At 60.5% G+C, this 57,671-nt stretch carries 48 protein-coding genes (1 of these 48 running past the window's edge); 21 read left to right on the top strand and 27 right to left on the bottom strand.

The window, feature by feature from the left end; all coding sequences use genetic code 11:
- A protein-coding gene (locus tag DXB86_RS08445; RefSeq protein ID WP_117736812.1) for a hypothetical protein crosses the window boundary here: on the top strand, positions 1–51 show its end. It extends 213 nt beyond the left edge of the window; the window shows 51 of its 264 coding nt (coding positions 214–264); the start codon falls outside the window, past its left edge; its stop codon occupies positions 49–51.
- Between the two features lie 509 nt (positions 52–560).
- Here the strand turns inward: DXB86_RS08445 and DXB86_RS08435 are convergent.
- The 5 genes from DXB86_RS08435 to DXB86_RS08415 form a co-directional block, all read right to left on the bottom strand.
- Positions 561–1,262 carry an ABC transporter ATP-binding protein gene (locus DXB86_RS08435; protein WP_035137222.1) on the bottom strand — a complete coding sequence of 234 codons (702 nt, stop codon included), beginning with the start codon at positions 1,260–1,262 and terminating at the stop codon, positions 561–563.
- A gap of 12 nt (positions 1,263–1,274) precedes the next feature.
- Entirely contained in the window at positions 1,275–2,135 is an 861-nt protein-coding gene (locus DXB86_RS08430; RefSeq protein ID WP_089573307.1) for an ABC transporter ATP-binding protein, read from the bottom strand.
- Positions 2,125–3,204 (bottom strand): branched-chain amino acid ABC transporter permease, encoded by a 1,080-nt coding sequence (locus DXB86_RS08425; protein ID WP_117736811.1) that lies wholly within the window; start codon positions 3,202–3,204, stop codon positions 2,125–2,127. Before DXB86_RS08425 ends, DXB86_RS08430 begins: the two co-directional genes overlap by 11 nt.
- Positions 3,205–3,213: 9 nt before the next feature.
- A complete protein-coding gene (locus tag DXB86_RS08420; protein ID WP_117736810.1) occupies positions 3,214–4,095 on the bottom strand; it encodes a branched-chain amino acid ABC transporter permease in 882 nt (293 codons plus the stop codon).
- Positions 4,096–4,234: 139 nt separating this feature from the next.
- On the bottom strand, positions 4,235–5,422 hold the full coding sequence (locus tag DXB86_RS08415) for an ABC transporter substrate-binding protein (protein WP_117736809.1): 1,188 nt from the start codon (positions 5,420–5,422) through the stop codon (positions 4,235–4,237).
- Positions 5,423–5,919: 497 nt separating this feature from the next.
- On the opposite strand from DXB86_RS08415, the gene DXB86_RS08410 reads away from it, so the two are divergent.
- On the top strand, positions 5,920–7,263 hold the full coding sequence (locus DXB86_RS08410) for a homoserine dehydrogenase (RefSeq protein WP_117736808.1): 1,344 nt from the start codon (positions 5,920–5,922) through the stop codon (positions 7,261–7,263).
- 221 nt (positions 7,264–7,484) lie between these two features.
- Positions 7,485–8,234, top strand: coding sequence for an SDR family NAD(P)-dependent oxidoreductase (locus DXB86_RS08405; protein ID WP_117736807.1), 750 nt, complete (start codon positions 7,485–7,487; stop codon positions 8,232–8,234).
- Between the two features lie 161 nt (positions 8,235–8,395).
- On the opposite strand, the gene DXB86_RS08400 is transcribed toward DXB86_RS08405, so the two are convergent.
- Positions 8,396–9,958 carry a cation:proton antiporter gene (locus DXB86_RS08400; protein ID WP_117736806.1) on the bottom strand — a complete coding sequence of 521 codons (1,563 nt, stop codon included), beginning with the start codon at positions 9,956–9,958 and terminating at the stop codon, positions 8,396–8,398.
- 184 nt (positions 9,959–10,142) lie between these two features.
- On the opposite strand from DXB86_RS08400, the gene DXB86_RS08395 reads away from it, so the two are divergent.
- On the top strand, positions 10,143–13,889 hold the full coding sequence (locus DXB86_RS08395) for a phosphoribosylformylglycinamidine synthase (protein ID WP_117736805.1): 3,747 nt from the start codon (positions 10,143–10,145) through the stop codon (positions 13,887–13,889).
- Positions 13,890–13,988: 99 nt separating this feature from the next.
- A complete protein-coding gene (locus tag DXB86_RS08390) occupies positions 13,989–14,924 on the top strand; it encodes a DMT family transporter (RefSeq protein WP_117736804.1) in 936 nt (311 codons plus the stop codon).
- 100 nt (positions 14,925–15,024) lie between these two features.
- Here DXB86_RS08390 and DXB86_RS08385 read toward each other — a convergent pair whose 3' ends face one another.
- The 4 genes from DXB86_RS08385 to DXB86_RS08370 all read right to left on the bottom strand — a co-directional run bounded on the left by DXB86_RS08385 (position 15,025) and on the right by DXB86_RS08370 (position 18,536).
- A complete protein-coding gene (locus DXB86_RS08385; RefSeq protein WP_158555308.1) occupies positions 15,025–16,167 on the bottom strand; it encodes a diguanylate cyclase in 1,143 nt (380 codons plus the stop codon).
- Positions 16,168–16,357: 190 nt separating this feature from the next.
- Positions 16,358–17,380 (bottom strand): 2-keto-3-deoxygluconate permease, encoded by a 1,023-nt coding sequence (locus tag DXB86_RS08380; protein WP_117736802.1) that lies wholly within the window; start codon positions 17,378–17,380, stop codon positions 16,358–16,360.
- 150 nt (positions 17,381–17,530) lie between these two features.
- Positions 17,531–17,854 carry an AzlD domain-containing protein gene (locus tag DXB86_RS08375; protein ID WP_117736801.1) on the bottom strand — a complete coding sequence of 108 codons (324 nt, stop codon included), beginning with the start codon at positions 17,852–17,854 and terminating at the stop codon, positions 17,531–17,533.
- A complete protein-coding gene (locus tag DXB86_RS08370; RefSeq protein ID WP_158555307.1) occupies positions 17,844–18,536 on the bottom strand; it encodes an AzlC family ABC transporter permease in 693 nt (230 codons plus the stop codon). The genes DXB86_RS08375 and DXB86_RS08370 overlap by 11 nt, the downstream gene beginning before the upstream one ends.
- Before the next feature lie 126 nt (positions 18,537–18,662).
- On the opposite strand from DXB86_RS08370, the gene DXB86_RS08365 reads away from it, so the two are divergent.
- Positions 18,663–19,475 carry an HD domain-containing protein gene (locus tag DXB86_RS08365; protein ID WP_117736800.1) on the top strand — a complete coding sequence of 271 codons (813 nt, stop codon included), beginning with the start codon at positions 18,663–18,665 and terminating at the stop codon, positions 19,473–19,475.
- Here DXB86_RS08365 and DXB86_RS08360 read toward each other — a convergent pair.
- Genes DXB86_RS08360 through DXB86_RS08350 form a run of 3 tightly spaced genes read right to left on the bottom strand, consistent with a single transcriptional unit; the run spans position 19,472 to position 23,097 of the window.
- Positions 19,472–20,677: an electron transfer flavoprotein subunit alpha gene (locus tag DXB86_RS08360; RefSeq protein WP_117736799.1), complete on the bottom strand. Its 1,206-nt coding sequence runs from the start codon at positions 20,675–20,677 to the stop codon at positions 19,472–19,474. The two genes, DXB86_RS08365 and DXB86_RS08360, sit on opposite strands and share 4 nt — an antisense overlap.
- Positions 20,678–21,493: an electron transfer flavoprotein subunit beta/FixA family protein gene (locus DXB86_RS08355; RefSeq protein WP_117736798.1), complete on the bottom strand. Its 816-nt coding sequence runs from the start codon at positions 21,491–21,493 to the stop codon at positions 20,678–20,680.
- Between the two features lie 2 nt (positions 21,494–21,495).
- On the bottom strand, positions 21,496–23,097 hold the full coding sequence (locus DXB86_RS08350) for an FAD-binding oxidoreductase (RefSeq protein ID WP_117736797.1): 1,602 nt from the start codon (positions 23,095–23,097) through the stop codon (positions 21,496–21,498).
- Between the two features lie 346 nt (positions 23,098–23,443).
- Here DXB86_RS08350 and DXB86_RS08345 point away from each other — a divergent pair, with 346 nt between their 5' ends.
- The 9 genes from DXB86_RS08345 (at position 23,444) to DXB86_RS08305 (ending at position 33,176) form a co-directional block, all read left to right on the top strand.
- Positions 23,444–23,740, top strand: a complete 297-nt coding sequence (locus DXB86_RS08345; protein WP_089573322.1) for a hypothetical protein — start codon at positions 23,444–23,446, stop codon at positions 23,738–23,740.
- Positions 23,737–24,246 (top strand): hypothetical protein, encoded by a 510-nt coding sequence (locus DXB86_RS08340; RefSeq protein ID WP_117736796.1) that lies wholly within the window; start codon positions 23,737–23,739, stop codon positions 24,244–24,246. Before DXB86_RS08345 ends, DXB86_RS08340 begins: the two co-directional genes overlap by 4 nt.
- 90 nt (positions 24,247–24,336) lie before the next feature.
- Positions 24,337–24,936, top strand: coding sequence for a hypothetical protein (locus tag DXB86_RS08335; protein WP_089573324.1), 600 nt, complete (start codon positions 24,337–24,339; stop codon positions 24,934–24,936).
- Positions 24,937–24,985: 49 nt separating this feature from the next.
- Positions 24,986–25,201, top strand: a complete 216-nt coding sequence (locus DXB86_RS08330; RefSeq protein ID WP_147330834.1) for a hypothetical protein — start codon at positions 24,986–24,988, stop codon at positions 25,199–25,201.
- An 18-nt stretch (positions 25,202–25,219) separates the two neighbouring features.
- Positions 25,220–26,650, top strand: coding sequence for a hypothetical protein (locus DXB86_RS08325; RefSeq protein WP_117736794.1), 1,431 nt, complete (start codon positions 25,220–25,222; stop codon positions 26,648–26,650).
- A 118-nt stretch (positions 26,651–26,768) separates the two neighbouring features.
- Positions 26,769–27,485, top strand: coding sequence for a DUF554 domain-containing protein (locus DXB86_RS08320; RefSeq protein WP_199411025.1), 717 nt, complete (start codon positions 26,769–26,771; stop codon positions 27,483–27,485).
- A gap of 87 nt (positions 27,486–27,572) precedes the next feature.
- Complete coding sequence (locus tag DXB86_RS08315; protein ID WP_233504184.1) at positions 27,573–29,318, top strand: TerB N-terminal domain-containing protein; 1,746 nt, start codon at positions 27,573–27,575, stop codon at positions 29,316–29,318.
- Positions 29,311–30,615, top strand: a complete 1,305-nt coding sequence (locus tag DXB86_RS08310) for an ATP-binding protein (RefSeq protein ID WP_117736793.1) — start codon at positions 29,311–29,313, stop codon at positions 30,613–30,615. The genes DXB86_RS08315 and DXB86_RS08310 overlap by 8 nt, the downstream gene beginning before the upstream one ends.
- Before the next feature lie 116 nt (positions 30,616–30,731).
- A complete protein-coding gene (locus tag DXB86_RS08305; protein ID WP_117736792.1) occupies positions 30,732–33,176 on the top strand; it encodes a DEAD/DEAH box helicase in 2,445 nt (814 codons plus the stop codon).
- A 26-nt stretch (positions 33,177–33,202) separates the two neighbouring features.
- Here DXB86_RS08305 and DXB86_RS08300 read toward each other — a convergent pair whose 3' ends face one another.
- The 4 genes from DXB86_RS08300 to DXB86_RS08285 all read right to left on the bottom strand — a co-directional run bounded on the left by DXB86_RS08300 (position 33,203) and on the right by DXB86_RS08285 (position 37,696).
- Positions 33,203–34,081, bottom strand: coding sequence for a spermidine synthase (locus DXB86_RS08300; RefSeq protein ID WP_117736791.1), 879 nt, complete (start codon positions 34,079–34,081; stop codon positions 33,203–33,205).
- Positions 34,082–35,989 (bottom strand): elongator complex protein 3, encoded by a 1,908-nt coding sequence (locus DXB86_RS08295; RefSeq protein WP_117736790.1) that lies wholly within the window; start codon positions 35,987–35,989, stop codon positions 34,082–34,084.
- Positions 35,990–36,086: 97 nt separating this feature from the next.
- Positions 36,087–36,983: a DUF4097 family beta strand repeat-containing protein gene (locus DXB86_RS08290; RefSeq protein WP_158555306.1), complete on the bottom strand. Its 897-nt coding sequence runs from the start codon at positions 36,981–36,983 to the stop codon at positions 36,087–36,089.
- Complete coding sequence (locus DXB86_RS08285; RefSeq protein ID WP_117736788.1) at positions 36,983–37,696, bottom strand: helix-turn-helix domain-containing protein; 714 nt, start codon at positions 37,694–37,696, stop codon at positions 36,983–36,985. Before DXB86_RS08285 ends, DXB86_RS08290 begins: the two co-directional genes overlap by 1 nt.
- Before the next feature lie 267 nt (positions 37,697–37,963).
- Here DXB86_RS08285 and DXB86_RS08280 point away from each other — a divergent pair, with 267 nt between their 5' ends.
- The 3 genes from DXB86_RS08280 to DXB86_RS08270 all read left to right on the top strand — a co-directional run bounded on the left by DXB86_RS08280 (position 37,964) and on the right by DXB86_RS08270 (position 42,787).
- Positions 37,964–38,836 (top strand): hypothetical protein, encoded by an 873-nt coding sequence (locus DXB86_RS08280; protein WP_117736787.1) that lies wholly within the window; start codon positions 37,964–37,966, stop codon positions 38,834–38,836.
- Positions 38,837–38,955: 119 nt separating this feature from the next.
- Positions 38,956–39,795: a tRNA (guanosine(46)-N(7))-methyltransferase TrmB gene (locus DXB86_RS08275; RefSeq protein WP_117736786.1), complete on the top strand. Its 840-nt coding sequence runs from the start codon at positions 38,956–38,958 to the stop codon at positions 39,793–39,795.
- A 310-nt stretch (positions 39,796–40,105) separates the two neighbouring features.
- Entirely contained in the window at positions 40,106–42,787 is a 2,682-nt protein-coding gene (locus DXB86_RS08270; RefSeq protein WP_117736785.1) for an RNA helicase, read from the top strand.
- A gap of 79 nt (positions 42,788–42,866) precedes the next feature.
- Here the strand turns inward: DXB86_RS08270 and DXB86_RS08265 are convergent, their stop codons facing one another.
- The 8 genes from DXB86_RS08265 to DXB86_RS08230 all read right to left on the bottom strand — a co-directional run bounded on the left by DXB86_RS08265 (position 42,867) and on the right by DXB86_RS08230 (position 51,969).
- Positions 42,867–44,624: a DUF2130 domain-containing protein gene (locus DXB86_RS08265; RefSeq protein ID WP_117736784.1), complete on the bottom strand. Its 1,758-nt coding sequence runs from the start codon at positions 44,622–44,624 to the stop codon at positions 42,867–42,869.
- Positions 44,625–44,763: 139 nt separating this feature from the next.
- Positions 44,764–45,528 carry a ChbG/HpnK family deacetylase gene (locus DXB86_RS08260; protein ID WP_117563517.1) on the bottom strand — a complete coding sequence of 255 codons (765 nt, stop codon included), beginning with the start codon at positions 45,526–45,528 and terminating at the stop codon, positions 44,764–44,766.
- 77 nt (positions 45,529–45,605) lie between these two features.
- Positions 45,606–47,054 (bottom strand): PTS transporter subunit EIIC, encoded by a 1,449-nt coding sequence (locus DXB86_RS08255; RefSeq protein WP_117563518.1) that lies wholly within the window; start codon positions 47,052–47,054, stop codon positions 45,606–45,608.
- 340 nt (positions 47,055–47,394) lie between these two features.
- Entirely contained in the window at positions 47,395–48,231 is an 837-nt protein-coding gene (locus DXB86_RS08250; RefSeq protein ID WP_158555305.1) for a PRD domain-containing protein, read from the bottom strand.
- 73 nt (positions 48,232–48,304) lie between these two features.
- Positions 48,305–48,850 (bottom strand): metallophosphoesterase, encoded by a 546-nt coding sequence (locus DXB86_RS08245; RefSeq protein WP_231500841.1) that lies wholly within the window; start codon positions 48,848–48,850, stop codon positions 48,305–48,307.
- Between the two features lie 66 nt (positions 48,851–48,916).
- Positions 48,917–49,096: a hypothetical protein gene (locus tag DXB86_RS08240; protein ID WP_117563521.1), complete on the bottom strand. Its 180-nt coding sequence runs from the start codon at positions 49,094–49,096 to the stop codon at positions 48,917–48,919.
- Positions 49,097–49,360: 264 nt separating this feature from the next.
- Positions 49,361–50,740, bottom strand: a complete 1,380-nt coding sequence (locus DXB86_RS08235) for an aldehyde dehydrogenase (RefSeq protein WP_117736782.1) — start codon at positions 50,738–50,740, stop codon at positions 49,361–49,363.
- Between the two features lie 8 nt (positions 50,741–50,748).
- Positions 50,749–51,969, bottom strand: coding sequence for an iron-containing alcohol dehydrogenase (locus DXB86_RS08230; protein WP_117736781.1), 1,221 nt, complete (start codon positions 51,967–51,969; stop codon positions 50,749–50,751).
- 254 nt (positions 51,970–52,223) lie between these two features.
- Here DXB86_RS08230 and DXB86_RS08225 point away from each other — a divergent pair, with 254 nt between their 5' ends.
- Entirely contained in the window at positions 52,224–52,787 is a 564-nt protein-coding gene (locus tag DXB86_RS08225; RefSeq protein ID WP_070097113.1) for a ferritin family protein, read from the top strand.
- Positions 52,788–53,028: 241 nt separating this feature from the next.
- Here DXB86_RS08225 and DXB86_RS08220 read toward each other — a convergent pair whose 3' ends face one another.
- Both DXB86_RS08220 and DXB86_RS08215 read right to left on the bottom strand, forming a co-directional pair.
- Positions 53,029–53,910 (bottom strand): hypothetical protein, encoded by an 882-nt coding sequence (locus tag DXB86_RS08220; RefSeq protein WP_117736780.1) that lies wholly within the window; start codon positions 53,908–53,910, stop codon positions 53,029–53,031.
- A gap of 538 nt (positions 53,911–54,448) precedes the next feature.
- Entirely contained in the window at positions 54,449–55,888 is a 1,440-nt protein-coding gene (locus DXB86_RS08215; protein WP_117736779.1) for a PLP-dependent aminotransferase family protein, read from the bottom strand.
- A gap of 145 nt (positions 55,889–56,033) precedes the next feature.
- Here DXB86_RS08215 and pdxS point away from each other — a divergent pair, with 145 nt between their 5' ends.
- The gene (pdxS, locus tag DXB86_RS08210; RefSeq protein ID WP_022094325.1) at positions 56,034–56,924 is read left to right on the top strand and encodes a pyridoxal 5'-phosphate synthase lyase subunit PdxS; all 891 of its coding nucleotides are present in this window, start codon (positions 56,034–56,036) and stop codon (positions 56,922–56,924) included.
- Between the two features lie 20 nt (positions 56,925–56,944).
- Positions 56,945–57,532, top strand: a complete 588-nt coding sequence (gene pdxT / locus DXB86_RS08205; RefSeq protein ID WP_117736778.1) for a pyridoxal 5'-phosphate synthase glutaminase subunit PdxT — start codon at positions 56,945–56,947, stop codon at positions 57,530–57,532.
- Positions 57,533–57,671 lie beyond the last annotated feature (139 nt).

The raw sequence follows: 57,671 nt of genomic DNA, 5'->3' as shown, positions 1-57,671 counted from the left end.
GAGATCCATATTGGATCTGCAACGACTGGTTCGTCTTCTCCTCGCAAATGATCGAGCTCGTAGCAGCCGTCCCCCCTTCGGGCGCACCACGACGGGCATGAGCACGCCGCGCTCGGAGCCTTTTTGCGAGACCTTCCGTCACGCTCTTCCTGCGTGGTGAACCGGTCATCGACCGACGAGAGGCTGATGGGAATCTCTCGACTTCGGGCCAATCCCGCTCACCGATCTGGTCTTCCTTCGTGATGCGCACATAAGCGAGCAGACACCGCGCAGTGCTTCAGCGCGGCCGCACTTCCACGTCTATGACGGAGGTGCCCGGCGGCGTCTTGGCAATCCCCTTGTTTGCAGGCGTTAGCGCGTGGGGATCGCCCACTCGGGGGTCGAGGCCGCCGAGGACGGCGGCGAACCTCGCGGTGTCATTCGACATCGCGAGGTTCCCGGACCATGACCACCTGGCCTCGTACCGCGGCATAGCCCCAAGGGTGAGGAGCTTCGGCACGTCGATCAGGGCGCCCGCGCAGCGTCGGCCGGTCCGCCGTTCGGCAGAACGGCGGAAGTCCCTAGCCGCCCAGGTAAGCCTTGCGGACGTTGTCGTCGTGCAGGAGCTCTTGGCCGGTGCCGGTCATGGTGATCTTGCCGGTCTCGAGCACGTAGCCGCGCGTGGCGATGGAAAGAGCCATCTGTGCGTTTTGCTCGACCAGAAGCACCGTGGTGCCGGCCTTGTGCAGATCCTCGACAATCTGGAAGATCTGCTCAATCAGAATCGGTGCCAAGCCCATGGAAGGCTCGTCGAGCATGAGCAGCTTGGGGTTGCTCATAAGGGCGCGGCCCATAACGAGCATCTGCTGCTCGCCGCCCGAAAGGGTGCCGGCGACCTGGCGACGGCGCTCCTTCAGGCGCGGGAACTGCTCGTAGACGCGCTCAAGGCCCGGAGCCACCGTGGACTTGGGCTGCGTATAGGCGCCCATCTCCAGGTTCTCCTCAACCGTCATCTGCAAAAAGGCGCGACGTCCCTCGGGAACCTGAGCCAGTCCCTTACCAACCAGCTTATCAGCGGGCGTATGGGTAATGTCCTCGCCCATAAACTTGATGGAGCCGGTCTTGGAGCGCAGCAGGCCCGAGACGGTCTTGAGCGTTGTGGACTTGCCAGCGCCGTTCGCGCCGATCAGAGCCACGATCTCGCCCTCGTTAACGTTAAAGGAGATGTCCTTGATGGCGTGGATGGCGCCGTACCAGACGTTGATGTTGTAGACGGAAAGCATCGGCTCTGCCATTTAGTTCTCCCCCTTATCCTGCTTGCCCAGATATGCCTCGATAACGGCATCGTTGTTCTGGATCTCTTCGGCCGTACCCTTGGCGATGACCTTGCCAAAGTTAAGCACGCAGATGCCCTCGCAGATGTTCATAACGAGCGACATATCATGCTCGATAAGCATGATAGCGATGCCAAAGGTGTCGCGGATCTTGACGATGTTCTCCATGAGCTCCGCGGTCTCGGACGGGTTCATGCCGGCGGCAGGCTCGTCGAGCAGCAGTAGCTTGGGGTTGGTGGCAAGCGCGCGGACAATCTCCAGACGACGCTGAGCGCCATAAGGCAGCGAGCCGGCCTGTTCATTTGCCAGATGCTCCATGTCAAAAATGGACAGCAGCTCCATGGCGCGCTCGTGGGCGGCCTTCTCGTGCTTCCAGTACGTCGGCAGGCGCAGCACGCCCTCAAAACCGGAGTAGCGCTCTTGGTTGTGCAGGCCGACCTTAACGTTATCCTCCACCGTCATGGTGTTGAACAGACGGATGTTCTGGAAGGTACGGGCGATGCCCATACGGTTGACCTGATAGACCGACTTGCCCGAGGTGTCCTCGCCGTCAAGCAGGATGGTGCCGTGCGTGGGCTGGTATACCTTGGTGAGCAGGTTGAAGACCGTGGTCTTACCGGCACCGTTGGGACCGATCAGACCGGCGATCTCGGTCTTGCCGATAGTCAGGCTAAAGTCGTCGACCGCCTTGAGGCCGCCGAACTCAATGCCCAGGTGGATGCACTCGAGTGCCGGGCGCTGGCCCAGGTCGCGATCGGGAACGATGGCGCCAGAAGGGTACGGGACCATCTTGCCCTTGTTGAACTCAAATTTACTGGGCATCGGCTGCCACCTCCTTCTTGGGAGCAAAGCGGTCCTTGACGCGACCGAAGAACGCCTTGAGCTGCGGGTTGTTGGTAAAGATCATGACCAGGATCAGCACGATGGCGTAGATGAGCATGCGGTAGTCCGAGAACTGACGGAGCAGCTCGGGAAGCACTGTGAGCAGCGCCGCCGCGATGACTGAACCGCGCATGTTGCCCAGGCCGCCCAGGACCACGAACACCAGAATGAGGATGGACGTGTTGAAGTCGAACTTAGTGGCGGAAAGCTGTGAGAAGTTACCGCCGAACAGGGCTCCGGCAGCACCGGCGAGGGCAGCGGAAACCACGAAGGCGATCATGCGGTACTGGGTGACAGAGATGCCCACGGACTCGGCAGCGATCTTGTTGTCGCGCACGGCCATGATGGCACGACCGGTACGGCTGCGAACCAGGTTGAGTACAATCACGAGCGCGACCATGACCAGGATGGCACCGGCGAGGAAGGTCGAATAGGTCGACACGCCCGATGCGCCCTGCGCGCCCTTGATGATGGCGGTGCCGTCCTCGAGCAGGTGCAGGTCGTCGATCGTGGAGTTGCCCGTGATGTTAAAGATCACGTGCAGGCCGCGAGAGTCGACGCCCACAATGAGGCAGGTGACGATCTCTTTGATGATCTCGCCAAAAGCCAGGGTCACGATGGCCAGATAGTCGCCGCTCAGGCGCAGGACCGGGATACCGATCAAGAAGCCCAGGATGGCAGCAGCGATGGCGCCGACCACGATGCTGATGATCAGGCGCACCGGATCGGAAGGAACGGCGCTCTCGAGGGCGACCGCGGTGACGATGCCCGTGTAGGCACCGACGCTCATAAAGCCCGCATGGCCCAGCGACAAGTCGCCCGCGATGCCGACGACGAGGTTGAGCGAGATGGCCATGACGATGTAGGCCGTAATGGGAACCAACTGGCCGGCAATCATGCGCGGGATCATATGGTTGGACTGCATAAAGAACACGATGGCAAATGCCGCGATGCACATGGCGTACGTGGCAAAGTCGTGACGCGTCTGCTTGTCTTTAAGAAACTTCATAACGCTCACCTACACCTTCTCGGGGACGTACTTGCCCAAGAGGCCGGCAGGCTTGACGAGCAGGACGATGATCAGAACACCAAAGACGATGGAGTTGGCAAGGCTCGTGGAAATATAAGCCTGCGCCATCGCTTCGATGATGCCGATGAGAATGCCACCGACAAAGGCGCCGGGGATGGAGCCGATACCGCCGAAGACGGCGGCGTCGAAGGCCTTGATGCCAGGCATGGCACCCGTCGTGGGCTGCAGCACCGGCGAGTAGGAGCACAGCAGCACGCCGGCGATAGCAGCAAGGGCAGAGCCGATGGCAAACGTCATCGAGATGGTACGGTTGACGTTGATGCCCATGAGCTGAGCGGCGGCTTTGTCCTCGGACACGGCACGCATGGCCTTGCCCATCTTGGTCTTACCCGTAAAGAACACCAGACCGGCCATGATTACCAGGCAGGCGACGATGGTAACGAGCGATACGGCGCTCACGTTGTACTTGGCCAAGAACTCCGGCACCGGGAAGGTAACGAGCGAAGTAAAGTTCTTGGGCGTGGCGCCCCACAGGAGCTGCGCGGCATTCTGCAGGAAGTAGGACACACCGATGGCCGTGATCAGGACGGCCAGCGGCCCCGCCTGGCGCAGCGGCTTATAGGCCAGGCCCTCAATGAGGACACCGAGAACCGTGCAGACCGCGCAAGAGAGAATTACAGATGCCCAACCCGGGAGTCCGAGATACGACGTGGCGCAGAACGAGACATAGGCACCGACCATGATGACGTCGCCGTGAGCAAAGTTCAGCATCTTGGCGATACCGTAGACCATGGTGTAGCCCAACGCGATGATGGCGTAGACGCTGCCCATGGACAGGCCGTTGACCAGGTATTGGATAAAGACCGTCATGTTCCACATCCCCCTTTCGAATAGGTTTCCAGTTGATGTATGAAACAGGGACGTTACGTTGCCCCTAGATACCAAGCAAGCAGGGAAGGCCAAAACCTCCCCTGCTTGGGATAAAAACCGCTCTATGTAAGGCGGCCAACTAGGCCTGTACGTACTTGCCGTCGGTGATAACGTACGCAGTCGGGTCCTTCTGGACCTGGCCCTTGTCGTTCCAGCTGAGCTTGCCGGTCAGGCCCTCAACGGTAATCTTGAGCATAGCCTTGGGCAGCTTCTCGGCGACCTCGGTCGGGTCGGCGTCGACACCAAGACCGGCCTCCTTGAGGGCCTCGGCCACCGCGTGCACGCCGTCGTAGGCGTCGGCGGCAAACTGGTCGGGGGTATCGCCGTACTTATCCTTGTAAGCGTTGACGAAGTCGGCGTTCTTCTCGTCGTCGGCGGAGAACGGGGTCATGAGCAGCAGGCCCTCGGCAAGAGAGGTGTCGAAGCCCTCCACGCCCAGGATACCGTCCATGCCGTCGCAACCCATCATCTTGACGTCATAGCCCATGTCCTTGGCGTTCTTGAGCAGGACGGATGCGGGCGTGTAGTAGATCGGCGCGAAGATCATGGTGGCACCGGCCTGCTTGGCCTTGGTCAGCTGGTTGGTAAAACTCGTGGCAGAGTCGTCCTTAAAGGTCTCCTCGTCGACAATCTCGAGCTTAGACTTAGCTGCCTGGGCCTTAAAGGAATCCGCAATACCCGAAGAATAGGCGTCGCCGGAGTTATAGAACAGCACGAACTTCTCGTCCGCATACTTCTGCGCCAGGAACTTGGCAGCGTTGACGCCCTGGTTGGGGTCGGTAAAGCAAACCTGGAAGACGCAATCCTTGCCGTCGGTGACGTCCTCGGAGGACGCGGACGGGGTGATCATGAACGTCTTGGGGTCGTTACCGCACTCGGCGGCAACGGCCACCGACGCACCCGTGGTGGTCGGGCCGACGAGGGCCTGCATGCCCCAGTCGAGCAGGGTGTTGAAGGCGTTAACGGCCTTCTCGCCGTCGGCCTGATCGTCCTCAGCCTTGCTGGCAAGCGGCAGCTCCTTGGTCGAGAAATCCTTGCAGCCAAGCTCGACGCCCTGGGTAACGGACTTGCCGTAGGACGCGGCGGCGCCGGTCAGCGGGCCGATGGTGCCGATCTTAAACGAAGCGTCGCCCGAAGCGGAGCCACTGTCGCTGCCGTTGGAGGAGCAGCCAGCTAGAATGGACATCGCCCCCAGACCTGCTGCGCTCGCGATAACGCTCCTGCGATTCATTACAGGGTTCAATGACTTACCGGTGAGGCTCGACATGCGGCTCTCCTCTCAAATCTCGTCGGGTTTTGGTTACCCGACAGGCCATCCTTCGCCGTGTTCGGCGTTCGCAAAATAGTAGACGCTTTAGTTAGGAAAAGTGGCGATTATTTTAACTTTTCTTTGGATTTGTTCATTTATCCATAGTTCTGCGTATTCCTACTACTTTATGCAGTAATGCCACTTTATTATGTAAAAGTAATGTTTCCATTCTGTTACAAGCGTTCCCACTCTCAATAAACATGGTGTCCCCCCTTTTTTCGCTGGCCGCGACGCGTCCATCTTGCGGTACAGGGCAAACCTTATGGCGCAAACGTTGACAGTTTGTTACGGGAGTTCGTTTGTAGCGAGCGTGTTTCCAATATTTCCGCAGCGTTTCGGGGGTGCCGTTTTGTGCGGCTCCTGTTGCCTGGCGAGCACGCGCCCCCGGTTCACGCTAGAATGCACTCAACCTTTAAGCGGTTAATCCATCCATAAGATGCACGAAGGAGCTATCTATGAGCGAATCCCTGCGCACCGTGAACGTCGGTCTGATCGGTCTGGGAACCGTCGGCGGCGGCGTGGCCCGTCTGATCAAGAGCCACCACGATGAGTACCTGGCAGCCTACGGCATCGACCTTAAGCTGACCCGCGCCTGCGCGCTTGCCTGGGAGCAGGCCAAGGCAGCCGGTATTGAGCGCGAGGCCTTTACGAGTGACTGGCATGACGTCGTCACCGACCCAGCCGTCGATATCGTCGTCGAACTCATCGGCGGCGAGCACCCCGCGACCGAGATCTTCACCACCGCCTTTGAGCACGGCAAGCACGTCGTCTCTGCCAACAAGGCCCTGCTGGGCCGCCATGTCGAGACGCTTGCCGAGAAGGCGCGTGCGTGCGGCGTGCAGATTAAGTGCGAGGCCAGCTGCGGTGGCGGCATCCCCATTGTCAGCACACTCGAGCACGACCTGGTGGGTAACAAGATCCTGACCATCGCCGGCATTCTCAACGGTACCACCAACTATATCCTGTCGCGCATGGACGCCGAGGGCGCCGATTACGCCGACGTGCTTGCCGACGCGCAGGCCAAGGGCTATGCCGAGGCCGACCCGTCCGCCGACGTCGACGGCTTCGACGCCGCCAGCAAGACGGCGATCCTCGCCTCCATCGGCTTTGGCACCCGCGTTACCACCGACGATGTGTACCAGCAGGGTATCCGTACCATCGGCGCCGAGGACATCGCCCAGGCCCGCGAGCTCGGCTACACCATTAAGCTGCTGGGCATCGCACGCAACACCGACGCCGGCGTCGACGTCCGCGTGCATCCCACGCTCATCCCGGCAGACCATATGCTCGCCAAGGTCAACGGCGCCATGAACGCTGTCTACGTGGTAGGCGACGCCGTGGGCGAAACCATGTTCTACGGTGCCGGCGCAGGCTCCTTCCCCACCGCGAGTGCCGTCGTGGGCGATATCCTGTCGCTCTCCGAGCAGATCAGTCGCGGCGTGGCTCCGCTGCCCGAGATTGAGCCCTATGGTCACAACCTCGCCTTTAAGCCCATGGACGAGCTCCAGACCAAGTACTATGTGCGCCTGAAGGTCGCCGACCGCGTGGGCGCCCTGTCCGAGACGGTCGACATCTTTGCCAAGCACAACATCTCGATCTCGCTCATCAACCAGGTCGAGGACGGCAAGTCGGGCGTCAGCGATGCCTGCTCGGTCATCTTCCTGACGCACCGCGCGCTCGAGAAGGACGTCCAGGCTGCCGCCGCCGAGCTTGCCAGCGTCGACTGCGTGGCCGAGGTCGCCAACGTCCTGCGCATCGAGGACGTCGAGGCTTGGACCGAAGGCGTCATGGCCAACTAATTCGGTCTTCGCTTTACGGCATATTGCGTGAGGGGCTCTCGTCCAGCAGTGGACGAGAGCCCCTTTGCTTGCGCACACGGGGCGTATTGGCGCAATCCGCATTTGAACGACTTGGCCGCTCCTGACAGCCGGGGGTACCGTTCGCCGACGTGTAACCGAAACCGATTATGACCGCCGCTATGCTGTGCTGCGTATATCCGCCCGCAAAGAGAGGAAACACCATGTTGCTCGAGGGCAAGAAAGCAATCATCACCGGAGGCACGCGCGGTATCGGCTATGCCATCGCCTGCCGTTTTATCGAGGAAGGTGCTGCCGTCACCGTCTTTGGCTCGCGCCAGGAGACTGCCGACGCTGCCGTTGAGAAACTGACGACCGCTTATCCCGAGGCCAAGGTTTGGGGCCGCTCCTGCGACCTCACCTCACTCGAAGCCGTAACCGAGGCCTTCGCCGCGGCTGCCGACGATATGGGCGGCTTGGACACCGTCGTCAACAATGCCGGCATCTCCCAGCGCTCTCCCCTTTTGGACTACACGGCCGAGGAGTTTGCAAAGGTCATGGACCTCAACGTCGTCGCCGTCTTTAATGGTCACCAGGCTGCCGCCAAGATCATGACCGAGGCTGGCCACGGCGGCACCATCACCACCACGAGCTCGATGGTCGCCAAGTACGGTCAGCCCTCCGGTGTCGGCTACCCCACGTCCAAGTTTGCCGTCAACGGCATGGTCCAGTCGCTCTCGCGCGAGCTTGCCCCCATGGGCATTCGCGTCAACGCCGTCGCCCCCGGCGTGACCAAGACCGATATGGTCGCCAACCTGCCCGAAGAGGTCATCAAGCCCATCATCGCCACCATTCCGCTCGGCCGCATGGGCGAGCCCGAGGATGTCGCCAACGCCTTTGTCTTCCTGGCGAGCGACATGTCCGCCTACGTCACGGGCGCGGTGCTCCCCGTCGACGGAGCCGCCCGCTCCTAGGGGATCACGAGCTTCGGCCCCCAGCCTCAACATAGCTCAACCAAAAAAGACGCGCTGCCCGCATCAACCGCGGACAGCGCGTCTTTTTTTGGTTGAAGGGAAACTGCGTCCCGTTTCGTGTCCGCCCTCAAACGGAAATGCCACCTCCGCACCAGCGTCGGCTATTTGCCGTCGTCCTCGTCGGCTTCTTCGCGCGCATAAAGCTCCAACATGCGGCGGCGGTACTCATGCACGGCGAGCTTGGCGCGCTCCAGGCGGCGGCGCTCGCGCGGGGTAAGCTCGGACGGGTCGATCTCGTCGCCATAGGTCTTCTCGGCAAGAAGATGCGCCGCGTCCACGATGCGGGCATCGATGTGTCCGCTCGCGGCCTGGGCAGAAAGACGCTCGGCAATCGTATCGAGCGTAGGCAGGCCTTCGAATACGCGACCGTGACCATGCGAGGTCAGCAGCTCATGTTCACGTGCGAGCAGGCTCGCGAGGTCATGATGGGCACGCAGGATATTGAGCGCGTCGGCAGGATGCTCGGCAACCTCCGCCACGGCGGCGACCGGCGCGGCATCGACCACGCGGTAGAAGAGCTGCGCAAGCAGCGGCATCAGGAACACCGTAATGGCGCCGGCTGCCACCATGACCGAAGCGACGTCCTGCGATAATGCGCCGGCGTTGACGGCAACGCTCGTCACGGCGACGATAATCGGCAGCGCCGTGGTGCAGTAGAGCGCCACGGTGATGCGACCATACGCAGAAACATCACGCGTCTTAGGGCAGATGCTCATGGAGACGACAATGGGCACGGCGCGGATAACCAGCAACGCCACGATAAAGCCCACGAGCAGGCCAGGGCGCGATGCTACAGCCGTCAGGTCAATCTTGGCACCCGACACGGTAAAGAACACCGGGATCAAAAAGCCATAGGCAAGGCCATCGAGTTTAAGCTCGAGCGTATGGTTGCCCTCGGGAATGATATAGCGCAGGACAAAGCCCGCGGCAAAAGCGCCCAACACGATATCGAGGCTAAAAATGGCGGAAAACGCCACGAGCGTGACCAGGATGAGCACCGTCAAGCGCACGAACGTTTGCGATGTGGTGTCGGCGCGCTCCTGAATAAAGGCAAAGAAGCGGCTGCCGATACGCTTGGAGCGGCTGGGGACCACGGCAAGCAGCACGCATACCACGGCAAACAGACCCAAGATCAGCAGCGTCTCGATGCCCGTGCGGGCAGATAGCAGTACCGACATGGCGAGCACGGGACCAAGCTCGCCCCACGTACCATAGGCAAGAATCGAATCGCCAACGCGCGTCCCAGCAAGCGACCGCTCGCGCAAGATGGGCATGAGCGCTCCAAGCGCCGTCGAGGTCAAGGCGAGCGTCACGGCGATACCGTCGAAATGGCTGACCGAGAACCACGGGGTAAAGCGCACGGCAAGCCAGGCGATACAAAATGTGACAACCCACGTGGCCATACCGTAGCGCCCCTCGACGCCCGTGATGTTCTTGGGATCGATCTCAAAGCCTGCAAGCAGGAACAAAAATGCCAGACCAAGCTCTGACACGAGCGAGACCTCGGCATCTACATGGATAACGCCGAGCATATGTGGGCCCAGCACCGCGCCGAACACGAGCAAAAAGACCGTTTCGGGAACGGGTTTTCCAGGAATCGCCGAGGCGATAAAAGGACTCGCAAAGGCCACGAGTGCAATGATGGCGAGTGAAACGAATGCCATGTGATGCCTTTCTCTTGTTTGCGCTTCACTGTAGCACCCTCGCCGTCCTCAACGTGCCGTGAGCTGTCGTATCATAGTGAGGTTTACAAACATGTGGCTCAAGGCGACCGCAGGGCAGACCCCGCAAACCGACCGCTGCCGCATACCGTACCGTACGCCCAACCGATCAGGAAGGCAGGAACCAATGGTCTCTCGTATCTACGTGGAGAAGAAACCCGGGTTCGACGTCGAGGCTCAGCAGCTCAAGGGCGAGCTGACCGAGATTCTCGGCATCAAGGGCATCGAGGCCCTGAGGATCATCAACCGCTACGACGTCGAGGGCATCGACGAGGAGCTTTTCCGCTCCTGCGTGCCGACCGTCTTTAGCGAGCCCCAGGTCGATGTGACCTACGACGAGCTCCCCGCAAGCGATGGCGCCGTCTTTGCCGTCGAATTCCTGCCTGGCCAGTTTGACCAGCGTGCCGACTCCGCCAGCGAGTGCGTGCAACTCATCAGCCAGGGCGAGCGCCCCGCCGTGCGCTCCGCCAAGGTCTATATGATCTCGGGCGCTCTGGACGAAGCCGCCATCGAGGCCATCAAGCACTACGTGGTGAACCCCGTCGAGGCGCGCATCGCCTCGCTCGACCTGCCCGAGACGCTACATGTGGAAACCCCCGAGCCCCAACCCGTCGAGGTGCTCGACGGCTTCCGCGAGCTTGACGAGGCAGGCCTTGCCGCCTTTATTTCCGAGCGCGGTCTTGCCATGGACGAGGCGGACATCGCCTTCTGCCAGCAGTACTTCCGCGATGAGGATCGCGACCCCACCATCACCGAGATCCGCGTGATCGACACCTACTGGTCCGATCACTGCCGCCACACCACCTTCGGCACCGTCCTGGACGACGTGACAATCGACGACGCCGTGGTGCAGCAGGCCTTCGACCGCTACATGGAGATGCGCCACGAACTCGGTCGCGACACCAAGCCCGTCTGCCTCATGGACATGGGCACCATCGGCGCCAAGTACCTCAAGAAGACCGGCGTCATGACCGATGTCGACGAGTCCGAGGAGATTAACGCCTGCACCGTCAAGGTGAAGGTCGATGTCGACGGCGAGGACCAGGACTGGCTGTTCCTCTTTAAGAACGAGACCCACAACCACCCGACCGAGATCGAGCCCTTCGGCGGTGCCGCCACCTGCGTGGGCGGTGCCATCCGCGACCCGCTGTCGGGCCGCAGCTACGTGTACCAGGCCATGCGTGTCACCGGCGCCGGCGACCCCACCGTCCCCGTGTCCGAGACGCTCGAGGGCAAGCTGCCGCAGCGCAAGCTCGTAACCACCGCTGCCGCCGGCTACTCCAGCTACGGCAACCAGATCGGCCTTGCCACCGGCCAGGTCAACGAGCTCTATCACCCCGGCTACGTTGCCAAGCGCATGGAGGTCGGCGCCGTCGTGGGCGCTACCCCGGCAAACCACGTGCGTCGCGAGTGCCCCGCCCCCACTGACAAGATCATCCTGCTGGGCGGCCGCACCGGCCGTGACGGCATCGGCGGCGCCACCGGCTCCTCCAAGACCCAGAACACCGAGTCCATCGAGACCTCGGGCGCCGAGGTCCAGAAGGGCAACGCCCCGGTCGAGCGCAAGCTGCAGCGCCTCTTCCGCCGCGGCGACGCCTGCCGCCTGATCAAGCGCTGCAACGACTTTGGCGCCGGCGGCGCCTCGGTCGCCGTGGGCGAGCTTGCCGACGGCCTGTATGTCGACCTGGACACCGTGACCAAGAAGTACGACGGCCTGGACGGCACCGAGCTCGCCATTTCCGAGTCCCAGGAGCGCATGGCCTGCGCCGTCGCCGACGGTGACGTCGAGGAGTTCATGGGCTACGCCGCCGAGGAGAACCTCGAGGCGACCGTTATCGCCGAGGTTACCGCCGAGCCGCGCATGCGCATGGCCTGGAACGGTGTCGCCATCGTCGACCTGTCCCGTGAGTTCCTCAACTCCAACGGCGCGCCCAAGCACCAGGTCGCCCACGTCTGTGCCCGCAGCGTGTGGCAGCCCAGCTGGGCCGGCACCACGCTTGCCGAGCGCATGACCTCGCTTGTCACTGACCTCAACGTCGCCTCCAACAAGGGCCTGTCCGAGCGCTTCGACTCCACCATCGGTGCCGCAACCGTGCTCATGCCCTTTGGCGGCAAGACGCAGCTCACCCCGAGCTCGGCCATGGTTGCCAAGTTCCCCGTGGACGGCGAGACCACCACGGCGAGCGCTATGGCATGGGGCTTCAACCCCTACCTGATGGAGGCCGACCAGTTTGCGGGCGCCTACCTGTCCGTGGTTGAGTCCATCGCCAAGCTCGTGGCTGCCGGCTTTGAGCACAAGCGTGCCTATCTCTCCTTCCAGGAGTACTTCGAGCGTCTGCGCACCGAGGCCGAGCGCTGGGGCAAGCCCATGGCAGCCGTCCTGGGCGCCCTTATGGCCCAGGTCGATCTGGGTGCCGGTGCCATCGGCGGCAAGGACTCTATGAGCGGCTCGTTTGAGGACGAGGCCGGTGAGCTCAACGTTCCGCCGACCCTGATCAGCTTCGCTGTGGCCGTGGGCAAGGCCGCCCGTGCCGTCTCGCCCGAGTTCAAGGGTCTGACGCATCGCGTCGTGCGCATCGCCCCCGCCACCTATGGTGAGGACTACCGCCCCGACGCTCAGCAGCTGCTCGCCGCGTTTGACGCCGTCGAGGCGCTCACCGCCAACGGCGACGCCCTGGCCGTCTCCACGCCCGGCTACGGCTGCGGCGCCGAGAGCCTCTTTAAGATGTGCGTCGGCAACCAGATCGGCATCGAGCTTGCCGAGGACGTGGACGTGGAGAGCCTCTTCACCCCGCTCTACGGCAGCTTTATCGTCGAGCTCGCCGAGGACGCCGAGCTGCCCGAGGTCGCCGACGGCGTTGTCGTCGAGCCCCTGGGTACCACCGTCGAGGGCTATGTCATCGACACCGGCTCCGAAGTCATCGAGCTCGCTGAGCTCCAGGAGGCCTGGGAGAGCGGCATCGAGGGCGTCTTCGCCTACCGCAGCACCGGCGAGACCGCCGAGGTCGAGACCATCGACTTCCGCGCCAAGGATATCCACGTGTACGGCGGCGCCAAGATCGCCCGCCCGCGCGTAATCATCCCCGTGTTCCCCGGCAACAACTGCGAGTACGACAGCGCCCGCGCCTTCCGTGCCGCCGGTGCCGAGGCCGACACCTTCGTGATCAACAACCTCACGCCCGAGGCCGTCGCCGAGAGCACCCACGAGCTCGCCCGCCGCATCCGTGCAAGCCAGATCGTCATGATCCCCGGTGGCTTCTCGGGCGGCGACGAGCCCGATGGCTCCGCCAAGTTCATCACGGCGTTCTTCCGCGCTCCCGAGGTCACCGAGGCAGTCCGCGACCTGCTCAAGGCCCGCGACGGCCTGATGCTGGGCATCTGCAACGGCTTCCAGGCTCTGGTCAAGCTCGGCCTGGTGCCCTACGGCGACATCGTCGACGCCACGCCCGATGCGCCCACGCTGACGTTCAACACCATCGGTCGCCATCAGAGCCGCCTGGTGCGCACCCGCATCTCGTCCAACCTGTCCCCGTGGCTGTCGCAGTGCAGCCTCGACGACCCCTACACCGTCGCCATCAGCCACGGCGAGGGCCGCTTTGTCGCCAACGACGAGGTGCTCGCCCAGCTGATCGCCAACGGCCAGGTCGCCACGCAGTACGTGGGCGAGGACGGCAAGCCGAGCATGGACCTTTCCATCAACCCCAACGGCTCCGCACTTGCCATCGAGGGCATCACGAGCCCCGACGGCCGCGTCCTGGGCAAGATGGGCCATGCCGAGCGTCGCGGCGACAACCTGTACCGCAACGTGCCCGAGCATGTCCCCGGCGATAAGTTCATGCCGATCTTTGAGAGCGGCGTGGCCTACTTCGCTTAAACCTTTCCCATCGGGTACAATCCCCTCGGGTAACAACACCCGCCACCGACACATCCGGTGGCGGGTTCTTTTTTGCTTCGCGCATGCAGGAAGGACATCATGGAAAGCCGCAAGCCGTATCTCGCCACCCTGCCCGGACTCATCCTGAGCTGTCTTGTTTGCTGTGCACTCTGGGGATCGGCCTTTCCCTGCATCAAGATCGGCTACGCACTCTTTGGTATCCCGGCGCACGATAGCGCCTCGCAGCTGCTCTTTGCGGGCTTGCGCTTCACGCTTGCCGGCGCCCTGGTTATCGTTGGGATGAGTGCGGCCCAACGCCGCCCCCTCATTCCGCAGGCTCGCGACATCAAGCCCATCTTTGTCTTGTCGCTCTTCCAGACTATCGGGCAGTACTTCTTTTTCTATCTGGGCCTCTCGCGCGCCAGCGCCATGTCGAGCTCCATCATCGAGGCCAGCGCCAACTTCCTCGCAATCCTCTTTGCCGCCCTGGCATTTCACACCGAGAAGCTCAATACGGCCAAGGTGCTTGGCTGTGCGCTGGGCTTTGCCGGCGTCGCGCTCGTCAACCTCTCGGGCGCAGATGGCACCTTTGGCTTCAGGCTCGATGGCGAGGGCTTTATCCTAGCCTCCACTGTCGCGGGTGCTCTTTCGACCTGCCTGATCGGCATCTTCTCGCGCAAGCACGACGGCGTCTTGCTTGCCGGCTGGCAGTTTTTAGTCGGTGGCCTGATCCTTACCGCCATCGGAGTTTTGATGGGCGGTGCGCTATCCCCCACCAACATCGCCCCCGCTATCGCGCTTATCGTGTATATGGCACTCATTTCCGCCGTTGCGTACTCGCTGTGGTCCCGCCTGCTCGCTGTCAACCCCGTCAGCCGCGTTTCGGTCTTTGGCTTTATGAACCCGGTCTTTGGCGTACTGTTGAGCGCTCTGCTGCTCGGCGAGGGCGCTGGCACGAGCCCTGTTACCGTACTTGTTGCCCTGCTGTTGGTCTGCGGCGGCATCATCATCGTCAACAGGCCCAAAAAGGTCTAACGAACTACCCCTATTTAGCAGAGGGGGTTCACATGCTTTAGCTTAATGGAGTACATCGGAGAGCCGAGGGCCGCCACGCCCGCCAGCGTGCGCCCTTTTTCTAGCGTATCTGGGCGCCGGCTTTCTTCTTCTCGCGCTTTACGCGGTAGAGCTCCGCGTCGGCAGCACGAAGCAAGTCTTGCCAGGTATCGACGCCATCACCGACCCGTGCGTAGCCGATGGACATCCGCAACAGATACGGAACCTCGGCGCGCGCGAGCTCATCGTTGATTGTCGCGCACAGATGCATGATATCCTGTTCCGCCACTGCCTTTTGGAGCACCACGAACTCATCGCCACCATAACGTGCGATAAAGCCGCCAGACGCCGAGCAGACTTCTTTGAGCGCAGCGGATATGACCTGAAGAGCGTGGTCGCCCTCCACATGCCCATAGCGATCGTTAATCTGCTTAAAGCCGTCAGCGTCCATCATAAGCAGATATACATCTTCGGCCTGATCCACATTTGAGAAGAGCGACAGCATATAGGTCTCAAAACGGTTGCGATTGTTAAGTCCAGTCAACGGGTCGGTCGAGATGAGCTGCTCCTGGTAGATGATGTAGAGCAGCAACATGCTAATCATTATGCCGACACAAAGGCCGGGCACCGAGTATACGACCTGAAAGGTACCGCCCACCAGGGCCGGAATGGCGAAAAATGCCAAGGTTCGATAGATGGCCTTCGTCTGCAGGCTCTCGACCCTGCGAGATTGCACAAATGCATGCAGGGACGTATGTATAACGTAACAGTAGCTGACGATGGGCTGGATCATATAGGCAAAGCCGCGACGATACACGCCCTGCGAATCGATATAGAACAGGGCGTGCGTCCAGTAACTGGTAAACGCCAGCACGACCACCAGAGCCGTAGGCAACGCTACAAGCACCACCCTATAGCGCGAGGTCAAAAGGCGAGAACCCTGCACCGTCTCGGAATAGATAAACCAAATGAGACACGCGATAGCAAAGAGCGAAAACGAAACCGCGTTGGAAATCCAGTTGGCAGCAATGCCCAACGTGCCGTCCACACCGTCCGAAAGCGTCCAGATCATATCGAATAATATGTACGCGGCAGAGGTGTAGCCAAGCATGCTAAACAATAGCTGCTGGGTGCTCGAGAACAAGGAGCGACGACTTCGCACGGCAAGCCCGATAAGAACAATCATGCATAGCACGAATATCTCAATCTTGAGTGCCTTAACCACTAGCGCCATCCCTTCAATACCCAAGTGGTCAGAATCGCCCAATTCGAATCAGGGCAATAAACACCCCTTTACTCCACAGGGGTAAAGGGGATAATAGCAGAGCGCCCGAACATCACTGCAAAACAGTTTCTGTTCGGGCGCCCATACGGCGCGAATTGCACACGCCGGCATCATTGATGGGTATCGATTGCTACTCGCCATCGATGTCAGTCGCGACGGCCTCCTCTATGGCCTCGACACCGACAGGCGACAGATCCTCCTTGCCTTGGCAGAACTTCTTGTCGACCCAGCCAGTCAGAATCGGAGCCATGATCGCCGTGATGATAACGGCGGTGGCGATCTGAGCGTACGCGATGGGCGCAAGCTCGGCGTAGCGCGGTGCGACCTCGGCGAGGGCAACCGGTGTGGTCATAGCCGTGCCGGCAATGGTGGAGCAAGCCACAGCGGCCTTGCCATTGCCGCCGCACAGACGCTCGAACGCAAAGGTGATGGGACCGACGACAAACAGCGTGACAAGGCCCAGCAAGATGCCGGAAATACCGCCGGTGATAAAGCTCGACAGGCTCATGGACGCACCGAGCTGAAATCCGATGACGGCAATCGCGGGATTGGCACCGGGAACCAGCAGGTTCTTGATAAACGGGAACAGGTTGCCCAGAACCATGCCAATAACGAGTGGCAAGATGGAGCCGAAAATGGTGGCAATTGGAATGTTGGCGAGGCCGGAAACACCGAGGATGATCATCGTGACGGCGGGGCCAGCCGTAAAGAACAGGATGCCGACGGCGCCCTGCTCGGACTCATCGCCGAACTCGCCCATGATGCCCGTATAGAGCGCCATGTTGCAAAACGTGATGCCGCCGATGATAGACACGGAGCTCAGACCCAGGAAGTTGTCGTTAAAGAAATATGCCACGCCCAGGCCGAGAGCCGCTGCGACGACCAGCTTGGGGATCAGCACGACGATACCGGTCTTGATGGCACCCGGCGTGGACTTAAAGCTGATGCCGGCGCCCACAAACAGCAGGATCGCGGCGACGATGGTATTGGAGCCACCGCGGCAGGCAGCCGTAAAGAAGCCGCCGATCTCAAAAACCTGCGGGCAGAAGGTGTTGAGCAAAAGACCGACGATCATCGGATAGATCATGATGTCGCCCGGGATGCGCGGGACCTTGAATTTCTTTTGCTCGTTGGCGGTTGCTTCCTGTGCCATGAAACCCCCATTTCCGCTGACGGGGTACAAAAGCCCACGTCACGCTTTGCTACAGTAAAGTTTGACCATGGTACCAGAAGAAATAGACCAGCTCGGTGAAAAATCCGACGAGTTGGGATGGAACGAGATTCGGCGCCCGCGACGCCACCCCTATATAAGGCTCAAGACAATATAGAGTACGATGCCCGAGACGCAGCACCACAGCATCGATTTTGTCTTGACCGCCATGACCACGACGCCGGCGGCCGCAATCCAGGGAACCAAGGCAGGCCAGAGTCCCGCGTCGAACGCGCCGGGGCTCACCAAGTCGTTGGCGACCAGCGCGGCAAAGGCGGCGGGCGGGATATAGCCCAGGGCCTCGGTAATGCGGGGCGACAGGGTCCGCCCGCGCAAGGCGAACGCCGGCGCGATGCGAAAGAACGCGATAGCAGCCCACGACGACAGCCACAGAACCAAGAACTCGTTAACGGGCATCGCGGGCACCTCTTCCGTCAAATACAGCATCGCACGCCAACGCAATGGCCATGCCGGCCACGACGCTTGCCGGCACGGCAATATTCGTGAGGCCCAAGAACTTGCATACGGCGACGGACACCGCGCCCGAAACCGCCGCGACAACGTTGCCGCGCGACAGCCGCTGCGAAAAGAGCAGGCAGATAAAGAGCGAGGTGCAGACAAAGGCTGCAATGGCGGTGGGAACATCGACAACGGCGCCGACGATGGCGCCCATCGTACACGAAACGCCCCATGTTGCGATGAGAATCACGTTGAGCACAAAGGACTCGCGCGGGCCCCAATCCTCCCCTTCAACCAACTTGGCAAGCGAGATGCCATATGCCTCCTCGGTAAGTGTCGCGGCAACAGCCAGCGTCTGACGCTTCGAGGCACCCGTCAGATGCGGCGCGATCGATGCCGAGTAAAGCGCAAAGCGCGAGGAGATGGCAGCAACGCTGGCGACGATCGATGCTGCAGGCACGCCCGCCAGCCACAGGTTGCAGATCATAAACTGGCCGCTGCCCGTCACAAACGTGCTGCTCAGGGCAAAGACCATCCAGGGTTCCATTCCCGTCTGCCCCATGATCATTCCGCACGGCGCGCCTATTGCAACATAGGCAAGCATCACCGGCCAGACGGTTTTAAAGATCCTAAGGACCATGCCACCCCCATTCTGGTAAGTCGTCTGCAGCGCACCTCGCAACGCAGCAGAAATATCAACCGGTGGCAATAAAGTTCGCCTACAATTGCCACCGGATCGAAAGACACAACTTTTTAGGAAGTCATTATGACAGCTATCGATCGAGACCGGGCGCGCGCAGCCTTCAAAAGCTACACCGATGCCTACGACGCCACCAACCCACGCATCGCGCTCAAAATCGAGCATACGTACCACGTGGCCGAGGCATGCGATGCCGTAGCGCGCGAGCAGGGCTGGTCGTCAGATGATATTGACTTGGCATGGCTTTGCGGCCTGCTGCACGATATAGGCCGCTTTGAGCAGCTGCGACGCTGGGACACCTTTAAGGACGCCGAGAGCATGGGCCATGCAGCGCTGGGCATCGAGGTCCTCTTTGGCGAGAATCCCGCCGATGCACCCGCCGTGACGAGCGTCCGCGACTTTATCGATGACCCGGCAGAAGATGAGCTCATCCGAGCGAGCATTGCCTATCACAGCGATTTCCGTCTACCCGCGCAGCTCGACGAGCGCACGCGGCGCTTCTGCGATATCGTGCGCGATGGCGACAAGATCGACATTATGCGCACCATCGCCGACAGCACCGTCGACACCATCCTCAAGGTGGATGAGGACACGTTTCTCGCCAGCCACTTCTCGACACCGGCGCTTACCGCCTTTGACGAGCATCGCTGCGTCGCGCGTGACGAGCGCAACGAGCCGGCGGACTACCTGGTGGGGCTCATCTGCTTTATGTTTGAGCTCGTCCATCCGGCAAGCCGTGCACTGGCGCGCGAGCAAGGCGATATCTATCGCCTGCTCGACGCGCCCTTTGGCATTACGCGGCCCTTTACCGACCCCGCCACGCAGGCAACCTGGAGCCGCCTAAAGGACGAGATGCGCGACTGGCTGACGCGCGCTTAGCGCTCAAGCTGAGCCAGCAGCTCCTCAACGATCTCAACGGCATCGCCGACGACCTTGTACTGGGCGGCACCAAAGATGGGGGCATCCGGGTCCTCATTGATGGCGACAATGCACTCCGCCCCACCGATGCCGGCGAGATGCTGGATAGCGCCCGAGACACCGATGCTCACGAGGAGCTTGGGCGAGACCGATACACCCGTCTGGCCAATTTGGTGGCGATACTCCAGCCAGCCGGCCTCCACCACGGGGCGCGTGCAGCCAAGCTCGGCACCCAGAGCCTCGGCAAGCTTTCGCATCAGCGGTAGGTTTTTCTTGGAGCCGATGCCGCGGCCCACCACGACTAGACGCTCGGCATCGGCAATTGAGGCCTGCTGTCCCCACTCCTCGGCGGGAATCGAGATCTCGACACGGGCCTTAACGTCATCCGCTAGCACTACCTGGGCAATCGTGCCGGAGCGGCTATAGTCAAACTCGGGCGCCTTAAAGATGCCGGGGCGCACCGTTGCCATCTGAGGACGGTGGTTGGGGCAGATAATGGTGGCCATCAGGTTGCCGCCAAACGCCGGGCGCGTCTGCTGCAGCAGACCCGTCTCCGTATCCATCGAAAGCACCGTGCAATCGGCCGTAAGGCCCGTCTGCAAGCGCACGGCCACACCGGGCGCCAGCTCGCGACCAAAGGCGGTCGCGCCGTACAGAATGGCCTCGGGCTTGCGCTCGGCTACCAAATCGCAGATCAAGCGGGCGTAGACCTCCGCGTCGTTCTGACGCAGGCGCTCGTCACGACAGACCAGAACTTCGTCCGCACCGGCGCAAATCAGATGCTCCAGGTCCCCGAGTGAGCCCTCGGGGCTCATGCCGACCAGTGCCACCAGACGGCAGCCGCGGGCATCGGCAAGCTCGCGCCCCTTGCCCATGAGCTCGAAGGCCACGGATGCAACGGCATCGTGCTCGTCAGTCTGCACGAAGATCCAGATGTCTCGATATGCGTCAAGGTCTGCCGCGCCGGCGGCCTCGTCGCGCTCAATCGAGATGGCGTTGACGGGGCAGGCGTCGACGCACCCACCGCACAGGATACAGCCGTCGGTTACGCGGGCACAGCGATTGGGGCGCTCACCCTCCACCACAATGCCGCCCGAGGCGCAGGCGCGAACGCAGCGACCGCAGCCGATACAGGCTTCGCTATCGATAATCAGCCCGCTCATCTATGCCATCCCCTCAATAATCTTGGCAAGTTTTACCGCCTGCTCGGACGCCGTTCCCTCGACGGCCTCGCACGTTTGGTCACGGTCGGGCACAAACGAGCGCACGACCTGCGTCGGTGATCCGGCAAGGCCGCAACGCGAGGGATCGGCGTTTACGTCGGCAGCGCTGGCCACACGCACGTCTGCATCCTCGGCCGCGCGAATACCGGCAATACTCGGCATGCGCAGCTGGCCAATCTCCTTGGCAGTCGTCATCGCACACGGCATCTCCAGGTACACCGTCTCCTCGCCGGCATCGCAGCCGTGAACGAGCGCCAGCGAGCCACACGTCGTAAATCCCGCGCTCTGCACACAGCTCACGTCGGTCACGCAGGGGACCCCAAAGGCGCCGGCCAGCTCGGAGCCGATCTGGGCCGTATCGCCGTCCACTGCCATCTTGCCGCAGATGATCAGGTCAAAGTCCTCATCGAGTGCCTCGATGCCGCATTTGAGGGCATAGGTGGTGGCTAGGGTATCGGCGCCCGCAAAGGCTCGGTCGGTCAGCAGCAGCGCGTCGTCGGCACCGCGGGCGATGCAGTCGCGCAGCAGCGATTCGGTCGCGGGGATGCCCATCGACACCACCGTCACACGCACGTCCATGCCAAAGCCGATAAAGTCGTCCTTCAGCGCTAGCGCACATTCGAGAGCACTTGCATCGAAGGGATTAATGACCGCCTGCTTGCCATCACGCACGATAGTATTGGTCTTGGGGTCCATCTTGACCTCGGTGCTTCCGGGCACCGCCTTGACGCACACCACCATATGGAAATCACTCATCTTCACGCGCCCCCTTTCTGGACGAGTTCATCCAAGAGCTTCTCCGTAAACAGGTTGCCGCGACCCAGCTGGCCGGCAGGATCAAGCTGGAGTTTGAGACGCGCCGACTCGACCATGGCCTCGTGGCCGTACATCGTCTCCAAGAAGCCCGCCTTGATCTTGCCGACGCCGTGTTCGGCAGAAACGGCACCGCCCATGGCCGTGACCTCGGAAGCCCACTGGGCAAAGAGCTCTCCACCACGACGGTAGTCTTGCGCATCGCGCGGCAGGATGTTCACATGCAGATGGTTGTTCCCGATGTGTCCCCAGGCAGCAGACTCAAGCCCGCTTTCGGCCAGCGTGCGGCGATAGAGGGCCACGACATCGGCAAGGCGTGCATTGGGCACCGACATATCCGATCCCAGCTTGGTAATGGTGGGGTCGGTGCGGCGACGCTCGTCAATGAGCATGTTGACGCTCTCGGGCACCGCGTGGCGGAAGAACCGCTGGCACTCGCGATCGACTTCGTTGCGGGCGACCCATGTCGCATCGTCGCGGCCGCCCGCAAGCTCCAGCACCCATCCCAAGTGGTACAGCTCCTCGGTCGCCTGCGCCTCGTCATCGCAATCGAGCTCCACGTAGACACATACCTTGGCCTCTTTGTCGAGCGCCGGCAGCGAGGCAAACGCCGTCGACTGCTCGCGCTGGCGACGTAGAATATCCAGGGCGCCAGCATCGAAGTACTCGATGGCAGCCGCATGGGACAGGACAGGGCGCACGGAATCGGTAAAGGACACCGCCTTGTCCTCGCTATCGAAAAAGCAACTCACACCCCAAACGACCGCAGGCGCCGCCTGCAGGGCAATCTCGAGCTCGGTGATAACGCCGAGCGTGCCGCACGCGCCGATAAAGAGGTCGATGGCGTCCATATCGTCCGCAACGAAATAGCCTGAGGCATTTTTTGTCTCGGGCATGGTATAGCCGGGAAGATCGAGCTCGAGCGTACGGCCCTCTGCCGTCACGAGCGACAGGTGGCGGCCCTGGGCAAAAGCCTCGCCGCGCTGAAGCTCAAGCAAATCGCCATCAGCCAGCGCGACGTGGAGTCCCGTGATATGCGGGCGCATGGGGCCGTAAGCGTAGCTGCGGGCGCCGGAGGCGTTGCATGCCGCCATGCCACCCAGACAGGCAGATGCCTCGGTGGGATCGGTGGGAAAGAACTGCTCGGGGGACTCTTGGAACTCCTCGTAGGCCTCAAGCGATGCCTGGTCCCAACCAGCGGTCGGCAGTACCTTCTTGCTCAGCTGCTTACGCAGCTCCGAGAGCACAACGCCCGGCTCCACGCGCAGCAGAAATTGGCCTTGTTCATCGCGGCGAAGGCCCAAGTAGCGATTCATACGGGAAGTATTGAGGATATGCCCACCGTGGGGCACGGCACCGGCGGCAAGGCCGGTTCGGGCGCCCTGAACCGTTACCGGGACACGCTCGGCATGGAGCGTTTCCAAAATGGCACGGACCTCGTCTTCCGTTGTCGGAAACGAGATGCTCGATGCTTCGCCCGATGCACGAGATTCATCGCGGCCATACTCTTCGAACTCATCGGTGAAGGGTTTAATGGTTGCAGACACGCGAACTCCCCCTTTAGCTAACTACAGTGTTTGCAGGGAGATGTTACCGCATCGTTTCGTCGACGTGTTCGAGACCGTCTCCATAATTGGCGATTTTTACGTTTGTGCAATTCGGCGAACGGCAAGGCTTCCTCGGCAGACGATGCTTTTGACACATATCGCCCCGCCGTCGCCGACCGCTCGATTGTCGCTCGAAAAAAGTTGAAGTAATTTTTTCCACCTTTTACCTGCGGAGATGTCAATCCGTCAAGCATTTGGTCAGAAATTGGTCAAGTAGCGGCTGATACGGTCGGCGTCGACAACCAAAACCGATAGAAGTTTTGGCCCCAGAAGCAGGGAGGTTCCCATGGCATATTACTGGCCCCAGTACGGCGTCGCCATCGAGGTCGACGACGATCCCTATCTCCTGCCTTTCGACGAAGAGGCGTTCCCCGATACGGCGGTCTACCACGTCACCACCGATGTTATCTGCGACCCCGAGTCGTTCTCGGCGCTCGCCCACCACATCGCGCGTATCCACGACATCGAGCTCCCTCACGACTTTGACGAGCTCATCTACTCGCGCCGCCTGATGCTTCACATGCTCTTTGGAGCGGACCCGTCCACGTTCGCACGTGTCTACACCACCAAGGACGCCGCATGAGTGCGAAGAAGCCGCCCCGCCTCGCAGGACTGGGGCGTCGCAAGAAACTCGTCGTTGTCTGCCTGGCTATCGTCTGCGCCCTCATCGCCGTAGGGCTATACGCCTGGCAGTCGCAGCCCGTGCCCGAAGCGGGCGCCTCAGTCACGACGGCAGAGGGCAAATCGCGACAAGAAATCCAAGATGAGCTCGATGCCATCGTCCACGACAACATGATGACGATTTCGGTCGCGCCGGTCGCTCAGCTACAGGAGGACGGCAAGCTGCGCGTCAACGTGCAAAACGTCCAAGACAATAAATTTCCCCAGCGATTCCGCGTCATCCAAAACGACGAGACCATGTACGAATCCGGTGTGGTCGAGACCGGCAAGACAATCGAGACGTGCCCCGCCGGCGACATCAAAGAAGGCGAGGCATACATCGAGATCCAGGCACTCGATGCCAAGACCCTCGACAGCCACGGCAATCCGACACGTGTCAGGGTACGGGTTGAGCAAGCCGAGAACTAGCTTTTTCGGCCGACGCGGCACCGCACGCAATTCACCAGCATTCGTCCAATCATCGCGGGGACGGCCCGCGGCGAATAGAAAGGAACGACCATGGACATCACCAGGAACATGAACGGAGCCAGAGCGCTCGTCGTGGGCGCAGGGCTCGCGCTCGCGCTCGCAATGGGCGCCGCCCCGACGCCAGCTCTGGCAGCCGGGCGCGTTGGAACCACGAAAGTAATGGTCAGGACCGAGATCGACAACGTAGAGTTCAAAGTTCCGACGGTTATTCCCTTCGTCGCCAAGGCCGACGGCACGCTTCAGGGCCCCTCAGAAGACGCGACCACCATCGACAATCATTCGGCCTACGGCATCCATGTCACCAACATGAAGATCGACGCCATGAACACCTGGACCATTGCCGCCGACGCCAAGGCCGGAACCGCGCAGAATTCCATCGACTTTAAGGTCGGCCCCGACGGCGCACTCCAGAACGCCAGCGCCGCAATGCAGGAGACGGGCCTCGATCTTTCCAAGAATGCAGCCTTCGACATGGGCTACCAGGGCATTGCCGGCGGCACGGACAAAATTAAGCTCAAGACAAGCGGAAACGTCGCCCGCGTCACGCGCGACATCTTCCGCGTAACCGGCGAAGGCGATCAGGTTGCAACGATCACCTGGACGGTCGAGCCCGGTGCGCACACGGCATAAGGCTATCGCCCTGGCCGCCACCGTCAGCATCCTAGCGTTTGGGCCAGCCATGGCCTTTGCCCAGCAAGAACAGGCACAGGCCGCCACGCAAGTGACGGTCGATCTCTCGGAACTCGACCGCGGCGACCGCGAGGAACCGTTGGCGCAGACAGGCGACAGACGATGGCTCTTGGCAGTAGGTGCCACAACAGCAGGCGCGGGGACCGCCGGCCTCGGTCTGCACATCAAACACAGCCAGAAACAAAACACGGATAGGCCGCACTAAATTAGCTAAGGAGACCCCATGGCATCGAAGAACCTTTTGCCCGTCGTCGCACTCTGCGGCGCGCTCGCAACCGGAACGCCTGTCGCCGCTTGGGCGACTCCCGTCATGGCAGACTCCTTACCAGCAGCCCTAAGCTCCGCACCAAATCCGTCGAGCGCCATTGCGTGTAAGCGTTTTTCGATTGCACAGGCCGCAATCTCAACCTCGGGATGCCTTCGTCGTAATACGGACGGCTCGATAGTCGTGGATATCAATCGTTCGAACAAGGTAAACGGCTCCCAGGCGGGGTGCGCCGTCTGCACGTGGCGCTCGGTTGTGCTCGATGCAGATGGCGATCCATGCAATTTAGAGCTGCGCATCGACATCGCTTCGGTCGATGACTCGGCGAACGGAGCGAAGGTCGCCTTTGACGGTGCGTTTTTCGAGAAAGGAGGCGGTATATGTCTGGGCTGCGCCGCCGCGAATGTAGACGACACGCAGCCCACCCTCTCATTCACGGCATCGTTGCGGCTGGCCAAAGCCGGCACCGATGCCATCGCGGCGGGAGAAGCATCCCTGCTGTTCTACGCCGCCAGCACCAAAGATACAGACGCTCATTTCGAGAAGCCAGCCGGATCACTCAGCCTTACACGAGGGATAGAGGCAGGCCCTATTGAAATCGATGCCCACGCGCAAAGCAGGCAACGCATTCTTGCCGACCCGGCGCTTCTCGAAATGGAGTGGAACGGATCCGGAGCCATCGGAATTCTCCCCTCCGCGCTTGACGCCAAGACGCTCCCCTCAAACGACGAACCCATCAACGCAACCATACAAGAAGAGAGTGCGGACAAGGAAGCGGGTGCGGGCGACACGTCATCGCCGACAAACAGCGTCCCAGCTTCTTTCGAAGCACCGAATGAGCCCGCTACCGATCAAAACGATCCCGAGCTCGCGGACAGTCTGGGGCTTGCTGATCCTCAAGAAATCGATGAAGGTAACTGCTGCGTGTTTGCCGCGCTCGACCACACGGAGGTCATCGACGCTGCAAGCATCGAAGTTGCCGCCGCCAATCAGCCCGTCCGCAAGTCGGCCATCATCGCATTTCCTGAATCCATCGAAGTCGTCTTTTTGCCATCGGGCGAGGTCGTGGCCCCAACACTGCTCACCTTGTTGGGCGCCAAGAATACTCGAAACGAAATTAAAAAGGTCACGGTTGTCGACCCTGCAACCACCGCTAAATTGCGCCTATACGCCGTTGCCCCAGACGGAGGCAAGACCTTGGAATTCGATGGCGACACACTCCTAGCCTGGCGACGTCTGGACATTATGCAAGACGTCTCGTATCAGATCGAACTCGAAGGGGTTGATCGTACCCGCGATGCCAATATCATCGCCGCGGCTATTGAATCCCCACAGCGGCTTATGACACTGCGCTTTGACTACTATCCCTATGTCCCGACAACCACCTGAGGCTTAAATACTGCGCGTCGTTGCTAATACCACTTATATAACGTATTAGATGAGTCGCGATGTGTCTCGCATTCCATTCTGCTACGATTGCCACGTTGGCATCAATACAGGAGGGCTCATGCCGGGCTTGGGAACAATCATCAACGTTGTCCTTTTAGTTGCGGGCGGTCTTTTGGGATTAGCGGGCGGTCGCTTTATCACACCGCGTATCCAAGACACGCTCATGAAAGCGTCGGGGCTGTGCGTCCTGTTTATCGGCCTTGGCGGCACCATGCAAAAGATGCTCCTTATCGATGGAAAGGCGCTGTCGACCACCGGTACCACCATGCTCATCGTCTCATTTGCGCTCGGTTCGCTCATCGGCGAGGCCGTCGACTTGGAAGCCGCCATTGAGAACCTTGGCGAATGGCTCAAGCGCAAAACCGGCAGCGAGGGCGATAACGAGTTCACCAACGCTTTTGTCTCGACTTCGCTCACCGTGTGTATCGGCGCCATGGCCATTGTGGGATCGATTCAGGACGGCCTGCTCGGCGACTGGTCAACGCTTGCCCTCAAGGGCGCACTGGACTGCATCATCGTCTGCACCATGACGGCCTCACTTGGCCGCGGCTGCATCTTTTCCGCCCTGCCCGTCGCCGTGTTCCAGGGGACGATCACGCTGTTTGCCGGTGCACTCTCCCCCATCATGACCACGGCAGCCCTCGACAGCCTTTCGCTCGTAGGCTCCATGCTCATCTTCTGCGTCGGCGTCAACCTTATCCGTCCTCAGACCTTCCGCACTGCCAATATGCTTCCCTCCGTCATCATCGCCGTCATCTACGCCCTCCTGTTCTAAATCTATCTACGTAGCGGTATCTCGAACATCTGTTTGATGCTGTGCTATGATATGAGGTCACCGTAGCTGCGTTCGAGAGGAGGAGCGGTGGCCGACCAGGACATCAAGATGCTCATCGAGCGCATTATGGCCGAGGCTCGGACCCATCAGTCCGCCCGCTTCTCAAACGAAATCTACGCAGACGAGCCGATTCTCAAGACCGGCCGACAGATGCAGAACTTCCTCCCCGACCAATACCGCAAGATGCGTGAGATATCGCGTTGGCAGGATGACCCAAAGGGCGGCGCGGGCCGTTGGCTTTCGGAAGCCGAACTTTTCTACCGCCAAGGTCTGCTGATGGCCGACTTCGAGGACGATTGCCCCTACAACGGCACCTTTAAGTCGTACTTTCCCACCTACAATGCCATGAGCGATCGACAGTTGCGCGGCTACTTTACCTGGCGTGCCCAAGTGCGCCGCGGCAATATCGAGGAGACATCGACCTCGTTTGCCTTTCTGTATCTCTACGAATTGATCTGCGGCATTGGCGTCGACAATCCGCGTGACGGCTATGGCAAGATCAAGGCATTTTGGGATGCCTATCGCGCCTTTGAACCCGGCATCGACCGGTTCGCACGCGTGTGGCTGCAGGACTACGCCGTGTTCCATGAGCTCGACCCCAAGCTGCTTCGCGACTCTAAAACCGTCGCATTCGACAACGCCCTCATCGAGCTGCGCCGCGCAGCGCGAGACCTTGTACCCGCGCCGGCGCCGTCAGACCTGCCGCCTGCGCGTCGCAAGACCTCCGGGCCCACGCTTCCCCTTCCGCCCGATGAGGCACATGAGGAGCGGCTCATGGCTGCCATCGACGCACTCTCGACATACAACCTGAATAGCTCACGGCTCGACCGTTCCCACCATCGCGACCTGCGCCACGTGGCATGCGCCGTGTATGTCCGTATGGCGCGCTACTATGACACGCACCGAAAAAACGGCATCGTAGCGAGCTTGTTTGGGGAGGAGACGGCCATGCCCTACACCATGTTTGCCTCGGCCGTGTTCTTTGCTCCCGAGCGCCACGAGGACTGCGAATATCGCCTGGACCCCATTCACATCTACCGTTGCCAAAATGGCTTTTGGGAATGCATGCGCATCCACGGCAGCAGACAAAAAAGTAGCAAGCTCGGTGAGATGATGCGCGCTTGTGACCAGCGCCTGCGCCTGGCCCTGGACCCTGCCCATCCCCTTAAGGAAGAAAAGATCCCCAAATATCTGGCTAAAATTATCGATGACGAGATCACGGCATGGCTTTCATGGGATGCCGCGCATCAGCCCGTCAAGATCGATATCGACCTAAGCCAGCTGGGGCACATTCGGAGCGCCGCCGCACAAACGCGCGAGGCGCTTTTGATCGACGAGGAGCGCGAGGACGGCACGCTTGCGGATGCCGAGGCGGCAGTTGCCGAACGACGGGAAGCCGAGCCCGTGGCCGACACGATCGCCGAACCAGTCGCGACGACCATGCAGCAGGACGAGGCTAGCGAGCCGACCATCTCCACCGAGCAGTTTGGCGTCGTAGCCCCGCTCCTCGCATCGGCGCCCACGCCCGCCGACACCGCGTCCGCACTCGACCCCGCCGCAGACGCCTATCTTCGAGCACTACTCGAGCAAAACGCAGCGCAGACGGCATCGGCGGTGGCAAAGTCGGGCAAGAGTGAGGACATGCTCGTCGACAGCATCAACGAAGTGCTCTTTGGCCTGGTGGGCGACACCATTATTGAATTTGGCCCAGCAGGACCGCAAATTATCGAGGACTACGAAGCAGACGTGAGAGGATACTTAGACCATGAGTGATACCGCATCCGCAGCACCCCGCGTGCCCAAGCGCGTCGCCGCCGTCATTCTCAACTCGCTCAAGGGCGGCGTTGTCCCGCGCATTGGCCTTCCCTATATCACCGTGGGGCGAGAGGTCGAGATCCGTGCTCTGCTCACCGACCTGAGCCTCATCGCCGATGGCGGCGCAAGCTTCCGTTTTCTAGTCGGTCGCTACGGCGCCGGCAAGAGCTTTTTGCTCCAGACCATCCGAACGCATGCCATGGGCGAAGGCTTTGTGGTCGCCGATGCCGACCTTTCCCCCGAACGCCGTCTACAGGGCGGCCAGGGCCAGGGCCTCGCCACCTATCGCGAGCTCATCCGCAACATATCGACCAAGACGCGCCCCGAGGGTGGCGCGCTCAACCTTATCCTGGATCGCTGGGTCGCCTCGTGTGCCGACGCCGATGAGTCTGCCGTTAATGCCCAACTGGCCCCGCTCGAGGAGATGGTCCACGGCTTTGACTTTGTCCGCATGCTCCGCCGTTATCGCACGGCCGTCTCGGAGGGTGACGAAGACGCCATGAGCCGCGTGACCAAATGGATTCGCGGCGAGTACCGCACCAAGAGCGAGGCGCGCGCCGAGCTAGGCTCCTCGACCATCATCAGCGACGACGACTGGTACGACTACGTTAAGCTCATTGCGCGCTTTTTGGTCTGCAGCGGCTACAAGGGCATGTTGGTGCTCATCGACGAGCTCGTGAATCTATACAAGATTCCCAACGCGATCACGCGCCAATATAACTACGAGAAGATCCTGACCATGTACAACGACACGCTCCAGGGCAAAGCGCAGTACCTGGGCGTGATCATGGGCGGCACGCCGACCTCTATCGAGGACCGCCGCCGCGGCGTCTTTTCCTACGAGGCCCTTCGGAGCCGTCTCGCTCAGGGCCGTTTTGCGCGCGATGATCTCAAAGACATGCTCGCGCCCATCATCCGCCTGCAGCCGCTCACCTACGAGGAGCTGCTGGTGCTCATCGAAAAGCTCATGCAAATTCACGCCGGCTACTTTGGCTGGACGCCCACGCTTACCGAGAACGACTTGGTGGACTTCCTCAAGATTGAGTTTGGCCGCGTGGGGGCCGACACGCATCTGACGCCCCGCGAGGTCATCCGCGACTTTATCGAACTGCTCGATATCCTGTGTCAAAACCCCGATGCTAACGTGGCCGAGTTACTGCAAAGCGTCGGTGGCGACGCGCTGGCGCCGGCAGCCGCAACAGACGACACCGGCACCGCAGGCGGCGACCGCAACTTCGCCGAGTTCACCATCTAACCTGCCAAAAAGGGACAGGTTTATTTTGGCAGGTTTTATCTGGGCAAACGCCGATGTTGCAAGCTATCGAGCCGTTGCCCGTTGCGTTGATCAGCCCGTTGTTGAGAGGAGGTCCCATGAACGCCTTTGACCGATATGCCCCGTTTATCCAAGACTTCATCTACTCCCACGATTGGGAGAGTCTGCGCTCCATCCAGGTTGCGGCGGCAGATGCCATCTTCAACACGCAAGACAATGTGCTCCTGACGGCATCCACGGCATCTGGCAAAACTGAGGCGGCCTTCTTTCCCATCCTGACCGAGTTTTGGGAGAACCCGCCCGCGAGCGTGGGCGCCCTCTACATTGGCCCCCTCAAAGCACTCATCAACGACCAGTTCGTTCGCCTCAACGACCTCTGCGAAGAGGCCGATATCCCTGTCTGGCACTGGCACGGCGATGTCTCGCAGTCGCACAAGGCCAAGCTCATCAAAAAACCGAGCGGCATCTTGCAGATTACGCCCGAATCACTCGAGGCGCTCCTGATCCATAAGCACATGGCGATCCCGCGCATGTTTTGCGACCTGCGCTACGTGGTCATCGACGAGGTCCACTCGCTCATGCGCGGCGACCGTGGCGGGCAGACGCTCTGCCTTGTCGAGCGACTCTCGCGCATGGCCGGCGTGCAGCCCCGCCGAATTGGCCTTTCGGCCACCATCGGCGACCCCGAGCGCACGGGTGCCTTTCTCTCACAGGGAACGGGGCGCAACTGCGTTATCCCCCGTTTTGAGGAACCGCGCCGCGTGTGGCGCATCTCCATGGAGCACTTCTATAACTCGGGTCCCCAGGCGCAGCAGCGAGGATTCGAGAGCGCAGGTCCCCAAGAGGCCGAGGTGCTTGCGTGCGAGCGCATCGAGGCGGCGACGCCCACGGCACTACCCACCGGCACCCAGGACAGACGTCACAGCGGACAACTCACGCAGGAGGAGCGCCGCCAGCGTCGCGAACAGGCACAGGACAAGGCTACTTCCAGGGATCGCCGCGCTTCCTCGGCCCCCGAGGGCGAAGTCGACATCCCACGGGCAACCGAACAGGCACTTCTCAACCCCACCGACACCGCACCCGACAACGCCGACCCCGGCATGGGCTACATCTTTGAACATACCCGCGGCCGCAAGTGTCTGGTCTTTGCCAACTCGCGCGAGGAGGCAGAGGCCGTGTGCTCCATGTTGCGCAGCTACTGTGATAACCGGCACGAGCCAGACCGCTTCCTTATCCATCATGGCAACCTCTCGGCATCGCTACGCGAGACCGCCGAGGAGATCATGCGCGACGAGGAACAGGCGCAGACAACCGTCACCACCTCCACGCTGGAGCTCGGCATTGATATCGGTCGCCTGAAGCGCGCGTTCCAGATCGATGCACCGTTTACCGTCAGCTCCTTTTTGCAGCGCATGGGACGCACGGGACGCCGCGATCTTCCGCCCGAGATGTGGTTTGTCATGCGCGAGGAGGAACCCGAGCCGCGCACGATGATGCCCGAGACCATTCCGTGGAAGCTCCTCCAGGGCATCGCGCTCGTACAACTCTATCGCGAGGAAAAGTGGGTCGAGCCGCCCGAGCTCGATCGACTCCCCTACAGTTTGCTCTATCACCAGACCATGTCGACGCTCGCCAGCACCGGCGAGCTCACACCGGCCGAGCTTGCTCAGCGTGTGCTCACGCTCAGCTATTTCCACCGCGTCTCAGCCGATGACTATCGCATTCTGCTGCGCCACCTCATCAAGATCGACCACATCCAGGCCACCGAGGGCGGTGGGCTCATCGTGGGTCTCGCGGGCGAGCGCATCATCAACAACTTTAAGTTCTACGCTGTGTTCCAGGAAAACGAGGAGTTTACCGTTCGCAGCGAATCGGCCGAGCTGGGCACGATCGTTAATCCGCCCCCGCCCGGTGAGCGCATCGCCATCGCCGGACACTGCTGGATTGTCGAGGAAGTGGACTGGAAGCGCCACACTGTCTTTGCCACGCAGGTCAAGGGCCGGGTGCCGGCCTACTTTGGCGACTGCCCCGGCGACATTAACACGCATGTGCTCGAGCGCATGCGCAAGGCGCTCAACGAGCACGCGACATATCCGTACCTTATGGGTAACGCACGGGCCCGCTTGGCGCAGGCTCGTCATACCGCCGAGATTTCGGGGGCGGGAACCAAGCCGCTCATTAACCTGGGCGGCGATACCTGGGTGCTCTTCCCCTGGCTGGGCAGCTACGCCTTTTTGGCGCTCGAGCGCATGCTCAAAATTAAATGTGCCGCGGAGCTGGGCCTTCGCGGGCTCGATCCGTCACGCCCGTACTTTATGCAGTTTAAGATGAAGGCCGACGAGGAGACGTTCTTTGAGGTGCTCGCCGCCGAGGCCGAGAAGGACTTCGATCCCATCGAGCTCGTCTATCCTGGCGAGGTGCCTTACTTTGACCGCTACGACGAGTTTGTTCCCGAAGAGCTCGTGCGCAAGGGCTTTGCCGAAGGCGTGCTCGACATCGAGGGTATGAAGCAGCGCGTTCTCGGCTGGCGCGATCACGCCTAAGACCAGTCTTTTTTTGACGGGGAGACTTACTTGTCGTGAAGGACGGTGCCGAGGAAGTCGGTGTCGAAGGGCACGGCTTCGGCAAAGGCGTAGTCGCCGTCGCTGGCGATGAGCAGGTAGTTTTCCTCGCCGCCGAACTTCGCATCGCCACATGGGACCACCCAGGCGTGGACGAATACCTCGAGTGCCGTGGCAGCGCAGTCGCGAAGGAACGTCACATCGCCCCCCTCGTTTGCGCTCACAATATTGGCCACGTAGATACCCCTGGGGTTCAGGCTGCCTCGCACCAGGCGCAGCGCCTCAACCGTCGCCAGCTCGCGAACGGGCTCGGCACCGCCAAAGCAATCGCTCACGACTACGTCGTAGCGACGATGGCCCACGCTCGTCACACCCAGATACGAGCGAGCCTCGGCGGTAATCACCCGCAGGCGATCGCCCACCGTGTGCTCCAGTTCGTCCAGATAGAACCAACGGCGCGCCAAGCGCGTTATCTCTCCGTCATACTCGATGACGTCCATACGCAAGCCCTCATGCGACAACAGTGCAAACTTGGGATAGGAAAACCCACCGCCGCCGAGCATAAGCATGCGGTCGATGCCGTGACCATAAGCGTCGCGCATTGCATCCTCGGCCTCAAACACATCGTCAAATGCACGATAGTACGCAAAGGCCGGCTCCGCCCAACGCTCGCCAACATAGCTCGCGCTTTGGTAAACGCCGCCCTGCACGAGCACACGGACCTCGTCACCGCCCTCATTGTGCATGCGCTTCACCCGCGCCAGCCCGTTGCGGGTACGTGCGACCTGCAAACAGGCAGCGCGAACAGCGACGGCGGCCGCACCAAGCGCCGCGGCTCCCAGGGCAACGCCGGCAACGACGCCGGCAGAAACACTTGGCTTGTTCATCTAGAGCTCCTTCTGCAGATAGAGTCCATGGTCATAAAACCCAAGATGGCGATAGTACTCGCGCGTACCGATCGCGCTGATCACGTTGATGTGCGTATAACCGGCATCCCGAGCTATCTGGCACGCACGCTCCACGAGCAAACGTCCCAATCCATGGTGCTGCGCCGCCTGACCCTGATCGCCCACGCGCGCCGCCATGCCGTACACGTGCACCTCGCGAATCATCGCCTCGTCCGGCGTCGTCGGCAGCTCGTCCACATGCGCGGCAACAAAAGCGCGATCGGGCAGCGACAACCGCAAAAAGCCCGCGATCTTGCCCCGCGGCGTCACCCATTGCAAAAAGTGCTCGTAAGTCACCGGCGTCTCGTACGCCACTTCCTCATCAAGGGTCAACTCGTCCAGGTCGGCACCCGCCGTGCTGATCTCGCGATAGCGAATCTCACGCACCGTCGCACCGTCACCCCGAGCAGCCAGGCGGTTCTCGACGAGCTGACGCAGGTTGGGCTTCTTGTTGCCCACCATGATGTCGTCGGAGCTAAAGTCGCGAATCATGCGGCTGATACGACAGAATGCCGGCGTCACCACGATGTCATCGGCCAACACGTCGAGCAGCTCTTCCTCGGTATAGGGGCGCCACTCGCCACGCTCGTAACAGCCCACCAGACGCGAGCCCTCGATGAGCGCGCACGGGTAGACCTTGACCTCGTCGGGCATAAAGGCGCCCTCGGTCATAAAGCGCTCGTAGTCACGCTTGTCCCCCTCAGGCGTAGCACCCAACAAGTTGAGCATAAAGTGCGCGTGGATCTTAAAGCCAAACAGGCGCGCGAGCGAAAACGCCCGCTCGATCTGCGCCACCGAAATGCGGCGCTCGTTGATATCGAGCAGGTGCTGGTCAAGGCTTTGGATGCCCATCTGTATCTTGGTGCAACCCAGGCGGCGGATGAGCGTGAGGGCCTGCGGCGTTACAGCATCGGGGCGCGTCTCGATAACGAGCCCCACCACGCGATGCTTCGCCGTCTCGTTGATGCGCTGCTGGCGCTCGAGCTCCTCCATCGTTGCCGTCTGCCACTCGGTGGCCTCGCCCCACGGCGTACCGGGGCCGTACAGACGACGCACCGCACGGTTGTAGCCGCCCACGGCAGCATCCACACGCCCCTGCTCGTCGGCAACGCCGCTCGCAAGCTCAGCCTCATCGGTCGCAATACCGGCAGCCCGATAGCGCTCGCGACGCTCCGCTACCACCGGCGGCAGGGCATCGGCGGGAGCGTCATCGAGCAGGCGCCCCGCCTCGACACGACTGATGCCCGGACGCGCCAGCATGGGGTTGGCCGCCACGCCGGCGACGGCATCGTCATTGAGCGCACGGAAAAGTTCCGACATAAACCATGTCTGATAGCCTTCCGGATAGTCGCTCCAGGTGCCACCGAGCACGATGAGCTCAATCTTGTCGGTCGCATGCCCCATCTGCGAAAGCGCGGTCAGACGAGCGCTCACCTGCAGATACGGATCGAAGCGGTTTTGCTCCGCGCGGGCGCACGCCGGCTCGTCGTGCAGATAGCTTTTGGGCATGCGCAGATCGCTGGGGCAAAACAGGCAATCGCCCGAACAGGGCCACGGCTTGGTGATGACGGTAATGGTCGCCACGCCCGAAGCCGTGCGACGCGGCTTCATCCTCAGCACTCGCAGCAACTGGCGTTCCAGATCGGCATCGACATTCCACGCAGCCCAACGAGCCGGCTCCTCGCGTTTAACCCGCTGGTAGAACGGCAGCAGACGGCGCTTGGCCAGATCGCGCTTGTCGGCACCCTCACGGCGTGCCTCGGCATGTATCAGTTTGACGAGCGCCTTGTCGTCCACGGTCTCGCCGCGACGCAGGGCCTCGAGTATGTTCAAGATAATCTGTTCCATGCCCCCATTGTAAAGGCAAAGGCGCCGGAGCCGACCTCGGCTTCGGCGCCTTCATCAAACAGCGCGTCTATGCTTACGGGTTTTCGAAAACTGCCCGTCACTCCGAACCAAAGGACACGTCGCCCGAGCCGACCTCAAAACGATACGTGGCGGACTTATCACCGTTGTCGAACTCAAGATTCGAAACGGCCTCACCATCGTAGCCATCCGGGAGGAAATCGCTCTCGAAGTCACCGCTGCCCAGGGTAAGACTCGCCTTAAAGCCCGTAGAGTTCGGAACCGTCATCTCCACATCGCCCGAGCCCACGGTAACATCCATCGAGTTCGCGGGGGCCTGATTCAGGTCAAACGTCACATCGCCCGAACCAACCTCGGCGCTGAGCGCATCAGTCACGCCGCCCGCAAACTTTACATCTCCCGAGTTCAGGAAAAGATCGAAGCCATCGCAGATGATGCCGGCGATCTGCAGATCACCCGAACGTACGTGCGCGTTAACTCCCTTCAGATGTTCGGCAACACGGCGCGGCAGCTCAACCGTAACCGAGCGATCGATTGCCTTACCGTCATCACTGCTAAACTGGGAAACCTTGAGCGTCGAGTCCTCGACGGATGCGATGTTTTGCGTCGCGGCCTTGGAGGCATCCATACCCTCGGCAACGCGCCCCCGCTCGATAACGCGAGTCTTGTTGCCATCAACAACCTTGACGTCCACCGAAGCCGCATTGATATCGAAATCGAGGTAGCGAAACTCATCGGCATCAAAGGTCGCACTCGAAAGCTGCTGAGGCTGAGCGGAATACTTACCGCCATCGTTCAAAACATCGGCGTCAACCGCATCGTCCCTACCGGACAAGCCGGATGCAATAGTGCCGAGATCCCACGGACCATCAAAATGAATCCATGTCCGCGAAGCGCCAAAGACAAGCCCAACAATAAGCACAAACGCTCCGATGCCAACGCCCAGACGCACCTTAGATTCATGCGAGAGCTTCATCATTCATCACCTTCTTTGGCAATCGGCTCAGCGGTAGTCGCGGTAGCCACGTCAGTATCAACCGCAGCGGAAACATCCTGAGCCTTAGCCGCCTCCGGCGCCGGACCAACCTGAATATCCCCGCGTGCCCAATCGCCATCGAGCGCACGCGCCACCCAGTGATAGATGGGGATTGTAAAGAAGATCAGCACGGCAAAGGAGCCACCAAACAGGAACATCAGCAAAAAGAACAGCAGCCAGCACACAGCCCAATACGGAAACGACTGGAACGGGCCCTTCACCGGAGTCGAGCCAGCTGCGCCGCCACTCGTCACCTGCGCCGTAGCGGCATTGGCGGCCTGCGCACTCCAGCTTGCCGCTTGCGCCGCCTTGGCGGCGGCATCACTCGCCTGTGTTGCCGCCTCGGTGGCACGTGCCGCCGCCTCATGGGTGCGTGCGCGCTCTGCCGCCTCGGCCTCGCGCTGACGAGCGCGGTCCTCGTTCTCAAACTCGATATCGTCCTCAATCTCATCGCTCGGATTAAGCAGCTCGTCCAGGCTCACGCCATAGAGTTTGGCGAGCGAGATCAGGTTCTCGGTATCGGGCGAGCTCTCCGCACGCTCCCATTTACTGACCGCCTGGCGCGACAGCCCCAGCTTTCGCGCCAGCCCTTCTTGGCTAAAACCCTTGCTGCGACGAAGGTCGGCGAGCCGCTGCGCAGTTTCTACATTCATGGTTCCTCCTATGTGATGCCAGCCGTGCCGCCGGACCGTTTTTGTTCTTAAGGCGCCTTGCACAGTTAAAAATCTATCCGCCACCGCCAAAAGCATGCCACCTATTCTAGTGAGATTTTTGACAACCGGCGGTTGCGGGTGCATATGAGCTGCGGAAATGTGTCCAAACGAAGCAATGGCACCTAGCCCGGTTGTCCCCGTTGCGGCGTTAACGGTAGTATGGTCGTACTTTTTATTCCGCACCGCCAACGGAGGGAGTCCCGCGCCGTGAACCGCGATTTCGCCTCATCGCTCATCCAGCTCAACAACACGTTCTATCGCGAGCACTCCGCCTCCTTTTCCGATACGCGTCAGGCCCCGTGGCCCGGCTGGGTGCGCACCATGGACATTGCGCTCGAACAGCTCGACGTCGCCACGATCGAGCATCCCGTCCGCGTCTTCGACCTTGCCTGCGGCAACATGCGCTTCGAGAACTTTGCCGCCGGCGGCACGCTGGCTGCCAAAGGCGTGGACGGCACGAGCCCCTCGGCAGACGCCAGCTGCCCCTTCGAGTTCTATGGTGTCGACTCGTGCCAGGACCTGGCCATCGATGCACGCGGCCACGCCCTGCGCATTCCCAACCTGCACTTCCAGGAACTCGACGTACTCGACGCCCTTATGAAGCTCAACCCCGCCGAGACACCCGACGTGCTTTTCGACGCCCCGCTCGCCGACATCTCGGTCTGTTTTGGCTTTATGCACCACGTACCATCGTGCGAGTACCGCGTACGCGTACTTGATGCCTTGGTGCGCCAAACGCGCCCGGGCGGCATCATCGCTATCAGCTTTTGGGAGTTTATGAACGACGAGCGCATGGCGCGCAAGGCCGTTCGCGCCGAAGCCCGCGCCGAGCTCACCCCGCCGTTTGAGGGTTACGATTCCGCGCAGTTTGAAGCCGGCGACCACCTCATTGGCTGGCAAAACGACCGCCACGCCTACCGCTATTGTCATCACTTTGACGATCAGCAGATCACCGACCTGGTGCGCGGCGTCCGTACGTTCTACAAGAGCGGCGAGGTCCCCGTGCGCGAGCTTGAGCGTTTCCATGCCGACGGTCGCAGCGGCGAGCTCAACCGCTATGTGGTCCTCAAGCGTCTGTAGGCATCGGCGACTCGCCGCCGAGCCGCGCCGCAACGTTCGGGCAAACTATGCCCATCTTTTTCCAACCCATTGACGGAACGCGCCTGCATTGTGTTCCATACGTATGACCAAGGAGCCTCATGGGAGCCGTCCACGTTCGCACCCCTAAGAACTTTGTGCTCGAGGAGCGCCTGGAGCGCAACGCCAATGCGATTGAGACGAACCCCGAGCCTTATGCCGGGAATTGGCGCGAAGCCTGCGCGCCAGCCGGCGGCGCACCCTTCACCCGCCTTCATCTGGATCTGGGCTGCGGCAAAGGCACCTATCTGGTTGAGCAAGCTCGCCGTGAGCCCGACACGCTCTTTATCGGTATGGACCAGGAGCCCATCTGCATCGCCTATGCCGCACAGAAAATCTGCGAGCAGGGGCTGTCCAACGCACTCGTCCTGCCCCGAGGTGCCGCATCGCTGCCGCAGCTATTTGCCGCAGGCGAGCTCGATGCCATCACCATCAACTTTCCCACGCCGCAGCCCAAGGCCAAGTACGCCAAAAAGCGACTCGTCCATGTCGACCACCTAATGCTGTACCGTCCGCTCTTTGCAGCCGGCGCCACCGTCACGCTGCGCACCGACAGTAGGCCATTGCGCGACTACGCCTTGGGGCAGTTTGCTGCGGCCGGCTATGACACGCTTTGGGTAAGCGACGACGTCCGCCGCGACCATCCCGAGCACCCCGAGACCGAATACGAGCGCCGCACGCGCGAGATGGGTGCCGTCGTCTATGGCATTTGCGCCACACCCGGCGCACATCCCAGTGACGATGCGCTCACGGCGGGTCACATGCAGGAGCAAAGTCTTGCCTGCTACCTGCCCGATAACCTCGATGAGCTCACCTATGTGCCTCTGGGCATGGAAGAAGCCGTCGAGAACTTTAAAAACCGCGCCCGTAAAGGCAAAAAGCGCCTGCCGCAGGAGTCCTAGGGCTTTTGATGGCCGCGGCGTTGACAACCAAGCGCAAATAGGCGCCGACGAACGGCCCTCAAACCTAAGTGAGTAGACTTTTTGACAACAGCCGAGCACAACCCGTATGGCAAAAACTAAAACCGCAGGTAGAGACCTTGCGTAAAAACCATGTGCTCGCGATATCGCAAAAAGTCTACTCACTTAGCTGGCGACTGCACCAAACGGCTGGGCAGAACGCCCATTTCCTGCATTTTCTCGCGCGCTGGCACCCCGCGCCGCCGCTACGCCATAATAGTTGGCGGACAATCGCGAGAGAAAGCAACCACACATGGCACAGACCACGACAGATACCGCCGCCAGCACCGTCTCGGGCGCCGGCGCCGCCAGCTCATTCTCGGGCGGCACGGGAACCGAGGCCGAGTTCGGCTCGCTCGGCGCGCTCTCCCCCACCTGGTGGGAGCCCGAAGACGGCAGTGAGCCCGAACCGTGGCTCACGGCCGATCAGGCCTTCGAACGCTTCTTTGAATGGACGAGCGACCGCGGCATCGAGCTGTGGGATCACCAAGAAGAGGCCCTCATGGACCTGGCTGCCGGCGATCACGTCATTTTGGGCACACCGACCGGCTCGGGCAAATCGCTCGTCGCGCTGGGCATGCTCTTTATGGGCATGGCGCAGGGCAAGCGCTGCTATTACACGGCCCCCATCAAGGCCTTGGTCAGCGAAAAGTTCTTCGACCTGGTACAGGTGCTCGGCCGCGATAACGTCGGTATGATCACCGGCGACACGCATATCAATACCAAAGCGCCCGTCATCTGCTGCACGGCCGAAATCCTTGCCAACGATGCGCTGCGCGAGGGCGAGGATGCCGACGTGGGCTGCGTGGCCATGGACGAGTTCCACTACTTTGCCGACCCCGATCGCGGCTGGGCTTGGCAGGTACCGCTGCTCACCCTGCCCCACACGCAATTCATGCTCATGAGCGCCACGCTCGGCGATGTCACCGCGATCGCCGCCTCACTCGAGGAGCACACCGGCGCTACCTGCGACTTGGTCGTCGATGCCCCACGCCCCGTGCCGCTGAGCTACGACTACGTGACGACCTCGCTCGAGGGCACCGTCGAGCTCGCAATGCGCCGCGGCGAGGCCCCGCTCTACATCGTGCACTTTAGCCAGGACGCCGCACTTGCGACGGCGCAATCCCTCGCCAACTTTGGTATTGCCAGCAAGGAGCAGCGCGAGGCCATCAAGGAGGCGGCCAAGGGCACGAGCTTCTCGACGGCCTTTGGCAAGATTCTTAAGCGCTTGCTCGGATGCGGCGTCGGCGTGCACCATGCTGGCATGTTGCCGCGCTATCGTCTGCTGGTCGAGCGCTTGGCACAACAGGGCCTGTTGCCCGTCATCTGCGGCACCGATACGCTCGGCGTCGGCATCAACGTGCCCATCCATACCGTGGTGCTCACCGCGCTCACCAAGTTCGACGGCTACAAGATGCGTCGTCTGCGCGCCCGCGAGTTTCATCAGATTGCCGGTCGCGCCGGCCGCTCGGGCTTCGATACCGAGGGCATGGTGATTGCCGAGGCACCCGAGCACGAGATCGAGAATGCCAAGCTCATGGCCAAGGCGGGCGACGACCCCAAGAAGCTCCGCAAGATTAAAAAGAAGAAGGCCCCCGAGGGCTTTGTCACCTGGAACAAGCAGACCTTTGAGCGCCTGATCGAGACGCAGCCCGAAACGCTCAAGCCGCGCCTTCGCATCACACACTCCATGGTGATTAGCGTGGTCGAACAGGGCGGCGACGCCCGTGCCCGCGTGCACGACCTCATCGAGACGAGCCTGCAAACGCCCGAGGAAAAGGCAAAGCTCGAGGTTCGCGCCGACGAAATCTTCGCCACGCTCATCGATTCCGGTGTCGTCGTTCGCACCGAGGTGCCGCCCGCACCCGACGCTCCGGCTGACGCCGCGCCGGACATCGACTACGCGCTGACGGTCGACCTGCCCGAGGACTTTGCGCTCGATCAGCCGCTCTCGCCGTTCTTGCTCGCCGCGTTGGAGCTGCTCGATCCCGAGAGCGAGACCTATACCATGGATTTAATCTCAATGGTCGAGGCGACGCTCGAAGATCCCAAGCAAGTGCTGCGTGCGCAGGAGCGTGCCGCACGCGATCGAGCTATGGCCGAGATGAAGGCCGACGGCATCGAGTATGAGGAGCGTCTGGAGCGCATTCAAGACGTCACGTACGAAAAGCCGCTCGAGGATTTGCTCGACGCCGCTTTTGACAAGTACTGCCAGGAAGTACCCTGGGCAAACGACTACCAGCTCTCTCCCAAGAGCGTCCTGCGCGATATGCTGGAAAGCGCGAGCGATTTTAAGGGCTACATTCAAAAGCTCGGCATCGCCCGCTCCGAGGGCATTTTGCTGCGCTACCTGGCAGAGGCTTACCGTTCGCTCGACCGCACCGTACCCATCGAGAAGCGCGACGAGCGCCTGCGCGACATTATCTCGTGGCTGGGCTTTGTGGTGCGCTCGGTCGACTCGAGCCTGGTGGACGAGTGGGAGAACGCCGGCAACCCGGCAGCCCTCGACGCCGCGCCGCCGCAGGGCATCGACGAGGTCGTGGCGGATCGTCGCGGCTGCACGCTGTTGGTGCGCAACGCGCTCTTCCGCCGCGTGACTCTTGCCGCCCGCGAGCATGTGCGCGACCTGGGCGAACTCGACGACGACTGGGGCATGAGCGAGATCCGCTGGCAAAAAGCACTCGACGCTTACCACGAGCAGCACGAGGAGATTCTCACCGACGGCGACGCGCGCTCCTCTGCTATGTTCTCGATCGACGAGTCCGACGAGAAGGCGCTCCACGTGTGGCACGTGCACCAGATTTTTGCCGACGAGGACGGCGACCACGACTTTGGCATCATGGGCGATGTCGATCTGGACGCCACGCAAGACGGTGGCGAGGTCATCTTCAAGAACTACCGCGTCGGTTTTATCGAGGATTTGCTCGAGGATTAGCCAAGCATATTGGGACGAAACGAAGCGGGGCTGTTGGCAACATCGCCAGCAGCCCCGCTTTTTCACTATCCGCTATGCCTTACTCGGCATCCTCGACCTCATACGAATCCGCCTCGGCTGGCTCCTCGTTTGTCTCTGGCGCAGCCTCGCGTGCCTCGTCAAACGCTGCCTTCATGGTCTTGTTGCCCCATGTGAGCTTGCGAATGGTAAGCTCATCGGCCTTGTTGTGGGCCAAGCGTAGGTTCTCGGTGCTGCGGCGCAAGTCGTCCTTGGTCTTCTCGAGCTGCTTAATGGCGGCATCGATCTCCTTGATTGCCGACTCGAATTGCTTGCTCGCCAGGTTGTAGTTGCGCGAGAAGCCATCCTTGAACTTCTCCATCTTGGCTTCGAAGTTCGTGACATCGATATTCTGCTGTTTGTACTCCGCCAGTTCCTGCTTATAGCGAAGCGAACCCATAGCGGCGTTGCGAAGGAGCGTAATCATGGGGATGAAGAACTGCGGGCGGATCACGTACATCTTCTCATAGCGGTAACTCACGTCGACGATACCCGCGTTATAGAGGTCACTCTCGGGCTCCAGCAGGGTGCAGAGCACCGCATACTCGCAGCCTTTCTGGCGGCGATCGTGATCGAGTTTCTTAAAGAAATCCTCGTTCTTGTGTTTGGTCGCGGTCTCGTCGTTCTCGTTTTTCATCTCGAACATGATCGAAATGATCTCGTTGCCGCTCTCGTCACACTCGCGGAAGATAAAGTCGCCCTTGGTACCCTCGGACGCATCATTATCTTTCTCGAAGTACGCGTTGGGAAACGCCGTCATGCGCAGACGGTTGAACTCAGTCTCGCAGTGCTGCTCGAGCGACTCGCCCACCATCTTGGTGGACAGGCGGACCTTCATGTCCTTAAGGCGCTCAATCTCTTCATCCTTGTAGCGAATCAGGTCATCGCTCGCGCGCTTGGCCTGCGCAAGCTCGAGCTCGTGTGCCGCCTTGGCTTGCTCCTCACGAGAATCGCGCACCGCCAGCTCGCTCGTCAGTTTGGCACGCGCCTCATCGCGCTCTCGCTCCGCCGCGGCGACCGCCTCTGACAGGTTCATTTTTGCCATCAGTTCCTGCTCGCGCAGCTGGGCACGCAGGCCCTCGGCCTCCTGCTCAGACCGAGCCTTTGCGGCGGAAAGCTTCTCCTGCACCTTCGCGCGGTAGTCTGTGAGTGTGCGTTCGGCCTCGCTGCGAGCGGCATCGAGCTCACGCTGAGACTCGGCCGCGGCAGCGGCAAGCGCCATCTCCTGGGCCTTGTCCGCCGCGGCAAGCTTGGCCTGCAACTCGGCAATCTGGGCATCTCGTGCAGCTACATCGTTTTGAGCAGCATTGCGCGCCGCCGACTCGGCAAGCTTGGCTTCGTCATCCTTGCGCCCCAGCTGCGCACGCAAGTTGTCGATTTCGCGCTGGAGCTCGGCGTTCTCCTTTTGAGCGTCGGCACGGGCCTCAACCGCCGCGCGCTGGCTTGCGCTCTCGCGCTCCGCGGCAGCGCCCTCGAGTTTGGCGTGCAGCTCGGCAAGCTCCGCATCGCGCTTGGCGAGTTCTTGCGCCAGCTGCTGGGCTGCAGCGTTCTTCTGCTCGACAAGCTGAGCGTCGCGCTGAGACTCCGCCTTTTGCAAAGCAGCCGTCGAGCGCGAGCGCTCAAGCTCCAGCGCCTGCTCGCCCTCGCGCTGAACAGCCTTCACGCGCTCGTCCAGGTCGCGCGAGAACTCGGCGTCGCGCACCTGCTTGACGATATCCGCATAACCGGACGCATCAACCTTAAAAACTTCACCGCAATGCGGGCACTTGATCTCGTTCATGGCAGCTCCTCGATGGACGCAAATTTCAACCGCCTACACTCTACCGCGCCGCACGGACAAAAAAGGCGCCGCTGCCATAATGGCAACGGCGCCAGAACCACCACAAAGGCGACTGTCCCCTTTGTGGTGACTTGGGTCCTTACAGGTCGCGGTAGTCGATCAGGCGAAGATCGGATTGAGACTCGAGCCAAGCGCGAAGCTCGGGGTCGATCAGTGCATCGACTTCCTTGGTACGATCGGTCGTGAGCGAGCTGTTCTCCAGGATAAAACGATCGAGATAACCCGGATGGCACACAAAGACGACCGTCTCGCCGTCCACCATCCCGCGAACCGTCTGCATGATTGCCTCTTTGGGCTCGTAGCCCGGCTCCATCGAGCGCATCACCATGCGCAGATCAGTATCTCCGCAATGCACCACAGCCGCGGGGTCGAAGCTCGCCTTTTGCTCCTTAAGGCCCAGCTCCTGAGCAACCGCCGAGATCGCTCGGTTAAGGTTTTTGCTCATGACGGCATGGGCCTCAAAGTAATCGGGCTCGCGGCCCACGATCTCGACAAAGCGGTCATGCTGCGCGCGGATCTCGATGCAGGCCTCGTCGAAGTCTATCAACTCCTCGCCGCGCTTAAAATGATCGCGGAAGGTACGGCTGCTATGGAACTCATCATTCTCGTTGAGCATGCTCGGAATGAGCGCCGGGTCGGCACACGGCTTGCCCAGGCACACGTTGGTATGCTGACCCACCGCAATGCCGGCATCCGCCACGAGCGACCAGCCACGCTCGGCCTCGGGCATATTGGGCATAAGTCCCGCCGAGCGCACCAGGCCCTCATTGATACTGCGGGCAATCCCCAGGTTAACGGCATACGAATAACCGATATCATCGGCACGAATGAGCAATTGCTTCATATTGACCCCCATCTACGGAAAGGGACACTTGAAGCGCAGCCAAGTGCCCCAGATAATTGTCCTACCGAACGGATGCTTTAGGCTTTGGCGGCAGCAGCGTCTTCGTCGAGCTGCTCCTTGGTAAAGCCAAAGAAGTAGGCGATGGCAGCGGCGGCAACAAATGCAGTGCCCGATGCAACGCAGCCCCATACGAGATTAGCAGTTCCGCCTGCAACATAACCTGTAATACCAAGGATATTAGTTGCGCCCAAAACATACGTGGTCACATTAGTGAGAGCCGCGATCAGGCCGCCGATAGCGCCGCCCGCGACCATGGCACCCAGGCAGCGAGTATACTTAAAGCCGCAGCCATACAGCGCGGGCTCCGTCACGCCACCGACAATGCCGGAGAGCGAGAAACCAAGCATAGCGCCCTTTTCGTCGACCTCCTTAAGGCGCAGGAAGGCACCGAAGGCCATGCCCCACGTGGCGAACTGAGCGATAGCACCCGCGACCATAACGCAGGAGTCAGACCCTGAGGTGAGCACCTGCACAATGCCGAGGGCAATCAGAACCTGGTGCATACCGGTCATAACCAGGAACTCCCAAAGCGCGGCAATGGCGACGAGGGAGAGGATTGTGACGATGCCGCCAGCGTTTCCGAGGCCGAACATAAAGTTGCCGACCAGGTCGCCCAGAATGGAACCAATCGGAGCTAGGGCGCACAGGGAAACGGGGGTCATCACAGCCATGGTGCACACGGGCACAAACACCGTGGAGAGCATGTCGGGGATGATCTTCTTCATGAACTTCTCGACGACCATCAGCACCGGCATAGACAGCAGCATGGGGAGCACGGTCGCAGAATAGTTGTTCAGCTGAGCCGGGAGCACGCCGTAAACCATCGTGGTCGTAGCACCAGAATCCGCAGCGGCGTTGACCAACGTCATGAACTCGGGGGCAATGAGCACGCCGCCGAGCATCATGCCGAGCGGCTGGCTGCAGCCGAGCTGCTTTGCGGCAGCCCAACCCAGATAGACAGGGAGGAAATAATAGCCGGCGTTGTAAATCCAGTTGTAGAAGAAGTTGTAGATGTCAGAATCGGCAGACCAGATACCGAGCATGCCGTCGCCGCAAAGTACGGCAAGTGTGCGGAACATGGCGGCGCCCATGATAATGGGGATCGTCATGCACATTGTCTTGGACAGGTAGTTAAGGGCCTTCTTGCCCGCAGTCTTGACCGTCAGTGGCTCCTTGGTGCCGTCATCGAGGTTCTCGTCAATGGAGCCTTCGCCCTTGACGCCCAGCGCAATGGCGGCGTCATAGACCTTCGGCACGTTCTGGCCAATGATGACCTGATACTGGCCGCCAGACCACTGTGCGCCCAGCACACCCTTGATCTTCTTAACTTCATTATCATTGGGAATGGACTGATCTTTGAGGTTCAGACGCAAGCGGGTCATGCAGTGCGTCGCGTTCGTCACATTGGAGGCGCCGCCGACGGCAGCGAGCACGTCCTCGGCAATCTTCTTGTTATCGACAGCCATGTCGAATCCCTTCTCTTCCAACTAAAGGCCGTGGGACTTCACGGCACCAAGACGCACGATTCCGCTCGCGCCTGCGCAGCGCGCGATACCAGTTGGCAAGAGATTGATTTGCATGTGATTCCCGGGTGGATCGACATGAAAAAAGCCCCGCGCACAACCGACAGAGACCCAATTATGGTCTCGGCAGAATCGGTAGTGCCTCTCGGAGCTGCGCCGTGAGTAACACCCAACACACGGCGAGTATATGCGGCAGATGCGTTCGTTGCGGCTCAGATTACCGACGAACGGTAGCAAACGACCCGCGAACGGTCGCCATGACGGAAAGGAAATACCAGAGAGCCTATTTATCCGAGTGGACAGAAGCCACGCGATTCACATGCATGATCAGATAGACGAGCTCCTCTTGGGCCAATGGCTCGCCAAAGGTCTCTTGAATCAGATCGTCGACACGGTGAGCGCAACGCGATGCCGCCGGATACTGCTCCACGAGCACGTCGTAAAGACCGGAGTTCTCGGTATCGATCGGCTCTTTCTTTGCCACGCGGTCGAGCAGATAGCGCACATGAGTGGCAAAGCGGGCAAAGGCGAACGACGAGCGATCGACCGTCACACCCAACTCTTCTTGAATAATCGCGACCGTCATATCGAGCAGTCGCTCCTCGTGCTGCTCGGCAAGCACGCGCCGCTCGCTCGGCTTAACCGATGCGTTGACAATCGACATGGCAATGCCCGCGGCCTCGCTTCGGGGCATACGCACACGGAAGCTTTTCTGGATGCCGCGAACAGCCAGCTCGCCCAAGCGGTATTCGATGGGATGCAGCTGCTCCAGATCGCGCTCGAGCGGCAACGACACCACCATGTGTTCGCGGGCGCGCTTAATGGCAAACTGGATATGGTCCGCCAGTGTAATGGGGAGGTTAGAGCTCAATTCGTACGAAAGCTGTCCGGTTGCGATATCAGCCAGCTGAGCAGAAAACTCCAGCACCTCGGGGTCGACCTCATCAATAAACGCCAGGTACTTTGAATCAATGCCGTAAAAGGTACGCGTGATGACATCCAGGTCGACCTCATGCGGCATATCGCCAAAGCCGATACCGCGACCCAGCGCGATAAGCTGACGCCCCGCGCCGTCTTCGCAGATGGCAGCGTTATGGTTAATGCGCTGGATAGCCCTCATGGATTCATCGCTCCTACTGAAACGCGCCGCACAGACCATCCGCGCGGCGCGTTCATTCTACCTGCACTTACAGCTACAGTCCAAAGAAGCCTAGGATTTGGTCACGGCTTACGGGCTTGTAGTTGTTGGCATCGAGGCCAACGTCGTAGCGCAGAACCGGGCGCTCGCGATCGCGGTTGCGCGCGTTGGTGCGGTCTCCCCTGCTGTGGATATGCCCGTGCAACATGATGGCGCCACGCGCCTTGCCGTTCCAGCTGAGCATGGGGTAATGGCTCATTACCAGGCGATGGCCCTTCGCGTAACCGGGGGCGACCTCCAGATAATCGCGCACCTCATCCCAAATGTGCGGCGCGTCTGGATCTTCCCAGTCGCCGTCATGGTTACCGCGGATGAGCGTTACGTTCTGACATTCGATGCGCTCGCGCAGGCGCACCGCCTCCGCCAGGGGCAAACGATAGGTAAAGTCTCCCAAGATATAGAGGCGGTCGTCCACAGCCACGCACTCATTGATGGCATCGATGACCTTGCGGTTCATCTCCTCGACCGAATCAAACGGTCGATCCATGTCGTGCAAGATATTCGTATCGCCCAGGTGCAGGTCGGCGGTAAACCACATCATCGTCTCTGTCCTCATTTCGCAACGCGTATAAGACCTGTTTAGTATACAGACGCGGCGATGAGACAGTCACCCAAAGAGCCCGCCGAACAGACCTCGGCGACGCTTGTCCTGCTTTTTCGAAGCGTCATCCCGCGTCTTCTTGCCCTGCCGCTTCTTACGGTCCTGCTCCAACTCATCGTCATCGAGTAGCATATCCCACTCAAACGGATCGTCTGTCAGATCGAACAGGTCATCGTCATCAAACACGTGCGCCTCCATTACCGATTAGCGAGCATCCACAACGTAGTTGAGAAGTCTACGGGCCCGTGCGGACACAAATTCATCCTGTCTGCGTCTTTCAATCGTTTGCCGCAACGCTTGCGCAACGGAACGCTTGCAGATAAGATGGGAACACGGATGGCACCCGTGGCAGCGGGTCTTGCCAACTCCGATACACGTTTTCATCGTGAGAAATGGCCGTCTTCGCTTACGCGGGGGCGGCCACTTTGTTTATCCCTATGTCATCTGATTCTAATGCACAAACATGCGCACGAACTTGTGCTTCCAGCTTGCGTAAGGGGCATAGCGGAACGGCACGTCCAGCCACGTTGCCTTGTTCACGATGCTCTTCTTGTGGCTAAACGTATCGAAGCTCTCGCGTCCATGGTACTGTCCCATACCGCTCGCCCCCATGCCGCCAAAGCCCATATGGCTCGTGGCCAAATGCATAATGGTGTCATTAACACAGCCACCACCAAAGGGCACGTAACGCACAAAGCGCTGCTGAACCTCACGGTCTTGGCTAAAGATATACAGGGCCAGCGGCGTCGGGCGATTCGTGATGAACGCCTCGGCCTCGTCTAGGCTCTCAAACGTCAGCACCGGCAAGATGGGACCGAAGATCTCCTCCTGCATCACGGCGTCATCGGGGGTCACGCCGTCTAGGATCGTCGGCTCAATCTTGAGCGACGACTCGCGCGCCGTGCCTCCAAGCACGACCTTATCGGGATCGATCAGCCCGCGCACGCGCGCAAAATGCTTGGCGTTGACGATATGCCCGTAATCCTCGTTATCGAGCGGATGCTCGCCAAACATACGGCGGGCCTCTTCCTTGATGAGACCCAGCAGCTCGTCGTGCACGCGCGTGTCGACCAGCAGGTAGTCGGGCGCCACGCAAGTCTGCCCCACGTTGAGCCATTTACCAAAGGCGATACGGCGTGCCGCGACCTTCAAGTTTGCCGTCGCATCCACGATGCAGGGACTCTTTCCGCCCAGTTCAAGCGTCACAGGCGTAAGGTTTTTACTTGCGCGCTCCATGACGAGCTTGCCGACCGGAACGCTACCGGTAAAGAAGATCTTGTCCCAGCACTCATCGAGCAGCGCTTCGTTCTCGGCGCGCCCGCCCTCGACAACTGCCACCAGGCGCGAATCAAACGCTTCTTCGCAGATTTGCTTGAGCACTGCGCTCGATGCCGGAGCATAGGCACTCGGCTTGATGACCACGGTGTTGCCCGCGGCAAGAGCGCCAGCGAGCGGCTCGAGCGTCAGCAAAAACGGGTAGTTCCACGGAGCCATGATGAGTGTGACGCCATAGGGCACGGACTGCGTCTTGCACACACTAATAGCATTGGCGAGGTCGCACGGGCGCAAGTGGGCACGGCTCCATCGGGCCACATGCGCAATCTGATGTCGAATCTCGGAAAGCGAGGTGCCGATCTCGCACATATACGCCTCGTCATGTGACTTACCCAAATCGGTCTTGAGCGCATGGGCAATATCGGCCTCGTGGGCCCGCACCGCATCGCGTAAACTCACGAGCGCACGACGTCGAGCATCGACATCAAACGTGGCGTGCGTCTTAAAGTAGGCGCGCTGATCGCCGACGATGCGCGCAATTTCCTCGGTGTTCATGGGCCCTCCTAGTTCTCGTCTTCAAACATACCACCCGCAACGACCTCGTACATATGCTCGAGCTCCAAACGGTCCATTAAAAGCGGAACGGGGTACAGGGGATTGGCCTCGGCATCGGCATGCGCCGCCATCTCAGGAATGTCGGAGTGGCGAATGCCCGTCACATATTTGGGTATGCCCAAGGCGGCGTTCATGCGGTCGACCCAATCGATAAAGGCCTCGGCCGCCAGGCTGTCCTGCGCGTTAGCCGGCGCGATACCGGCCATGCGGGCGAGATCGGCGAGTTTAGGAGCAGCAGCTTCGCCATAGGCACGAAGCATATGCGGCAGGATGATAGCGTTGGCCAAGCCGTGCGGAATCCCGTAACGCCCGCCCAAGCTGTGTGCGATGGCATGCACATATCCAACATAGGAGCGCGTAAAGGCAACACCCGCCTTATACGCCGCCGAAAGCATATTGCGGCGCGCACGCATGTTCTCCCCGTGCTCATAGGCCTCGAGCAAATTGTCGTGGATGAGCTGCACCGCCTGGCGCGCCATCTTGCGCGTGTAGGGCGTGGTGCTACGGCCGATAAAGGCCTCGACGGCATGCGTCAGGGCATCCATACCCGTCTGCCCCGTAATGGAGGCGGGCAGGCCACGTGTAAACTCGGGGTCGTGCACCGCAAAGCGCGGGATCAGCACAAAGTCGTTAATGGGATACTTGTAGTGCGTCTCGTCGTCGGTAATTACCGCTGCAAGCGTGACCTCGCTTCCCGTGCCCGCCGTGGTGGGAACGGCGATGAGCAGCGGCAGGCGACGATGAACGCGCAGCAGGCCGCGCATCTTGTTGATGGGCTTGTTTGGCTGTGCGATGCGTGCGCCCACGCCCTTGGCACAGTCCATGGCCGAGCCGCCGCCAAAGCCGATAATGGCCTGACAGGCGCTCTCGCGATACAGGGACGCCGCTTCCTCCACGTTTGAGACCGTGGGGTTCGCACGCGTTTCGGCATAGACCGTAACGCCAATTCCCTTGGACGCGAGCGCCGTCTCGAGCGGCGCCGTGAGCCCCAGACGGGCAATACCGGGATCCGTCACGATAAGAACCCGCTGTATCGAGCGCTTTTGAAGCACCGCGGGCACGTCCTCGGCATGCTCCAAAATGCGCGGCTCGGTATAGGGCAGGATCGGCAATGCGATGCGAAAAACCGTCTGATATGTTCGGCACCAGGCACGACGGGCTAGATGCATAAAGGAAACTCCTTCATTTGTTGATAGGTCAACATTTGCTCGACCGATTGTACTCAGCGGAGGTCTCGAGCGGCCTGGCAATCGTTAATCAATCAACATCTTCACATGCCCAAAATTATTTTATTAAAAATCATTCCTAATAGGCTTCACATTCGGTCGCATTTATGGATAATAGAACTCGTCAAGACGCACGTCCGGAGAGGGCCCTTACGGGACCGGACGAGCGCTCCATCGCCATCGATCGAAAGGATCGAATCATGAAGTTTGTTTGCCCCGTTTGCGGTTATGTGGAAGAGTTCGACGGCGACCAGCTGCCCGAGGATTTCAAGTGCCCCCAGTGCGGCGTTCCCGGTTCTCGTTTCCTGAAGCAGGAGGAGGGCCAGCTCGAGTGGGCTGCCGAGCACGTTGTGGGCGTCGCCAAGATGGAGGGCGTCTCCGAGGATATCGTTGCCGACCTGCGCGCCAACTTTGAGGGCGAGTGCTCCGAGGTCGGTATGTACCTGGCCATGGCTCGCGTCGCTCATCGCGAGGGCTATCCCGAGATCGGCCTGTACTGGGAGAAGGCTGCGCACGAGGAGGCCGAGCATGCCGCCAAGTTCGCTGAGCTCCTGGGCGAGGTCGTGACCGACTCCACCAAGAAGAACCTCGAGATGCGCGTTGAGGCCGAGAATGGCGCCACCGCCGGCAAGACCGATCTTGCCAAGCGCGCCAAGGCCGCTGGTCTCGATGCCATCCACGACACCGTGCACGAGATGGCTCGCGACGAGGCTCGCCACGGCAAGGCTTTCGCCGGTCTGCTCAAGCGCTACTTTGGTTAAGCCAACCGCCTGAGAGATAATCTCTAGCTCGATAAGGCCCGGACCGCAAGATCCGGGCCTTTTTCGTGTCTAGCGAACCAGTTAACGTCCCAAAAAAGGACCACCTTCGGCATCGGCTTCGCGTCAAAAACTAAGTGAGTAGCCTTTTGGGAACTTGTCAAGCAGACCATCCGTATTGCTTTATAAAACCGCAGGTAGATAGCTTGCCGCAAAACAATCTGGTCGCCATCATGCTAAAAGTCTACTCACTTAGATTTGCAACCGTCCATGATCGGGCCTTTTTGTGTCTAACGGGCATCTTTTTGTCGATTTCTCCCAGTTTTGACCAGTCAACGAATAGCTCAGACCGAAGTAATGCCTCGGCCCCTTGCTCCTCCAAGCTTTTATCGCGATATTCAACATCGAGCAACCTGCACACGGCCTTAACAATCGCGTGGAATCTATCCTCATCGGATATCTGTCCGTGTGTCAGGAGAAATACATCGTAGCCCATGGCCTGAAGCGCCGTCATGCGGTCGGCGTCGCGCAAGCCATCCCCGGCTCGCCCGTGTGAGCCCTTTCCTTGGCATTCAATGGCCACCTGTCGCTCTCCGTCCGGCGAAGACAGAAGTAGGTCAATGTATACGCGGGACTTGCCTACAATCGCCCGAGCACTTGCGCTTAGCGCCACTTCGACATTGAGCTCTATGCCGCAAAAACCTTCGCCTCCCAATGATCGTGGCAACCCAAGCAACAAATACGTCTCAACCTCAAAAGGCGATGCGGCACCCAGTGGAACGAGATGCGATACCGCGACAAATCGCTTGCCGTAACGCATCCCACAAACATCTGAGCAAAAACGGTCAAGGTCTTCGCCCAAAACCAAAGCGTCGCGCCTCCATAAATTTGAGGCGGCGCCGTCCTCGGACGGACAGCGCGCCCAACCCAAGGTTGCCGGAATCGCGCCCGACTCAATTGCACGCGAAAGCTCTGCCTCGAGTGCTGCTGGCAAGGCACAAACCGTAAACAAGCCGCACATCTCCGCCAACACCAAAAGAAGCTGGAGATCCGTCAGATGCCGCGACATGATGAATGCCGTCAGCAGAGGAGACGTAACCAAAAACCCATGTTCCGTTTCCAGCACGGATTCCCTGGGGAACTCGCCTAGGAACAGCCGCTGCCTAATGCTGACAGGGCAAGTCCGCTTGCCTCTCGTCCGAACCAATGTATACAGCGGAAAGCCGAGCACAACCGTAGCCGTCGGGTTACGGGCGAGCTCGCATCGCCGCCGGTCTTCTTCCGGTCGCGGGAGCGGCGGACACAGAGCGCGTGCCTGAGGGGGCAAGCGCCAGTACTTAAAAGCCGATATGTCACAAAGTAGATCCTTCATAGGCACAGGAAAACACGAATTTCAACCCGGGCGCTCACGCATTGGCGCGAACGCACCAAAAATGGCGCCGAACGGACTGCCAAGTTTTCAACAGCCCTCCCCAACTGGCCAAAAGCTTGCCGAGAGCTGGACGAAGCCCTGTTGAAAACCCCATTTTTTTCTCATGCAGGAGCTTTGCGCGGCAAGTGAGTAGACTTTTTTGAACATCCCGAGCAGGCCGGTCATCCTGCTTTTCAAAACCGCAGGTAGATAGCTTGTTACAAAACTGCCTGGTCGCCAAAGTGCTAAAAGTCTACTCACTTAGGTTGCAGAGTGCCCCCATTAGCTGCAATTCCAAGGTAGTTAGTACTTTTGGACTCAGATCGTCATACTGAACAAGAATTTGAGTTGAGTTTTCAGGGACAGATGCGCCATCGGCACACCAAAAACAGTCACCGATATCGATAAAAGGGATGCTCGAGCGCGTGAGGGCCCGTGCAAAAGAGCTTCCGCCCGCGTCACGCTCCACGGCCACGACGCAGTAAAGGCCCGCGTCTGCATGATCGATCGAAACCTCCCCTGCCGGAAACGTTTTCCGTACAAGCGCCGCCAGGCCATCACGCGCCCCACGAGCACGAACGCGCACGCGGTTCACATGTCGCTCGTAATCACCCGATTCCAGCAAACGCGCCAAGGCAACCTGATCAACAGAACTTACCGACGAGGCGTAGAAACCAAGGTTGCGTTTAAACCTCTCCATTAGTTCATCGGGCAGCACCATGTACGCCAAACGTAACGCCGATGAAAGGCTCTTCGAAAACGTGTTGGTGTAGATAACCGACTGGGCGGCATCGATCGACGCGAGCGCGGGAATCGGCTTGCCGGCAAGGCGAAACTCACAATCAAAGTCATCTTCGATGAGATACCGACCTGGCCGCTCGGCAGCCCAGCTCAGCAACGCATAGCGACGTGCAATGCTCGTCACAAGACCGGTCGGATACTGATGAGACGGCATCAGGTGAAGGACATCGGTCCCGGTTTTCTGCAGAGCGCTCAAGTCCACGCCCTCAGCATCCAACGGGACATGCCGCACTTCGCAACCCATGGCCTGATAGATGCGCGTCAAGCGCAAATAGCCTGGATCCTCGACGGCATACACCTTGTCCGCGCCAAGCAACTGAACCAACATGGTATCGAGCAGCTGGGCGCCCGCACCGATAACGATATTGTCGGGATTGACATTCATGCCCCTTGTCCCGCACAGATGGTGCGCAATCGCATGTCGCAGTCGAGCGGTGCCCTGCGCCGGTGCGGGCGAAAAGATTTCACGCTCGTCTTCGGACGTCAGCGTCGCCCGTAGCGCACTTTGCCAAAGCCGCGCCGCCTCCAAAGCGGAAGGAGAAAGTGCGTCGAATCGCTCTGCCTGCCCCATGGCATCATGCGCGCTGGGACCAACAGGGACGGCATCTCGGTCGATATCCCCCGCAGCCAAAGCCAAAACCGGCGCATCCGGAAGCTCGCACGCGTAGTAGCCACGACGCGGCATTGAGCAAATATAACCCTCTGCAAGCAACTGGCTATATGCATTCTCGATGGTAATGACACTGATACCCAGATGACTCGCAAAGGCGCGCTTAGACGGCAGATGCTCCCCTGCCGCAATGCGCCCGGCAACAATATCATCGCGAATTTGCTGGTAAACATACTCATAAAGCGATGCTTCGCCGCGATTTTCCAAATTGTAGTCAAGCATGGGTCTATCACCTGACCTTATCGAATCATTCAATCTGGTATTAGTCTGACCTTGTTATTATCTCGAAAACTGAGTATTTCGCCATACCCAGCTCCCCGATAGGATGTTCCGTCAAGCAATGTACATGCCAACCAAGGGAGCAACCATGGCAGAACAGACCAGCAAGGCCGATCGCGTCAAACTCAATCGCGAGCTCGCGCAGATGCTCAAGGGCGGCGTCATCATGGACGTCACCACGCCCGAGCAGGCACGCATCGCCGAGGAGGCGGGCGCCTGCGCCGTCATGGCACTCGAGCGTATTCCGGCCGATATCCGTGCCGCAGGCGGCGTCTCGCGCATGAGCGACCCCAAGATGATCAAGGGCATCCAGGAGGCCGTCTCCATCCCCGTTATGGCCAAGTGCCGCATCGGCCACATTGTCGAGGCGCAGGTCCTGCAGGCCATCGAGATCGATTACATCGACGAGTCCGAGGTTCTCTCCCCCGCCGACGATGTCTACCACATCGACAAGACCCAGTTTGACGTGCCGTTTGTCTGCGGCGCCCGCGATCTGGGCGAGGCGCTGCGCCGTGTTGCCGAGGGCGCCACGATGATTCGCACCAAGGGCGAGCCGGGCACGGGCGACGTCGTCCAGGCCGTGCGCCACATGCGCAAGATCCAAAAGCAGATCCGCGACGTTGTTGCCCTGCGCGACGACGAGCTCTTTGAGGCAGCCAAGCAGCTGCAGGTTCCGGTCGAGCTGGTGCGCGAGGTCCATGCCACGGGCAAGCTCCCCGTCGTAAACTTTGCCGCCGGCGGAGTCGCGACCCCCGCCGACGCCGCGCTGATGATGCAGCTGGGCGCCGAGGGCGTCTTTGTTGGCTCGGGCATCTTTAAGAGCGGCGACCCCGCCAAGCGCGCCGCCGCCATCGTCAAGGCCGTGGCAAACTTCACCGACGCCAAGCTCATCGCCGAGCTTTCGGAGGACCTGGGCGAGGCCATGGTGGGCATCAACGCCGACGAGATCGAGATCATCATGGAGGAGCGCGGGCGCTAGTCCAGCAGAAAGGATCGCACATGAGCGATTATGCACACCAAACGGTTGCCGTGCTGGCGGTCCAAGGCGCTTTTGCCGAGCATGAGGCAAGGCTATCTGAGCTGGGCGCACGCTGTATTGAGCTGAGGCAGGCGGCTGATTTGAAGCAGAACTTTGACCGTCTGGTACTTCCCGGCGGCGAGTCTACCGTTCAAGGGAAACTGCTTGATGAGTTGGGCATGCTCGAGGAGCTTCGTACCCGTATCGCTGAAGGCATGCCCGTCCTGGGCACCTGCGCCGGCCTGATTCTGCTGGCTCACGACCTTGCCGCTCATGACGATAAGGGCACGCCGCGTTTGGCAACCATGGATGTGCTCGTTGAGCGCAATGCCTATGGCAGACAGCTCGGCAGTTTTCGCACCAAGGGACAGGTAGACGGCATCGACGGTGAAGTGCCGCTGACATTTATCCGCGCGCCCCGCATCGTCGAGGTCCACGGCGACGCCAAGGCCTTGGCAGAGGTCGATGGCCGCATCGTCGCCGCCCGCCAGGGCAACCAGCTCGGCGTAACCTTCCACCCCGAACTCGATGAAGACACCCGCCTCCACGAACTGTTCCTACAAATGTAGGTAGAACAAAAACGAGAGTGGATAATCTCACCACTTTGAGCTTGAATGCAGACTCAAACCGGGAGATTATCCACTCTCATGCTATGTAGTCGTTGGGTGTTCCTATAGTTTTGTCAACCTTCGATGCTACTCCCGGTAG

The sequence above is a fragment of the Collinsella sp. OM06-18AC genome (genome assembly GCF_003438785.1).
Classification (GTDB): domain Bacteria; phylum Actinomycetota; class Coriobacteriia; order Coriobacteriales; family Coriobacteriaceae; genus Collinsella.
Note: the sequence above shows the minus strand (reverse complement) of the source record. Positions and strands in the feature narration are given on the sequence as shown.

What these genes read in the sequence shown, in the direction of transcription:
- DXB86_RS08435 (WP_035137222.1), bottom strand. Translation starts at nt 1,262, where the DNA reads ATGCTTTCCGTCTACAACATCAACGTCTGGTACGGCGCCATCCACGCC.
- DXB86_RS08430 (WP_089573307.1), bottom strand. Translation starts at nt 2,135, where the DNA reads ATGCCCAGTAAATTTGAGTTCAACAAGGGCAAGATGGTCCCGTACCCT.
- DXB86_RS08425 (WP_117736811.1), bottom strand. Translation starts at nt 3,204, where the DNA reads ATGAAGTTTCTTAAAGACAAGCAGACGCGTCACGACTTTGCCACGTAC.
- DXB86_RS08420 (WP_117736810.1), bottom strand. Translation starts at nt 4,095, where the DNA reads ATGACGGTCTTTATCCAATACCTGGTCAACGGCCTGTCCATGGGCAGC.
- DXB86_RS08415 (WP_117736809.1), bottom strand. Translation starts at nt 5,422, where the DNA reads ATGTCGAGCCTCACCGGTAAGTCATTGAACCCTGTAATGAATCGCAGG.
- DXB86_RS08410 (WP_117736808.1), top strand. Translation starts at nt 5,920, where the DNA reads ATGAGCGAATCCCTGCGCACCGTGAACGTCGGTCTGATCGGTCTGGGA.
- DXB86_RS08405 (WP_117736807.1), top strand. Translation starts at nt 7,485, where the DNA reads ATGTTGCTCGAGGGCAAGAAAGCAATCATCACCGGAGGCACGCGCGGT.
- DXB86_RS08400 (WP_117736806.1), bottom strand. Translation starts at nt 9,958, where the DNA reads ATGGCATTCGTTTCACTCGCCATCATTGCACTCGTGGCCTTTGCGAGT.
- DXB86_RS08395 (WP_117736805.1), top strand. Translation starts at nt 10,143, where the DNA reads ATGGTCTCTCGTATCTACGTGGAGAAGAAACCCGGGTTCGACGTCGAG.
- DXB86_RS08390 (WP_117736804.1), top strand. Translation starts at nt 13,989, where the DNA reads ATGGAAAGCCGCAAGCCGTATCTCGCCACCCTGCCCGGACTCATCCTG.
- DXB86_RS08380 (WP_117736802.1), bottom strand. Translation starts at nt 17,380, where the DNA reads ATGGCACAGGAAGCAACCGCCAACGAGCAAAAGAAATTCAAGGTCCCG.
- DXB86_RS08375 (WP_117736801.1), bottom strand. Translation starts at nt 17,854, where the DNA reads ATGCCCGTTAACGAGTTCTTGGTTCTGTGGCTGTCGTCGTGGGCTGCT.
- DXB86_RS08370 (WP_158555307.1), bottom strand. Translation starts at nt 18,536, where the DNA reads ATGGTCCTTAGGATCTTTAAAACCGTCTGGCCGGTGATGCTTGCCTAT.
- DXB86_RS08365 (WP_117736800.1), top strand. Translation starts at nt 18,663, where the DNA reads ATGACAGCTATCGATCGAGACCGGGCGCGCGCAGCCTTCAAAAGCTAC.
- DXB86_RS08360 (WP_117736799.1), bottom strand. Translation starts at nt 20,677, where the DNA reads ATGAGCGGGCTGATTATCGATAGCGAAGCCTGTATCGGCTGCGGTCGC.
- DXB86_RS08355 (WP_117736798.1), bottom strand. Translation starts at nt 21,493, where the DNA reads ATGAGTGATTTCCATATGGTGGTGTGCGTCAAGGCGGTGCCCGGAAGC.
- DXB86_RS08345 (WP_089573322.1), top strand. Translation starts at nt 23,444, where the DNA reads ATGGCATATTACTGGCCCCAGTACGGCGTCGCCATCGAGGTCGACGAC.
- DXB86_RS08340 (WP_117736796.1), top strand. Translation starts at nt 23,737, where the DNA reads ATGAGTGCGAAGAAGCCGCCCCGCCTCGCAGGACTGGGGCGTCGCAAG.
- DXB86_RS08335 (WP_089573324.1), top strand. Translation starts at nt 24,337, where the DNA reads ATGGACATCACCAGGAACATGAACGGAGCCAGAGCGCTCGTCGTGGGC.
- DXB86_RS08330 (WP_147330834.1), top strand. Translation starts at nt 24,986, where the DNA reads ATGGCCTTTGCCCAGCAAGAACAGGCACAGGCCGCCACGCAAGTGACG.
- DXB86_RS08325 (WP_117736794.1), top strand. Translation starts at nt 25,220, where the DNA reads ATGGCATCGAAGAACCTTTTGCCCGTCGTCGCACTCTGCGGCGCGCTC.
- DXB86_RS08320 (WP_199411025.1), top strand. Translation starts at nt 26,769, where the DNA reads ATGCCGGGCTTGGGAACAATCATCAACGTTGTCCTTTTAGTTGCGGGC.
- DXB86_RS08310 (WP_117736793.1), top strand. Translation starts at nt 29,311, where the DNA reads ATGAGTGATACCGCATCCGCAGCACCCCGCGTGCCCAAGCGCGTCGCC.
- DXB86_RS08305 (WP_117736792.1), top strand. Translation starts at nt 30,732, where the DNA reads ATGAACGCCTTTGACCGATATGCCCCGTTTATCCAAGACTTCATCTAC.
- DXB86_RS08300 (WP_117736791.1), bottom strand. Translation starts at nt 34,081, where the DNA reads ATGAACAAGCCAAGTGTTTCTGCCGGCGTCGTTGCCGGCGTTGCCCTG.
- DXB86_RS08295 (WP_117736790.1), bottom strand. Translation starts at nt 35,989, where the DNA reads ATGGAACAGATTATCTTGAACATACTCGAGGCCCTGCGTCGCGGCGAG.
- DXB86_RS08290 (WP_158555306.1), bottom strand. Translation starts at nt 36,983, where the DNA reads ATGAAGCTCTCGCATGAATCTAAGGTGCGTCTGGGCGTTGGCATCGGA.
- DXB86_RS08285 (WP_117736788.1), bottom strand. Translation starts at nt 37,696, where the DNA reads ATGAATGTAGAAACTGCGCAGCGGCTCGCCGACCTTCGTCGCAGCAAG.
- DXB86_RS08275 (WP_117736786.1), top strand. Translation starts at nt 38,956, where the DNA reads ATGGGAGCCGTCCACGTTCGCACCCCTAAGAACTTTGTGCTCGAGGAG.
- DXB86_RS08270 (WP_117736785.1), top strand. Translation starts at nt 40,106, where the DNA reads ATGGCACAGACCACGACAGATACCGCCGCCAGCACCGTCTCGGGCGCC.
- DXB86_RS08265 (WP_117736784.1), bottom strand. Translation starts at nt 44,624, where the DNA reads ATGAACGAGATCAAGTGCCCGCATTGCGGTGAAGTTTTTAAGGTTGAT.
- DXB86_RS08260 (WP_117563517.1), bottom strand. Translation starts at nt 45,528, where the DNA reads ATGAAGCAATTGCTCATTCGTGCCGATGATATCGGTTATTCGTATGCC.
- DXB86_RS08255 (WP_117563518.1), bottom strand. Translation starts at nt 47,054, where the DNA reads ATGGCTGTCGATAACAAGAAGATTGCCGAGGACGTGCTCGCTGCCGTC.
- DXB86_RS08250 (WP_158555305.1), bottom strand. Translation starts at nt 48,231, where the DNA reads ATGAGGGCTATCCAGCGCATTAACCATAACGCTGCCATCTGCGAAGAC.
- DXB86_RS08245 (WP_231500841.1), bottom strand. Translation starts at nt 48,850, where the DNA reads ATGATGTGGTTTACCGCCGACCTGCACCTGGGCGATACGAATATCTTG.
- DXB86_RS08235 (WP_117736782.1), bottom strand. Translation starts at nt 50,740, where the DNA reads ATGAACACCGAGGAAATTGCGCGCATCGTCGGCGATCAGCGCGCCTAC.
- DXB86_RS08230 (WP_117736781.1), bottom strand. Translation starts at nt 51,969, where the DNA reads ATGCATCTAGCCCGTCGTGCCTGGTGCCGAACATATCAGACGGTTTTT.
- DXB86_RS08215 (WP_117736779.1), bottom strand. Translation starts at nt 55,888, where the DNA reads ATGCTTGACTACAATTTGGAAAATCGCGGCGAAGCATCGCTTTATGAG.
- pdxS (WP_022094325.1), top strand. Translation starts at nt 56,034, where the DNA reads ATGGCAGAACAGACCAGCAAGGCCGATCGCGTCAAACTCAATCGCGAG.
- pdxT (WP_117736778.1), top strand. Translation starts at nt 56,945, where the DNA reads ATGAGCGATTATGCACACCAAACGGTTGCCGTGCTGGCGGTCCAAGGC.